The sequence below is a fragment of the Brevundimonas sp. 2YAF1 genome, assembly GCF_052114745.1.
GTDB lineage: Bacteria > Pseudomonadota > Alphaproteobacteria > Caulobacterales > Caulobacteraceae > Brevundimonas.
This window is the reverse complement of record NZ_JBFRFI010000009.1, coordinates 1-56,963: the sequence shown is the minus strand read 5'-3', so window position 1 is coordinate 56,963 and position 56,963 is coordinate 1. Positions and strand designations below refer to the sequence as shown.

Sequence of the window (56,963 nt, the reverse complement as noted above, 5' to 3'; positions counted from 1 at the left end):
CGCCCTGGCCGACATGGATCGCGCCATCGCCCTCGACTCTCAGAACGCCAGCGCCTTCGCCAACCGGGGCATCATTCGCTTCTGGCGCCAGGATGTTCCGAACGCCCGCGCCGACTTCGAAAAGGCCGCCGACCTCGACCCCGCCGACTGGGTGGCCATGAACGGCCAGGGCCTGATCGCCCTGTCCGAAGGCCGGGCCCAGGACGCGGTGATCGAGTTCTCCCGCTCCCTGCGCCAGCAGAAGAACAACACCTTCATCCTCACCATGCGCGGACGCGCCTATGCCGCGCTCGGCCAGATCGACAAGGCCGTGGCCGATCTGGACGCCGCCCTGGCGCTTTCGCCCGACGCGGGCGACCTGCGGCGCGCGAAATACGAGACCCTGGCCGGCGCCGGGCGCGACGAAGAGGCCCTGATCGAGATCGATCGCCTGATCGCCGATGCGCCGGAAGACGCGGACCTGCCGATCATGCGCGCCATGCTGAAGCGCCGGATCGACAACGTCGACGCCGCCGCGATCGTCGCCGTCGACGCGGCCCTGGCGCATGCGCCCAGCGGGCTGGGCCATATCGCGCGGGCGCAGTTGCGCGCCGAGGGCGATCTTGCGGGACGGCTGTCGGACTATAATCAGGCCCTGGCCCTGGACCCCGCCGATCTGACGGCCTGGCAACTGCGTATCGGGCTGGAGCGCGAACACCCCGAACTCGGCGACGCCGCCGCCACGGTCGAGGAGGCCCTCGCCAAGGTCGATGAGGACGATGCGGACGACCTGCGGCTGCGGCGCGCCGAACTCCGCTTCAAGGCCGGCGACGCCGCCGGCGGCCGCGCTGACCTGCAAAAGGCGCGCAGCCGCGCCGTCCGCGACGCCCAGCGCCTGAACAACCTCTGCTGGACCCAGGCGGTGGCCGGCGTCGACCTTCAACAGGCCCTGGCCGATTGCGACGCCGCCCTGACGCTCGCCCCCGGCACCGCCGCCTACCTCGACAGCCGAGGCCTGGTGCTGCTGCATCTGGATCGCCCCGCCGAGGCGCTGGGCGTCTACGAAGCCGCGCTGGGCAAGGCGCCGCGCCTAGCCGCCTCCCTCTACGGGCGCGGCATGGCCCGACTGGCCCTGGGCGATACGACGAAGGCCGCCGAGGACCTGTCCGCCGCCGAAGCCATCGCCCCCAAGGTCAAGGAGTCCTTCGCCGCCTATCGCCAGGCCCGCAACCTGCCCTGAGCCCCGGTTCAGGGGCCGAAGCCCCACACTGTGGTGTTCGGCTGCCCGTTGGCGCTTCCGCCGGCGAACCAGGCAGCGCCCCGAAAGACTGCGGAGGCGAGATTCAAGGTGTTGGGACCCCAGTTCGGTCCAAGACCCATCGTCCAGACGCCCGAGGGGCTGGCGATGTTGCTGTCGGTGAACGCCGTGCCTATCGCCCCCACGCCTCCGACGACAAAAAGGCTTTGTCCGATGGCGGCGACGCCGGGGTGCGACCGCGGCGGCCAGGGCACATTGCCCCCCCAACGGTCCCAGTTCAGACCGTCAACGCTGGTCCAGACGTCCGCGAATAGCCCCCCTGATCCCCTGCCTGCGACGACGCAAAGACGGCCAGCGAATACGGCCACACCGAAATCGGCGCGCGATCCCCAGGCGGCCGAGGCCGTGACCTGGGTCCAGATGAGCCCGTCGGGCGAACCCCAGACGTCATTGAGCAGGGCGCCGCCAGCGTCGCGTCCGCCCATCACCCACAGCTTGCCGTCGAAAGCCAGACACCCGTGGTTCGAGCGCGCGGACCAATGCTGCGCGGCGGAGGACTGCGTCCATGTCTCGCCGTCCGCGCTTGACCAGATTTCGTTCAGCGGACCCTTGTCCAGCGTCATGCCCCCTGTCAGCCAGAGTTTTCCTCCCAGCACGCATCCCGCCGAATTGACGCGGGGCGAGAATTCCGCGGCGTTGGTCGCGATCGACCAGGTGAAACCGTCAGGACTGCTGAAGACGATGCTGCGCAGATCGTCCGCCCCGCCAGCGAAGAACCAGATCCGGTCCAGAAAATCGCCCAGCAGGACCGGCGTTCCTCGGGTATCCCATAGGCCCGCCCCGGCCTGGCTTTTCCAACCGTTCGGTATGGGCACGACGTTGAGGACGCTGGTCACGGGGCCGTCCTGGCCGAACCCGGTCAGGGTGTAGCGGACTGCGCTGGTCGGATAGATCACCAGACCGGGCGACGTTGTCGGCAGCGACGCGCTTCCGTTGATCGGCGGATCGACGGTGCAGGATTCGGCTGACGAGAAGGCCCACGACAGGGCGACCTTGTCGCCATAATGATAGCCGGTAGGTGGGGTCGCGGTCAGGGGCTCGCTGACCGCGACTGGCATGACATCGACGGTCACGGGGGCGCTGGTTTTTGTCCCCAGCGGATCATTGTAGGCCGTAAGGGTGAAGGTCGTCGTGCGGGCGACCGTGACCGGAAAACCGCTCGTCTGAACCGGAGGCGGCGCCTCCCCCTTGATAGGACTTATAGTGGCGCGGTTGGCGTTGAATGTGGTCCAGACCAGTTGGACCGTGCTGCCGCTCGGCACATTGTTGGTCAACGACGTCAGTCCCTGGATCGCCAGCCTCGGAACCCGCTTGACCAGCGGGATCGTCGTGCAGCCGTCATCATAGCCGGGAACGCCGACCCACTGCAGGTAGAGGTTCGTGGATGACGGGGCGAAGTCAGTGACGATGTTGTTGATCCGGAACTCGGCGATAGCGGCTGCCCCCACGCCGAGAACTTCCTGACTCCTGGGGTAGATCGCCCAGTAGGGGGGATCATTGTCGCTATGATCCTGAATGTTCCAGTCCGTGCCGTAGTCGCCGTTCGTGCCGACGGTGATGTTCTTCAGCCGGTCGGGAGTGGTCAGGGCGCCGAACCCCGGCGCGGCCTTGGCGCTGACGAACGTCAGATAGAAGACGGGCGTGCCGGTCGGCGTGGCGGGGGGGACCAGGGGCCCCTGCGTCGTATTGTCGAACAGCAGGACAAGGGTGTTGGGCGGGATGGCGTGTTTGTTATCGACATCGACGTAGATGGCGTTGCCTCCCACCATGGAGGCGGACATCGAGTCCGCAAGCCGTTTGTGGAGGTTCGGCAGGTTCTGGAGCGAGAGCGGCAGTTGGGTTCCTGAATCCGCGATAGCCGGCAAGTTGTAGTAGGCGATGTTGAAAGACCCGGGACCTGGACTGTTGTCTGCCTTGATGCCGGCCAGTGAGAAGCTGATCGTTTCACCCGGTTGCAAGAGCCTGTCGGCAATCGGCGTCAACACCCAGGATCCGATCAGCCGCGCCTGCCAGCCGGGCGGCGGCGAGACCGTCATCGCGGCGAACTCTTCGGGCGTAAGGACGGTTGAGACGGTGAAATACAGGGACGTGGGGCCGGCTGGCGTGATGTCGGCCTCGGAGACCGGCGCGCCGCCCTTTACAGTGACTGCGGCTGCACCCGCGTAGGTCATCGAGAAGGTCAGCAGGTTCTGACTGGCGTCCTGCGTCACATAGATGACACTCTCGCCCTGTGCGTTCTGCACCTGGAATTGGACGGCGGGCGGAGCGGTCGTGTTCATGGCTAATCCTGGAGGCGGGTTTTGGGTTTTCCGGTGGGGCTCAGACTCAGCCATCCCTCGACGGCATGCCGTGGCCCGGTCGAGATCGCCCCGCTCGGCGACTGCACCGGCTCGATCGTCCACCCGGCGCCGTTCTGTGCGACCCAGTTCCAGACAAATCCGCCTTCCTCCGGCGTGGGGAGTTCGGGCGCGCCGCCGAAAATGAACGGCGTGGTGAGGAAGGTCACCGCCATATCGGCTAGGTCGTCGGCGATCATCGTCGGCGGAATAGTCAGTTCCTTCATCGGCAACAGGCCGGTCGTCGCGTGAACAGCGGCGTGGGGATCCACCAGCATCGTCAGGAACGCCGGCGCCGCCGCCGGGTCCGACGTTACGAAGACTTGCCCGAACCCCGGCTTTATCAAGCCGTGCTTGTCGCTGGCGGCCGCCGCCGGGGAGTAGAAGGCCCGGTAGGTGTCGTCGCCGTTCTCGATGAAATAGCCGACCAAGCCGTCGTCGACGTCGGAGAGATCGCCCAGGCGAACCGGAACGCGCAGTTGCAAAGTCCCGCCGTTGTCCCGCGCAAGAACATCGTCCCCGGCGATCGCGGCGGCGAAAGCTCGGGTGCTCTGATCTGCGGCGGGCAGACCCATCAGATCAAGTTTCAGCGAGGCCCTGACCAGGGCGAGAGGGCGTCCGATCAGGATCGCCAGTCCGCTGTCCTGCTTGTAGGTGCGGGGCGATATGAAGGTGACGGCCCTGTCGATGGCGGCCAGCATCTCCGTCAGATATCCCACCGGATCGGCGCTTCGGGCCAACCCCAGCGCGAAGGCGCGCAGGTGGGGATTGGCGGAGGCGAACGCATCCTCGACCGGCTTGCCGTAGTCGGCGACATTCCCCGGCGCGCCCTGCCAGAAGGGTCCACGCAGGTTGAACGACCCGATGGCCCTGCCCGCCGTGTCATAGACGGCCAGCGCATCGTCAAGGTGATTGTAGAGCACCCACCCGATGACCGGCGTGGTGACGGGATCACTGTTAGTCTCGAGTTGGTCGTCGTCAGCCGCCAGCCAGTTGAATTGCAGCCTGAGAGGCTGGGTGAACCGGATCGGCAGACTGATAAGATCCTGACCGTCGTCGGGCGCCTTCAGACTTTGCGCCCGGATCACCTGAGGCGCGGCCAGGTCGAGAATCTGGCCGAAGGCATCAATCACCCTTAACCGGTCGATCGACAGCGCGCCGTTGCGGATCGGACAGAAGGTGTTGTTGAACTTCGGTGAGTTGACGTTGAAGCCGGCCACCGCATCCTTCACGTCTTGGTTCGTGAATCTGGAGAAGAACAGGCCCTGCAGGATGGCGAGGGGGTCCGAAACCTCCATCTGCAAGACGTGATCCAGCATCAGGAAGGCCTGATTGAACCCGTTCAGTGCCTGGGCCTGGGCCGACAGGTCGAGCTCATCGAGGATGGTCTTCAGTTCCCCGTCCACATTGTCGTCCGGGAAGTTCGTCAGATACGTTCTGATCTGCTGAGCCAGGTCAATCTCGACGCCATGCGACAGCACGATCGTGCCCTGATAGGTCCGCACGGTCGTGGGATCGACCGGAATGCCCCCCTTGAACCGCAGATCGATATCGGACTCGTCGAGCTCATAGGCGTCGAGGATGAAGTCAGGGTCATAGACCGGCAGTTCGTTAGGATAGAAGCTGGTCTGCCATTGCAGGATTATGGGAATCCAGGGCGGGCTCCACGGTTTGGCCGACCCGGGCAGGATCGGGTCGCCTACGAAGGTAATCACCGGGACGTCCGGTCCGCTTTCGACGCGCTGTGCGGCTGCGATGGCGGCGATCAGGCCCGGATAATCGGCCTTGGCGGGGTTGCTGTCGCCGCCCAAGGCCGCGACAGCCGCCGCCAGCACCGGGGCTTGCCAAGGATCGGCGAAGAAGGCCTCGCCGACCAGAGCGGGCAGCACTTCAGCGAGCACGGTCGGTCCCGCAGCGGGCAAAATCGGCAGGTCGGCGGCATGGACCGCAAATGGGGCGTCGCCCGCGATCATCGCACTGACGATCCCCGCGTCCATCCTGCAGATCAGATTCCCGTCGGCGTCCCTCGCATCAGGCATCCGGCCGCGGTAGGATGGCCTGACGTCGGCGCCCGAAACGAGAACGACCGGATCGCTTGGCGCCCAGTAGCGCGAACCATCGGACGTATCGAGCGTATAGCCCTCTCCGAGTGATCGCCTGAGCGCCTCCGCCCTGGTCGACACTTCGGTCTGCATCGCGGCCGCCGACGCCAGCAGGGTCTTCAGTTCTGCGATTTCAGCCTCGATGAAGACGCGGGCATCGTTTGGAGAAATCAGGCCGGGCGGCGGCGGCGCGTACTCGATCGACATATAACGGCACCAGTCGGCGAAAATCCGCCCGCGCAGGCTGGCCGTTTCCTGTGTCATCCGATCAAGCGCGGACTGAGCCTTGTTGAGCGCATCCAGCGCAGCTCCTGTTCCAGCCGGCAGTTCCAGGGACTGGTTCCGGGCCGCCGACAGCATCTGCTCCGGCGGGATTTCGCCGCCGAGGCCGGCGCCTTTGGTCGCGTCCGAGGTGATCACCCAAGTCTGGTCCACATTGGAACTGGCGAAGCCCTTCTGATGCAGAACCTCGTCCATGTCCGCCAACCCTCCGGGCAGGCTCAGCCGGCTGAGAAGGCCGGCCTGCAAGGCATTCAGGACGATCTCGACATTGGGCAGAGATTCGAGGCCCGGCTGAGCCGCCAGCAGGGCGGACACCGCCTCGCAGCTGGTGTTGCCCACGGCGATCTCCAGATCCGCTGAAGGCGTCCTCGGATCGATGTAGTGATTGCCGGGATCCCACGGCACCTCAGTCAGCAGAGCGCTGTAAACGGTCCGGGTGGGAAACGGTGCATCGTCCGAGAACGGAAACACCCACTTCAGCTGCGCTTCGATCGCGGCGATCTGTTCCTGACGGTTTCCATCGGCAGGGTATTTCACCCGCGACAGCGGATCGTCGCCGATTTCCGCGTGCCAGCCGATCAGACGATAGGAAAGGCGCGTGGTCGCGGGCGGGAAACACCCGGCGTCGAGGTCCTCGAGCGTATCCCACAGACCGAACACGTTGGCGCAGTATTCATAGGTCGCCGCATACTGGACATCGCCGAAGCCCAGCGCGGTCAGCTGGGCCCGGTCCGCAGATGGATCCTCGGCCCAGCCGGCATAAGGAAAGACCTGTCCCAGCGTCCTGAACGACCTGTTGCTGGCGGCGGTCGGTATCGGCTTGATCGGAATGTCCAGGCTGGTCCGGTTCCGGTTGGGGAGCGGAACGGTCTGGCCCTCCCTGTCCCACAGCCTGTCGCTTTCGATGATCCAAGCGTTGATGTCGGTGACCGGCGCGACCGGGTCGGCAGTGTTCGACGCCACCCGCACGACCATCCAGCGATTGGGTGCGGGCGGAAATTCGACCTTGCCCGTCGCCGCCTGTGCGCCATGCGTAAGCGCCTCGGGCAGCGCCCAGTGAAGGTGAACGCCGACCCCCAGCGGCTGCGATGCGGGCTGGAACGCCGTGGCGAGGACCTGGGCGCTGGTGTAGGGGCCGGAATTACGGGCCACGCCTTTCTCGGCATATGGCAGCAATGAGAAATCCGGCGCCAGGCGGGCGAAATCCTTCGTGCCGTAAGGCTGGACAGAGGAGCCGTTGACGTCTGTTTCGCCGACGCAGAGCGCCGCCAGATCGACCGGGACCACTAGAGCGGAACGATGCGATGTCATGCCGTTTACTCTCCTGCCGCCGCACCGACGCGGAACGTCACGGCCTGCGTCCCCTCGATCATCTCGAGCGCGAACTCGGCCGAGGTGAAGGGCAAGGGTTTGCCGTCAGGACCCTCGTTCGCATCATTCTTGCTGAGGAGGTCCTGTATCCGCTCGGCCAGCGCCCCGAGCCGCAGAACCCTCTGTCCCCCGGGGCGGAATCCGACCGGCGCCGATACGCCCGCAATCTGATCACCCGGACTCGTGCCGGGCGGCGCCGCTTTGGGAACGGTCACATAGCGGAGCGGTTTGCCGCCATCGATATCGATGCCGGAGTGGAGCCCGATCGACGGCTCGCGGATGATCACATGATCGATCGTCCCCGCGACCATAAACAGAAGGATCGAGGGCGACAGTAGCTCCCTGCGAACCACGTCGACCAGTTCGACGCCCTTGTCGTCAAAGGGCAGTATCTCGAGCCTGGGCCATCCCGGCACGATCTGGGACCGCAACAGGAAACCCGTTACGGATCCGGGAGCCGCGCCCGCCGCCTCTATCTGGGCCGTATCGTGCAGCTTCCAACGGGTGATGGCGTGCTGCACCGCATCGGTCTGGCCCGCGTGCCCGATGCTGCAGGCGCCCTCAATCAGGGCATAGATCCAATTGAAGTCTAGCTGGAAGAAGCGGATCGACTCGTCGGGCAGGAACCGGTCGTTGGGAACCATGTAGCGATATGGAAGGCCGTGCAGCCGGCCGAGGCGCTTCAGCCAGTCGCTGAGTTGCACCGTGGGATCAATATCGGCCGTCGCGGCGGCGATGGCCTCGCGCCCGCCGAGCATCTGGGCGAGCCCTTGAAGATGCAGGGTTCGGTTGATCAGCCGCGCCATCACTTCACCCCCCGGGCGCGCGGGCCGCGCGCGGTATGGGGCTTCAGCCGGGTTCGGATGAACTCGGCCGCGCTATGGTGCATAAGCAGGGGCTCGGTGGCATGACGCACGGCCGTGAGGCCCAACGCCTCACCCAGCTCGCTTTCCAGCACCCGCCGTTCGAAGGCGGCGACCACGGCTTGAGTGTTGCCGCGCTTCCAGTTGTAAAGGGACTGAGAAAAGCCCTTGTCCTGAAGCGCCAGCAGGCGCCCGATCTCCCACGCGGCCGAATAGGAGATGTCCATCATTCCGGTCTCGGGATCGTAGCGCAGCGCTTCGTCCGAGGTAGCGATGGGAGCGGGCTGGCCGCTGTCGCCGGGCGCTGGAATGATGCTTTCGGGCGTCACGGCGAAGGGCGCGAACGGACCCCGATACCAGGACACCGTCTTACTGCCCTGCCGGGTTTGGTGGTCCAGGGGCGCGTATCCCATCTGCAATGCATTGGCGACATAGGCGGTGGCCGGTCCTGCGCCCGTGCTGGCGTTGGCGAGGGCGAACACGCGCAGTCCGTCCTCGGCGTCCAGCGCTTTGAGCAGGCCGGTGAAGGTCTGTTCCGGATCGACGGATTGGTAACTCCAGCTGGTCAGCGAGAGCAGACGGACAGCCGTGGCCGGCGCCCCGCTGGGAAGCGTGATTGCGGCCGACGTGTAGTCATCCCCGGTCGGAAGCCAGCACGCTGTCTGCTCCAGCGAGACCAGATGAACGGTGCAGCGCATATTGGGCCGGGGCAGCCTGTTGGCCATGATCACGGAGGTCTCGACCCCCTCGACCTCCGCCGCAAGCCCCATCCTCGCGGGATTGTCGGGCGTGACGACGCGCGCGTGGGAAAGCCACGGCATGTCGACCAGTCCCGGCACGACCTGGTTGAACAGAGTCACCGGAACGTCGATCACGGTGCAGGGCTGATAGGGAAACTCGCCATAGTCGAAGGCCAGCCCCGGATAGGAGACCGTGTCCGCCGGCAGCCGACTGGGCTGGTCGGCGCCCCCCTTCTCGCGCGGGAACGGAGCGGGCGTTAGGTCGCCAGCCATGACCGACAGGATTTCGGGAACGGAGTCGTCTTCGTCGAAGAGCAGCAAGGCCAGCCAAGAACCGTTCGCCGCATCCCCCACGCTGCGTTCCCAAGGCAGGGTCAGGCGATTGAACACCACCTGAGGCAGCACATTCGAGTATTCGCCCGTGCTCGCCGCCGGAGGAAAGATCCCGCTGATCTCGGCGCTGTCGATAGCGAAGCGCTCGCCGCGGACTTGGAATTTCCGCGTGTTGATCCAGGATTCGTCGAAGACGGCCTTAGGAGGGGCCTTCGGATCGGTATTTGCGACCGCCTGAACGACTGACAGGACATACTCGCCGTCCTCCAGTGCGGGACGATGGCTGGCAATGAAGGTGACCTTGCCCGCTTCTTCGTCTGCGAGTTTCACGCTCCCTCGCGAACGGGCGCCTCTCTGGCCATTAGGCGACACGTTCTTCTCCCAGGTATCTGAGCGTCGGGGGATCCAGCAGGGTTGCGGACGCCTCCTTGACCAGCAGGCTGACATCGACGTCGGCGTCGACCCCGAGATCCAGGCCCGGGGCGTTGATCGCCGCTATGATCGCCTCACGTGCGGCGGCAGCCGAAACGAGGGTGTCCGCGAAGGTCTTCATGGCCGCGGACTGGTCGAAAGGGTCCGTCGAGGCGACCGTAGGCGCCATCCAGTTGAAGGCGACCACGCCTTCCGACTCATGCTCGAGGATCGACATGACGATCGGCAGGGGCGTGTGATCCGGCTTCCTCGGCTTCATGCTGATCACGAAGCCGACCAGAACATCACTGATGTTGGCGGGGGTGTTATTGACCTGGCTGATGCTCGGATTGACCACCAGCGCTCCAGCCCAGGCGGCCGTCGGGACATTCGCCGTCACCGGCGTAATGATCGCGTGGACTGAGAAGTCGAATTTCGGATCAGGCGCCCCGTGGACCAGCTTCTGGACCGTGATGCCATGATCGGAGGTCAGATGGCCGATGCTCACGCCAACAGGACCGACCCCGAAGTCTGACTGTCCTACAGGCAGCGGCACCGTGACGCCGCCCGCCGTGGTCAGGCTGGCCGACTTTGCGGGGATAGCCGTAAAGGTGACGAGTTGCACGGTCTCGGGGTTGACCACCCAGTCCGGGTCCGTTGAGGTGGCCTTGGCTGCGGTCATGTCAGCGACCAGCCCGGCAGCGACGCTTGAGTGGCAATAACGGTCGGTCGGGGCGGACGCACCGGCCGTCGACGCCAGCAGGCCCGCCGTCTGCCCATTCGGCAGGAACGAGGTCTTGAACTCGTCCCACCCGATCGGCTGGGGCGCGGGCTTGTGAGTATTGCCGATCCCAACCGTGAACGAAATCACTGACAGATCGACGTAGATGGAGCCTCCGAACGCGGGCCCCCACAGTGAAAGATCGACCCCCAGGCTGACCGAGAGGGTCACACTGGTGAACCAGAGGTCCAGTTTGTACGACACTCCAATGCTGAGGCCGATGTCGATCTCGTAGTGGAATGGCTTCCAGCACAGAAGGAAGTCAGCGTGGGCGATGAACCACGCCCTCAGGTCGCCGCTCTCCCACACCGCCTCCAGCCGCCCCCCGGCCATCATGGTCGACGGCGTCAGCGCGAAATATATGCCGCCCTTGATGCTGGTGTTGCCATCGACCTGCCAGGTGAAGCCCAGCCGCGGCTCCACCGGGAAATAGGCGGGCCGAAGGAAGGCGGGATTGTAGCCGCCCAGGGTCACGACGAAGTCGCCCGCCCTATATGACGCGGCGTCCCCCCGGGGATTGTCCTTGAACCAGGTGTAGTAGGCGAATCCGCCCGTCAACCGGCAGTCGTCGTTCAGGATGTGAGACGCCGGCGTCAGCTTGGCCGCGACCTGGAGAATCCCGTTGTCCGGGGAGAAGACGGCTTCGACCGCCATTTCGACATAGCAGATAGGCGGCCGCCCGGAGTCCGTGCGGGGCGGAAGGCTGGCGGTCGTCAATCCGAGCAGGGCCACCTTGAAGTCGGTGCCGAACGACACCGTCACCAGGGCGAAGGAGTGCAGGATGCTGAACGAGGAGAATTTGACGCCCGCCGCGATCCAGTATTCCCCGACCCGGGGAGGTATATTGGATCCGAGAGAGGTGATGACCGTGTCGATCTGGCTCGCGACGTTTCCGGAGGGGTCGGCCGGGGGCGTATCCTTGCCCATGGCCCATCTGATCAGCGGAAAATCCGCCACGCCGTCGATATCGGGGATCAGAAGATCCCGGTTGAAGCCGAGGCCGCCCGCCAGGCCGTCGACATAGAAGAACGGATAACCGAACAGTGGCTTGTTCACGGCCGCGTAGAGAAAGAAGGACGGGTCCGGGCCGACCTGGGCGTATCCGCCCAGGGCGCCGATCGACAGCGAGGGCACGGTGACCGACAGGGCGCCGTAGAAGTTCAGGGGATCGATCGTGCCGAGCAGACCGCCGCGGACCTGAACGGGCCCGTTGTCGACCGTGATCGTCAGGCCCGACAAGGTCACCGCGGGCGCGAACCGGGTGATGTTCGACCCGATCCCCAGCCCGAGCAGGCCGATCGAGAGCAACTCCCCGGCCAGAGCGATGTCGCCGGTCACATACAGGACCTGTTTATCGTACGTCAGGCCCAGCTTCTGGATCGCGACCGGTCCGAATTGCTTCTGGACGTTGATCGACAGCGAAGCGGTCGGCGGGGCCGCCGCAACGGCAAGGCTGGTCGCCGCCTTGCCGGTTGGAATGGCCAGCGAGATCGGCTTGCTGTGGGTCCCGAGTTGCAGGACGCCGGCGATCAGCACGCCCTGATCGAGCCCCGCCTCCGGAATCTTGCTGACCCCCTTGGGCAGAAGGGCGTTGATCGAAGCCGCCTGTTCCTTCGACAGGGTCGAGGCGGAATAGCTGAACTGAAGCCGGTCGAATTTGACCGTCGCCTCCGCGGGCAGATTATCCCCGATCAGGGGAATGTCGGTCAGGCCGATCTCGGCGCCGAGTTCGACCCCGAACAGGAAATGATTGACCCCGGCAGTGTCTTTCAACCAGGCAAATTTGACGACGTTCAGCCCGATCGAAATGTCCTCGGGAATTACGCTGGCCAGATCGGTCGAAATCTCCGCCACCAGATCATGCAGCCGGACCTCATGGGCCGTTCCGGCGTCGACATAGTCGGCGATGAAAATCTTCTCGCCCGTATCCTTGGTATTGAACCGGATATCGAACTGCAGACCCGAGAAGGTCACCGTCCCGCCGAAGAGCGCGCTGTACCCCTTGGCGCCGGAAATCGCGTCCCCATGAACCGTGCGTCCGCCCGCAGCGTGCACGACGTCCACGGTGAAGGTGACCTCGACCGGCGTCGCGTAGACGGTGAAATCCCCCACGCATTTGAAATGCAGATCGCCCGTCGCGGTATTGTAGCTGATCGTCAGTGTCTTCAAGATCAAAGACCTGATGGGCTCGGGAATCCGATCGATGCCGAACTCGTCGGCCCAGTATTTGATCAGGGTCTTGATCGGTATGTTCTCGGCGTCGCCAATCAGCGTCAGTCCCGCGCCGCCCCCTTCGTATTTGGCTTCAAGGAAAACCGTCGCGTCGGCCGACAGGACAATGGTTCCGCAGAAATCGGCGGCGACTGTTGTCGCGGGCTGGGTCGCGACATGAACTCTGGCGGTCAGGTCGTTCAGCTTCAGCGACGCGCCGACGTCGATCTGCGCAACCAGTTCAAAGTCGTAGGTCGAGGCGCTGATATTCGCCAACAGCGACAGCCGGTCGATCTCAATTTCCGGGAAACGTGCCGGCAGGATGAGGTGAAAATGCTCGAACAGGGCGGTGATGCCGACCGTCCTGTTGTCCTGAAGACGGCCCCAGACGAAGAAGTCGTCCGGCGAGAAATGGGCCCCGATATCGATCGGGACGGTTGCGATCTCGAACTGCGCATCCAGTTCGACATAGCTCTGACGGGCGTCCTGGAAGTCCACCATGAACTTGAGGGAGACGCCGTTCGCGGGCACCTCGATGATGTCCAGAACCGACCAAGGGTCGGTGTAGGAGACCACGAACCAGGCGTATGACAGGCGAACTGCGCCGACGCTGAAGGCCGTCTGTACTTCGATGAGCCCGAACTTCGCGAGCTTGTCCAGCGGCGAAGGCAGATAGGCGGACAGCGACAGGTCGCCGGCGAGTGCGGCGAAGGCATCCGCTGTCAGCGGCTGCGGCGAGAAATCGCCGGTCACGAGCCAGTCCAGATCCGGATAGGCGGGAAGATCGACCCGGACCGGCAAGATCAGCGATCCGTTAGATCCCACGACCAGAGCGCAGCCCATGCTTGCGAGGTAGTTGTTGGCAACCGGATTGGGCGAGAAATCCAGGCTGACGTCGATGAGACCGAAGTCGCTGCCCAGATCCCACCTGGCGCCCGCGACGGGTCCGGCGGCGACCTCCATCAGAAAGGGACCGGTCAGCGCCCCTTCCGTCAACGGCGTGAACTTGAGCGTGGTCGTCAGGGCCGCCAAGCCGAACAGGGACGCCACTCCTTCCAGGGTGACCGACGCGGGCTGATCAACGATCACGGCGGTTCTGGCCAGGGTCAGGTCAAATACCAAGGCCATGTCCTGCAGCGCCGCGATCAGGGACGGCGATACGTCGTCAGGCCCGATCGTGAGGGTGTCGCCGACCTTCAGGCCGGAGGTCAGGGTGACGAGCGCGTCATAGGTGGAGATCCTGGGCATGTGCTTCCGGCTCTCAAACTCAGACCAGGATCTTGGGGAAGATGTGGAACGGGCAGTGGAGCACGCGGCATGGCGGCGGGATGGTGCTGTGGCACATCATGATGTTGCCGCGCCCCGGCACGTTGGTGTTTGGTCCCGTTTCGGCGGTGCTGGCCACCGCCCCCGCATGCCCCCAGCCGACCGCCAGATAATTCGCGATCGCCGCAGCGCGCGGGTGGCCGTAGCAATGGACGCCCCCCGGCGGACCTCCATTGATGCCGTAGGAATAGGCCAAACGGCCCTGGTTGGCGGCCTGTGGGGCGGGAATGTGCGCCTGGATCAAATCGACGTCCGACCCGTGGTGGGACGCGACCAACCATCTCATATTGGGGAACGCGCCCAGGCCCCGAATGGCCTGAAACGCCGCATCGCCGGGGAGCATGGCATGTTGCATCTGACCGTTGATCGTGACGACCACAGCCAGCCCGGAATTGTTGAGATTGCCGCCCGCCATGTAGGCACGGGGACGGCACTGGATAATCGCGACGTTGCCGCCGATGACGCCGGGCAAGGCTGCGGGGAAGACATGGACGTTCCCATTCCTCGCCGCGCCTACAGCGTTCAGAATATTATTCGCCGCCACGCCTCGGACCTGGTTCGGCACCACCCAGTCCCGGTCGATCAGCGCGCCCCGGTTCGCCGACATCATCGGCATCGAATAGTGGTCCCAATGGAAGTGGGTCAGGATCACCGGGGGACTATGCGCCAGGCAGGGGCCAGGATTGATGACCTCCACGTTCCCCAATCCGTTGGGGGGCGGCAGGCTGCCCAAGTTTCGATGCATCGGAAGGCCGACGTCCACGTAGGCCTGCGGAACGCCGTTGGCGTCGTAGATGAGGTTGCATGAGGCTTGGCCAACATCCATCACGCCGATCTCGCGGACCGCCATGGCGGCCAGCATCGCTTGGATCTTGGCGTAGGAGAATTTTCCGACCGGTCTAAACCGGCGGGAGAGCCGGAGCGCATCGCGTCGCTTGGCCCGGAGGCCGCGGGCGCTGAGTTTTTGGACCTTCGGCGCCCAGGTCGGCGGCGCCCGGCTTGCCCCGACCCCGCCCTTGCCGAGCGTGATGATGTACCAGCCCCCCGGGACGACCTCGGGGACCGGGGTCGATAGCGCATCAGCGATGTGGTCCGGCCTGGCGTCGTCGAAGATCAGCAGGGTGACAGGCCCATCCGGCGGCGGCGTCCGGGACTTATCGCTTTGGGCGAGGACGGCGGATTCCATCCATTCTAGAGGAACCAGGTCGAACTGCACCGACCACAGTGTCTCCCCGCTCCTGGCGGACACGACATCCTCAATGTCGGCGAGGAAGCCGTAATATGTGTCCGTTGGAGAATCGGGCGTGTCGAAGACCTTTCCACGGTTGGCAATGACGCCGAACGTGTGGGTCAGCCCTGACGGGATGGCGGCCATTGGCAGTCCCCCACATCATTTCACGGGATGGAACCGAGGACCGCCGCCTCAAGCGGCCCCCGGCGACCGAGCCGCGGCTGCGCACCGGAGCACGCAGCCGCCATGTCAGGATTCTGCGATCTTGGTCATGTCGCTGCCCACCGGCACCAGCATGCTCACCGGCATGTCCATCAGCTCAAAGGTGGTCGGATGCAGCGCGTGGTGGTTGGGAAACACCTCGGCGGCCGGTCGGGCGAAGGCCGAGAAGGCGTGTCCGCCCGGTCTGGTTTCCTTGATGGAAGCGCTCATCGACACGCTGAAGTTCTTGCCAGGGGGCAGTCCGTTGTCGGTGTAGGAATACGAGATCGGAGAGGTCCAGCCCGCCGGAACCACGTACTCCAGAACCACGCCGAACTGGTCCGACTTGGTCACCGTCGTCGGCGGCAGGTGGATGTAGGTGCCGTCCGGCAGGGGCGTGCCGCAGGAAAACGACACTTGTGAACCGATCGGGCAGTCGATGCAGGTGACTGCGAATATGATCTTCGCAGGCGTCGCGGAGGCCGGATAGGTCGTGTATTTCGTGAAGGTCGGCTGACCGACGCTCGTAAACTGCACATTGTGCCAGCCCGTACCGCCGGTAGCGCCGACCCAGGCCGCCAGATCGTCCAGAGAGGTGATCGCGGCCGGTTTCTGACTCTCGAACGGATAGGCGGCGGTCGAGATAAAGCCGATGAGGCAGAAGTGTTCGCTGGTGAAGTCCGGCTTCCAGATAAGGGGGTCGGTGGTCACCGCGATCCCGCCCGGCGGGATGGCTTCGATCTTGCTCACTGTCTCGCCCCGCGCCGTCTGCATAGCGTTGTCCAACCACTGTTGGGGGTAGAGGAACAGGGACGACGGAGCGTAAAAGATGCGCGCCTCGGCCGAAACGGCTGTCGCGCCCAAGTTCTGGCCACGCAGGTAGAAGTAATTCGTCGCCTTGAAGACGGCCGGCTTGGTTGGATCCGTGGCGTAGCTGGCCGGGGACGTGAATACAGCCGTGGGATTCTGGACCGGCGCGGCTCCGGCCGAGATCAGGTCGGGGCTCGCGGTCCACCCGCCCGTTCGGGGCAACAACCCCTGATCCTGTAAGTTTTGACGCAATAGCACGCCATTATACTGTGCCATGTTTCGCTCCTCCAAGCGTTAACTCACAGACGTTAGGGCACAGACCGTCATTCTCCCGCAATATACAGGAAATTACTGCCGACCTTTTTGCCCGCAACAAGACGCGCTCGCGCCATAAATCGCGCGATTTGTGATTGGTTCATGTGCCGGTTACCTGTTCGCCCTTCAAAAATGCGAACTCTCTGAACCCGACATCTTATCGTTATCCGAATTTTCCGGGGACGCAATACACCTTAAGGATAATTTTTTCCTTTAATCAACCTGGGGTAATGTTGACGTGCGAGATTCAGGTCCCAGACACCGAGCAGCGGACCTCATCCGCCGAGGCCGGCAAGACGGACACCTCAATCATCAATCGCTGAATGTCGCCGCCCATGACGTCGGCGATCTTCTTCGACCCGAGCAGCGGCTTGATGTGCCGCGCAACCCGGATCCGGGCCGCTCGGAGCGTCATCTCCGTCTTCGTGGCCACACCTTGCGCGAGATAGAGATCGCCAAGCCCGTCTCGCCCTTCTGGCGATTTGGTCAACGGTCACCAAACGGGAGCAAATCGGAGGATAAGCGGCAACTACCTGCATCCCCTTTCCCACAAAATACCTAACAATCAGGCGCTTGGGTAACGAAAGGCAACACCGGTAAACCCTAGGGTTCGAGCTCGATGTCCCAGTAGAGGTAGTCGAGCCAGCTCTGGTGCAGGAAGTGGGGCGGGAAGCGGCGGCCGGCTTCCTGCAGTTCCCAGGCGTTGGGCTGGTGAGCGGCGCGGCGCAGCAGGGGCATTCCCGCCTGCTGCGGCGTGCGGCCGCCCTTTCGCAGATTGCAGGGGCCGCAGGCGGCGACGATGTTCTGCCAGGTGGTGCGGCCGCCGCGCGAGCGGGGGATGACGTGGTCGAAGGTCAGTTCCTGGGCTAGGCCGGTCTCGCCGCAATACTGGCAGGCGAAGCCGTCGCGCAGGAAGACGTTGAAGCGGGTGAAGGCGGGCTTGCGGTCCTGATCGACGTAGGATTTCAGCGAGATGACGCTGGGCAGTTGCATCTCCATCGACGGGCTGCGCACCACCTTGTCATAGGTGGCGACCACGTCGACGCGTTCCTGCCAGACGGCCTTGACCACTTCTTCCCAGGGCCAGATCGACAGCGGGTAATAGGACAAAGGGCGAAAATCGGCGTTCAGCACCAGGGCGGGCCAGCCGGACGGTGGGCGGGAAAGGACCTGCATCAGGCCCTCCCGCGCATACAGGGGGATATCAAAGCGACAGGAGTGAGGACACGTCTCCTTCCCTAGTCTTACCCAAAGAAGACTACGCCCGATTCCCGCTCATCGCCATGACCGGTATGCAGCGTTTTCGTGACGCGGCCTCAGCCTCGCGCCGGCGCGCTGGGGAAGGCCGGCAGGCTCCATCCCCTCAAGAGGGCGCCGGCCCGCAGGGCGAAGCCGACGAGCACCGCCACGCCGACCGCCGGCCAGGTCGGAACCATCACGGCCTTCAGCACCACGAACAGGCTCGCCGACAAGAGGGCGGCGGTGATGTTCAGTTCGCGCCGCAGCAGGATCGACGGCTGGCCGGCCAGCACGTCGCGCACGACCCCGCCGAAACAGGCCGTCAGCACGCCCATGACGATGCAGATCAGCGGCGCCACGCCATAGGAGCCCGCCTTGGCCGCCCCCATGACCCCGTAGGCCGCCAGCCCGACCGCGTCCAGCCACAGCAGGGCCCGGAAACGCCACGTCCGCGCCCCCAGCACCCAGAAGGCCGCCGCCGCCAGCAGGCAGACGGCGATATAGCGCCAGTCCTGCACCCAGAAGACCGGCGCTCCGATCAGCAGATCGCGCAGCGTCCCGCCGCCGACCCCGGTGATGGCGCCGAAGAAGGCGAAGGTCACCAGATCGTGCTTCTCGCGCGCGGCGGCCAGTGCCCCGGTAGCGGCGAAGACAGCCACCCCCGCAAAGTCCAGCAGCGGCAGGACGGTCTCGGGCCGGGTCAGGTCGGCGTTCGTCAGCGGATTCAAATCGACAGGTCCTCCAGCGCGATATCGCCACGCTTCACCGCCCCATACCATCCCCAGAGCAGATGCGCCGCCACCCCGCGATGCGGTCGCCAGATTTCCGCCCGGGCATAGGCCTGTTTCTCGTTCGGCCGGGCCTCGACCGCATCGGCCCAGCGCATCGCCTCCTGCAGGGCCACGTCGCCGCCGGGAAAGACGTCGAGGCGCCCCTCGCAGAACATCAGGAAGGTCTCGGCCGTCCACTTGCCGACCCCCTTGATGGCGACCAGGGCGGCGACGGCCTCGGCGTCGTCCAGCCGCTCCAGATGATCAAAGTCGATGCGGCCCTCGGCATGGGCCAGGGCGATCTCGTGGCCGTACTTGGCCTTCTGCCCCGACAGGCCGAAGGTGCGCAGCGTCTCCACATCCAGCGCCAGCACGGCGTCCGGCGTCACCGTCCCGCCCAGCCCCTCGACCGTCCGTTTCCAGATCGAGGCGGCGGCGGCGACCGAGACCTGCTGCTCGACGATCATGCGGAACAGCCCCTCGTATCCGCCGGGCCGCAGCCGCCACTCGAATACCGGCGTCTGGACGTGCGCCCGCGCCAGGGCCGGATCGGCGGCGGCCAGGGCCTCGCGGGCGGCGGCGATGGACGGAGCGGACGGGGCTATGGCCATGCCTCATGCTAGGCCGAGGCGAGGCCCTCGGGAAAGAGGCGGCTCGACCCCCATTCTGACCACCGCCGGAAACCGCTAGGTTGTCGCCATGTTCGCCACCCGCTTCGCCCCCTCGCCCACCGGCCGCCTGCACCGGGGCCACGCCTTTTCAGCCCTGACCGCCTGGAGCGCGGCGCGCGAGGCGGGCGGGCGGTTCCTGCTGCGGATCGAGGACATCGACCCGACCCGCTGCAAGCCCGAGTTCGAAGCCGCCATCTATGAAGACCTCGCCTGGCTCGGCCTCGACTGGGAAACGCCCGTGCGGCGCCAGTCCGATCACCTGGCCGACTACGCCGCCGTCATCGACGTCTTGGGCGCGCGCGGCCTGCTGTACCGCTGCTTCCGCACCCGCAAGGACATCCTCGACGCCATCGGCGACGCCCCGCACGGCCCCGCCGAAGCCGTCCGACCTGGCCCGCACGCACCCGACGAAGAAGCCCGCCTGCTGACCGAGGGGCGTCCCTACGCCTGGCGGCTGTCGCTGGACCGGGCGCGTGAAGCCTTGGGCGAGACCGCCTGGAACGCCCTGTCCTTCGTCGAGGAAGGCTGCGGCCCCGATGGCGAGACCGGCCTGATCCGCGCCCGACCCCAGACGGCGGGCGACGTGGTGCTGGCCCGCAAGGACGCCGGGACCGCCTATCACTTGGCGGTCGCCCACGACGACGCCCTGCAAGGCGTCACCCACGTCATCCGCGGCCTGGACCTGTTCGAGGCGACCCATATCCAGCGGCTGATCCAGGCCCTGATGGGCTGGCCCGCCCCCGTCTATCGCCACCACCGTCTGCTGCTCGGCCCCGACGGCCGCCGCTACGCCAAGCGCGACCGGTCGGTGACCCTGGCCGAGCTTCGCGCCGCCGGCCTGTCAGCAGAGGCGCTTCGGGCCGAGCTGGGGTTCCGAACGGAGGCGACGCCGCCTCGTCGCACTCAAATAGGGCGACCGCCCGATAGCGCCCTTCTCTTCCCAGAATAAAGAAAGGCGCGGAACCGGCAGGTTCCGCGCCTTTCGATCGTCTGAACCCGAAGCGGGTTCGTCGGCCTTAGAGAACCTTGAGTTCCACTGCCGAGGTCTTGCCGCGCTGGTTTTCCAGCTCGTATTCGACCTTGGAGTTTTCATCGAGGCCTTGCAGGCCAGCTTTTTGAACAGCGGTGACGTGGACGAAAACGTCCGAGCCGCCGTCGTCGGGCTGAATGAAGCCATAGCCCTTGGTGGGGTTGAACCACTTGACCGTGCCGGTCGCCATCTTAGCGTCTCCGTAAACGCGCTTTGCCAGGCGGATTTCCATGCAGGAGAATCCGTCAGCCCATCTGGACAAGCTCGTTCAGGCGAAGGAGCGAGACGCGGGTTTGGACCCCGCGCAAAATCCGGACTGCGCCACTTTGTCACCCGACTATCCACAGCGCGTCAACTGGAAAGCGAAACGCCCGACGCCGCCGGTTGGTTAAAGTCGAACGCGGGTCGAAAAGCCACGGTCCGCGAAGCGACGCGCGAACCGTGGGGCGTCGTGGGCTGGCGCGCGCGTTAAAATAGCCGCAAGCTCTTCCCGTTACGACGGCAAAGGACGACCCCGATGGCCAAGGACAACTACGCCGACACGCTGGAAGCCTTGCAGATTCAGTTGGTCGAGACCCAGGCCTGGGCCATCGATCAGGGCCTGAAGATCGTGATCGTGTTCGAGGGTCGCGACGCCGCCGGCAAGGACGGCGCGATCAAGCGGATGACGGAATACATGGCCCCGCGCCAGACGCGCGTCGTCGCCCTGCCCAAGCCCAGCGACCGCGAACTGACCCAGTGGTATTTCCAGCGCTACGCCGCCCACCTGCCCGCGGCGGGCGAGACGGTCTTCTTCAACCGCTCCTGGTACAATCGCGCCGGAGTCGAGCCGGTGATGGGCTTCTGCACCCCCGCGCAGCACGAACGCTTCCTGCACGACGCGCCGCATTTCGAGCGGATGCTGACCCAGTCCGGCACGACCCTGATCAAGCTGTGGCTGGACATTTCGCGCGATGAGCAATCTCGCCGACTGGAGGAACGCACCACCCATCCGCTGAAGCGTTTCAAGGTCTCGCCGCTGGACGCCGAGGCCCAGAAGCACTGGAGCGACTATTCCGCCGCACGCGACCAGATGCTGGAACGCACCCATTTCGACTATGCGCCCTGGACGGTGGTCGCCACCGACGACAAGAAGAAGGCTCGGCTGAACATCATCCGCCACGTCCTGCACCAGTTGAACTGTCCGGGGCTGGAAGCCAAGAAGGCCGATTCCGACATCGTCTTCAGCGCCGACAAGGCCAAGGGCCGGCTGGCGAAATAGGCCCGCCGAACAGACGGCGGCCCTCGGCCTTGCCGCGGCCCCTGCCCTCAGGGCTCCGAACCGCCCAGGGCTTCAGAGGCCTCAAGGCCCGGTGTCGAGGGTCGGCGGACCGCCTTCGCCGTCGCGGGCCGCACCCCCAGCAGCAGGCCCAGCCAGCCCAGACGGCGCGCGATCTCATAGGTCGCGAAACAGCCCAGGAAGGTTCCCGCGATCAGCAGCCCCGCCTCCAGCGGTTGCGGCAGGCCGAACGGGGCCAGGTGGTGGGCGGCGACGACGATGATCGTCTGGTGCACGATGTAGAAGGGGAAGACCCCGACCGTCAGGTAGCGCAACAGTGGCCCGCCCCGGTTCAGATAGCGCGCGCCATAGCCCAGGATGGCGACGATGAAGGCCCATTGGTCGGCGGCGTAAACCAGACGCATGGCGGTCTTCAGGGCCTCGGGCGGCACGGCGTCGTCGGCGCGGAACGTCCAGGCGTAGAACGCCCACCCCGCCCAGGCGACGACCGCCAGGATCAGGGCCGGTCGGCGCAGCCGCTCATAGCCCGCCTTCAGGACGTCCGACCGGGCGCTGAGAAAACCGAACAGGAAGGCGCTGAACGACAGGGCGTGGTTGTACCAGTCGTCGACCAGGGCGTGGGTGACGGGGAAGGCCGGCGCCAACGCCCAGCGGATCAGGGCCAGCCAGACGATGGGCCAGATCAGCAGCCCCCAGCCCTTGAGCACGCGCTCCAGGCCCGACTGCAGGGCGGGCAGCAGACGCTGACCCAGCATCAGCAGGCTCGCCAGCGCCAGGCTATAGATCAGCAGATAGGCGACGAACCACATGTGGTTCCACGTCGGCGTGATCAGACAGCCGTCGGCGTCGCACCAGCCGCCCGAGGCGGTGGCGTATTTCAGCCAGAAGCCGGCCAGCCACGGCGAATGCGCCGGATCGGCGACGCCCAGCCCCCGCGCGGCCTCGACCACTTCGTAATAGCTCTGGGGCGGCACGATCACGAACATGGCGAAGACCAGCGGCGGCAGCAGCCGCAACGTCCGCGACCCGGCGAAGCGACGGGCGCTTCCCTCCCCCTGCCGCGCGAAGCCGTCGAACAGGAAGCGCGTCGCCGCCCCGGACACCACGAACAGCAGGGTCAGCCGCCAGGGGTTGGTCAGTTGCATCAGAGGCTCCAGCGCCTCGACCGGATGGGGGCTGTTCACATGCCAGTCCCATGGCACGTAGAACATGCCGACATGGTAGAGGATCAGCAGCATGAAGGCGCCGACGCGGATCCAATCCAGATCATGGCGGCGCGGCGGCGGTGGGGACGGGAGAGCGGGCATGGGGAAGACCTCTGATGAATGAAAATGCGGGGTCAGGGCTCTCATTTCGGCCCGCAGAGCCGCAACCGGCGCGGGCCGGACGGAGGCCTCGCGGGGCCGGGCGAACGGGGCCTGGGACGAACGGCGACGCCTCGGGGGCGAATGGCGCGCGCGTCCATCTGACGAGCGCTGACCGGCACGACCTGATCGTCGGCTGGACGATCATTCTCGGCATCACGGCCGCCTTCATGGTGGTCAACGCCATGACGGTGCTGACCGATTCCCCGTCTCTGCGGCTCTGGGCGCCCTGGGTGTGGGAGGGCACCAGCGCAGCGGCGCTGGCCCTGCTGATCTGGCTGCCCTGGCTGGCCGCCGCCTTCGCTCCGCCGTCCATGCTGGACGACGGCTGGCGCGGACGCGGCCGGTTCACCGCCGTCCACCTGGGCGTCGCCGCCCTCTACAGCCTGCTGCACGTCGGCCTGATGGTGGCCATGCGCCACGGCGTCTATGCGGCCCTGGGCGAGACCTACGACTATGGCCCGCCGGTCGAGCGGTTCATCTATGAGCTCCGCAAGGACCTGCTCAGCTACGCCCTGTTCGTCGGCGTCTTCTGGGCCGTACGCAGCCTGCGCGAGGCGCGCGAGACCCCGGTGCGGCCCGTCAGCTTTGACATCCGCGACGGCGCCCGTCTGATCCGCGCGCCGCTGGACGACATCCTGGCCGCCACCTCGGCCGGCAACTACGTCGAGTTCATCCTGGCCGACGGCCGCCGCCCGCTGATGCGCGCCACCCTGGCCGCCGTCGAGGTGGAACTGGAGCGCTGCGGCTTCGTGCGCACGCACCGCTCCTGGTTGATCAACGCCGCGCGGATGAGCGGCCTGCGCCCCGAAGGCTCCGGCGACTGGACCGTCGAACTGGGATCGCTGGAGGCGCCGCTGTCGCGCCGCTATACGCCAGCGCTGGACCGGCTGAGAGCCGAGGGTCTAAGACCCCAGGCATGAACATCACCGCCCCGCTTCCCGACGCCGCCCGCCAGAACTGGGTGGACCGCTACGCCCCCGAAGCGCTGAAGCCGTGGCTGAAGCTGGGCCGGTTCGACCGCCCCATCGGCATCTGGCTGCTGCTGCTGCCCGGCTGGCAGGGGATCATGCTGGCCCTGAACCAGTACGACCGGCCCTTCGGCGGCTATGAGCTGTGGCTGGTGGCGGGCTTCGCCATAGGCGCTGCGCTGATGCGCGGCGCGGGCTGCGCGGTGAACGACATCGCCGACCGCGACTTCGACGCCCAGGTGGCCCGCACCGCCCTGCGCCCCATTCCTGCGGGCCAGATCAGCGTCAAGCAGGCCTGGGCCTTCGTGGCGGGTCTGTGCCTGATCAGCCTGTGCATCCTGCTGACCATGAACCTCATGTCCGTCCTGCTCGGCGCCCTGTCGCTGGGTCTGGTCGCGGCCTATCCCTTCATGAAGCGCATCACCTGGTGGCCCCAGGCCTGGCTGGGCCTCACCTTCAACTGGGGCGCCCTGCTGGGCTTCGCGGCGGCGACCGGGGGTCTGTTCGCCCTGGGCTGGCTCTATGTGCTGGACGTCCGCGCCAGCGGCGACGCCTACTGGATGGCCGAGGGCCTGAACCGCATGGGGCACCTCGCCCTGTCGGCGGGGCTTCTCTATGCGGGCGGCGTCTTCTGGACCCTCGGCTACGACACCATCTACGCGCTGCAGGACATCGAGGACGACGTCATGGCCGGGGTCAAATCCTCGGCCCGGCGTCTGGGGTCGCAGGTCAAGCCGGGCGTGGCCGTCTTCTACGTCCTGGCTGTGCTTCTGGCCGGCGCGGCCGGTTTCGCCGCCGGTCTCGGCCCGATCTTCTACGCGGGTCTGGTCCTCTACGCCCTGCATCTGGCCTGGCAGGTGAAGGCCCTGAAACCCGAGGACGGCGTCCTGTGCCTGCGCCTGTTCAAATCAAATCGTGAAGCTGGATTGATCCTTCTGGCCGCGATTGCGTTCAACGGCCTAGCTTTCTGATCGCACCCTCCCCCAAGGAACCTCGAATGACCTCGTACCGCCTCCGCGTTCTCCTCCTGACCGCCGCCGTCGCAGCGACCCTGAGCGCCTGCCAGCGCGCCGAGAAGACCGCGCCCGAGGCCCCGAAGGCCGCCGCGGAGGCCACCGCCGCCGCCCCGCTGAAATACGAAAGCGCCACCCCCTACGCCAAGGTCAGCCTGACCCTGCCGGAAGCGATCAAGGCCCAGCCCGACCTCTACGCCGGCCTATATCGTCAGGAGGTCGCCGACCTCGGCAAGTACGCCGAGGGCGCCCAGGCCGACCGCACCGAGGCCGGCGGCGACAGCGCCATGGGCCCCTATGAGAAGACCATCATCTACGCCGATCCCGTCCAGACTGACCGTCTGTTCAGCGCCATGCGCACCGACTTCGACTATTCGGGCGGCGCCCACCCCAACACGGTGGCCACGGCCCTGTTGTGGGACAAGACCGAGAAGCGCCGCATCACCCCCGCCGACCTGTTCGCCAAGGGCGCCGACCTGACCGCGCTGGAGCGGACCCTGTGCGCCGCCGTCAACACCGCCAAGAAGGCCCGCCCCGGCGCCCAACCGGTCAAGGTCGGCGGCGATACCTGGAGCTGCCCCAAGCTGAAGGACGTGGCCGTGGTCCTCGCCCCCGGCACGACGGCCGGTAAAGCAGGCGGCCTGACCTTCCTGCTCGACGCCTATGCGGTCGGCCCCTACGTCGAGGGGGCCTACTACCTCACCCTGCCCGCCTCGGCCTTCCAGACCTTGCTCGCCCCGGCCTACGCCGCCGAGTTCGCCGGCCAGCCGCTCAAGACGGGCGACGTGACCAACGACCTGCGCCCGAAGTAAGCCAACAGCACGTCCCTGATCCTCCCCCGTTCACGGGGGAGGGGGACCATGCGCAGCATGGTGGAGGGGGCGGAAACAGGCTGGCGCTCGACAGCATGAGGGCGGCGCGTGCCTCTCGCCCCCTCCACCCCGCCAGCTGCGCCGTCGCGGTCCCCCTCCCCCGCTGCGCGTGGGAGGATCGCTCTACTTTCCGTCCGCCAGGAACTCATCGACCAGCGCCTCCAGCCGCGCCGGCTGGTCGGTCATGATGAAGTGCCGGGTATCGTCCACCCGCATCAGCTTCACCCCCGGCAGGCCCGCATATTCGCGGCTCCACAGGGCGTCGGCCCCGGCGGCGGGCGCCCCGCCGTTCGCGTCCGAGGCATAGACGGCCCAGACTGGCGTGGTCATGGCGGCCAGACCGGGCCGCACGTCGGTGGTCATCACCTCGCGGATGGCCGAGGCCATGGCGTGGCGGTCCGACGCCATCGACCACTCGACCATGGCCGGACGCGCCGCCTCGGTCTTCATCATGCCGACCGCCGTCTGTTCCTGCTGCTGGCGGAAGGCGGCCTCGTCCGCGCCGAGAATTCCCGCCGCCGCCTGATCGGCGAAGGGCCGGGCGTTCTCCGCGTTCACCTGCGGCCCGAACATGGCGCTGAAGAAGGGCAGGCTGTCGACGCTCATCACCCGCCCGACCGCCTCGGGATGTTGCTGCGCCAGCATCAGGGCGCTGAAGCCCCCCATGGAATGGCCGATGATCGCGGGCCGGTTCAGCGTCGCCGCATAGCGGGCCAGTTCATCGACCGCCGGCTGGACGAAGGCCTCGTCGCCATGCCTCCACGGCTCCCCGGCGAAGCCCGCCAGTTGCACCAGATGCACCCGGTGCGTCGCCGCCAGCCGCTGCGCCAGCGGTCGCCACGCCTCCCGCGAGGAAGCGAAACCCGGGATCAGGATGACGTCGGGGCCTTGCCCGATCACCTCGACCGACAACCGGTCGGAGGTAAAGGCGGGGGCTTCGATCCGCGCCGGTTCAGCATGGGCGGCCGAGAAGACGTTGCCGGCGGCCAGGGTGACACCCGAGGCCAGCAGGAGGGCGCGCAGGGTCCTGGACGAAGAAGCAGAATTGAACATGACGTTTCCTTTCAGGTCTTCAGAAAAGCCCCTCTCTCCACCGTCATCCTCGGGCTTGACCCGAGGATCGGGTTGTCCGTCTGCACGACCTCAGCAATGCAGAGCGCGCGGCCAGGCTCGATCCTCGGGTCAAGCCCGAGGGTGACGGCGGAAAGCAAAGGCGGAAATGTAAGGTAAAGCTGACAGACTCGTCAGCCGTGCGGGTTCTCGAAAACCTCTTCCACCGGCCGCGCGAACAGGGCGGCGATGCGGTAGGCGAGGTCCAACGAGGGGTCGTGCTTCTCGGTCTCCAGGGCGTTGACGGCCTGACGCGAGACCCCCAGCGCCTGCCCCAGCTGTTCCTGGGTCCAGTTGCGCTCGACGCGCAGCAGTTTCAGCTTGTTCTTCATCAGTTCGACGATCGGATGAAGACTGCGACCGCTCCAAAAGCGCCCCAGAACAGCGGCACGATCAGCCAGCCCTCGGCGTGGGGCGCTCCGGCGAAGTTCTCGGCGAAGCCCCAGAAGGTGAACAGCGCCATGGCGATGCCGGAGGCGACGATGAACTGCTTGGCGGTGACGGCGCGGACGAACTCGTCACTGTCGCGCATGAAGCTGAGCACCGCCCAGATCTGACCGGCGATCGGCGCGGCGACCGCCAGGGCCAGAAGCCAGGCCGCCGGACGGCCTATGACGCCATCAAAGACGTCGGTCGTCATCATCGCCACGCAGATCGCCACATAGGGAACCATGAAGGCGAGGGTCCGCAGTCGGTAACGCCGGGCGGCGGAGGTTTGGACATTTGGCGGGCAGTTCGTCATGACAGGCGCTCCTGACTGAATGTAAGGCTTACCTTACATGGTCAATATGTCATGTCAACCTGACTTTTCGTCAGGCCAGCCTGATGCAGCGGCCTCGCCGTCATCCACGCCCGCCGACCTGATCTGCGCCGGCGACGTCTTCTATGAAAAGCCCATGGCCGAGGCGGTCCTGGCCTGGCTGCAACAGGCCGTCGCCAACGGAACCCGCGTCATCGTCGGCGATCCGAGCCGCACCTACTTCCCCCGATCGGGTCTGACCCTGCTGGCGGAATACACGGTGCCGACGACGCGCGAACTGAAGGACCAGGAGGACAAGCGCTCGCGCGGCTGGTCGCTGGACCCGGGGGCCTGAACCGACCGAGCGGGCCGAGCGAAATGACGACCGTCAAGTCGTCCCTCGGACGCACGCGCTAGGCTGCGCGCCGAGAGGAGGCGAATGCCGATGACGCCCACGCCCGACCACGCGAATGCCTTTGATCAGGTCCGCGCCGCCCATCACCAGATCGGCAACAGCCTGCAGTCCGTGGCCTCCCTGCTGATGCTCCAGGCGCGCTCGGCCGACACGCCGGTCGCCGCCGCCCTCAATGAGGCGACCCGCCGCGTGCGGGTCATCATCCGCCTGCACCAACGCCTGCAAACGCATGAACAGGGGGTCGAGGTCCATCTGGATGAATTCCTCGCCGACATCTGCCGCGACGTCGCCGAGATCGACGGCCGCGAGGGGGCGAATCTGGTGCTGGACATGCGGCCTCTGACGGCGTCCGCCGGCCTGGCCTCCGCCCTCGGCCTGATCACCGCCGAACTGGTCGGCAACGCTTTCGAACACGGCCTGGCGGGGCGCAGCGGGACGGTCGACGTCCGGCTGGAGCCGACGCCCGAAGGGTGCCGTCTGGCCGTCAGCGACGACGGCGTGGGCTTTCCCGATGCGGCTCATCCCGAGGCCAACGCCGGTTTCGGCCTGTCGCTGATCGCCCGCATGGTGCGTGAGACCGGCGGCGCCCTGGCCGTCAAGGCGCGGGATCCCGGCGTACAGTTCGAGGTGCGCATGCCCGGCGCCCACCCGGCAATTGACGCCCTCGCCACCCGAACGGATTAGGCGCCTTCCCATAAGCACGCGCCCGGAATTTCGAGAGACCGGCGATCCATCCCATAGGACAGGGGTCGGGGGACAGGGATCGGGAATGCGAGGTCTTTCTATGATGGTTCACGCCCTGCCTTTCGCGGTCGCGCCGCGCCCTGCCTTGCGCCCCTATGGCGACATCGACGTCAGGCTGACCTACGGCGCGGACGAGCCGATCTATGTCGAGGGCGACGAGGCGACGTTCGTCTATGTCCTGCTCAGCGGCGCGGTGCGCACCATCCGCCATTCCTTGGAAGGCCGACGCCAGATCGGCGGCTTCTACTATCCCGGCGACCTGTTCGGGCTGGAGCCCGGCGCTCATCACCGGTTTTCCGCAGAGGCGCTGGGCCCGAGCGAGGCAGTCGCCTTCGGGCGCGGCGCCCAGTGGTCGGCCCTTCACCAGCATACCCTGACCCAGGCCGCCCTTCTGGAACTGGCCCGCACCCAGGATCACCTGGCCATGCTGGGCCGCCGCACCGCCCGCGAGAAGATCGCCAGCTTCCTGCTGGACGTCGCCGCCCGCAGCGCGACTGAGAACACGGCCCTGCTGATGAGTCGTCAGGACATCGCCGACTATCTGGGCCTGGCCATCGAGACAGTGTCGCGCGCCCTCGGCCAGTTTCAGAACGACGGCTGGGTGGCCTTTTCCTCCTGCCGCGAGTTCCACATCCTGAAGCGGTCGTCGCTGGAGCGGCTGGCCTCGCGCTGATCCCGTCTTGACCATCGTCAAACCGACCGGAGAACCGGAATCGATGCGGGCCGTTGTGTTCCCTGTCCCGATTGCGGAACCGCCATGCTTCGACCTGTCGTTCACATCGTCGATGACGATCCAGCCACGCGGTTGCTGCTGTGGGCGACGCTCGACGCGCGCGGACTGGACGCGCGACCCTATGGCTCGGCCGAGGCCTTTCTGGCGACGGAGGGCCGCATGACCAACGCCTGCCTCCTGACCGACATGCGGCTGCCGGGGCTGGACGGGCTGGCGTTGATCCATCATCTGACGGCGCGCGACGAGGCGCCGCTGCCCATCCTCGTCATCACCGCCTACGCCGACGTGCCCCTGGCGGTGGAGGCCGTGCGCGCGGGCGCCCTCGATGTCCTCGAAAAGCCCGTGACGCCCGAGCGCCTGATCGCCGCCGTCACGGGGGCGCTGGACAGCCGACGCGCGACGCCGCCTCCCCCGCCCGTGGCCCGGCTGGAGCGGCTTTCCGGGCGCGAACGCGAGGTCCTGCGCGGCGTGGCGGCGGGTCGCGGCAACAAGGTCATCGCCCAGGACCTGGGCATCAGCCCCCGCACCGTCGAAGTCTATCGCGCCCACCTGATGACCAAGACCGGAACCCACACGGTCGCCGACCTGCTGCGCCTCGCCCTGGCGGCCGGCTACTAGTCCGCTTCGCCCCAGCTGACGCGCTTCAGCGCCGCCAAGGCCCGTTCGCGCGCCGCGGCGTGATCGACGATCGGCCTGGGGTAGTCGACGCCCAGCCGCACCCCCGCCTCGGCCAGCACCGCCGACGGCGCGGTCCACGGCGCCTGCAGCCAGCGATCCGGCAGGCGCGCGATCTCGGGCGCCCAGCGGCGAACATAGCGACCCTCGGGATCGAATTTCTCGCCCTGCGCCACCGGATTGAAGATGCGGAAATAGGGGGCGGCGTCGGCCCCGGACCCGGCGACCCACTGCCAGTTCTGCACATTGCTGGCCAGGTCGGCGTCGGTCAGCGTGTCCCAGAACCAGGCCTCGCCTGCGCGCCAGTCGATCAGCAGATGCTTGATCAGGAAGGAGGCGACCACCATCCGCACCCGGTTGTGCATCGTCCCCGTCGCCCACAGCTGGCGCATCCCGGCGTCGACCAGGGGATAGCCGGTTCGCCCCGCCTTCCACGCCGCCAGAGCCTCGGGATCGTCGCGCCAGGCCATGGCGTCGTATTCCGGTCGGAAGGCGCGCTCTGGCAGATAGGGAAAGTGGTGCAGCAGGTGGGCCGAGAATTCCCGCCAGCCGATCTCGGCGACGAACTTCTCCGCCTCGGCAGAAGCGACGCGACCGGCGGCGGCGGCCCGCCGCACCGCCGTCACCGCCCGCCAAGGACCGATCTCGCCCCAGTGCAGATGGGCCGCCAGACCGCTGGTCCCCGCCCCGTCGGGCCGGTCGCGGTCGACGACGTAGCTCGTCAGCCCGCCCGCGACGAAGGCGTCCAGCGCCGCCCGCGCCCCCGCCTCGCCGGGCGTCCCGACAAAGCCGGTCGACCAGTCGGGTCGCGTCGGATGCAGGCCCCAGTCCTCGCCCGCCTCGCCGGCCACGCCGTCCGGAACCGTGACGGTCTCGGGCGCATTGAGCGCCGCCGGCGCCTCGGCCGTCGCCAGCAGGGCCTTCAGAAAGGGCGTGAACACCTTGTAGGGCTGGCCCGATCCGTTCAGCACCGCTCCCGGTCGGCACAGCAGCGTCGCGTTGAAGCCCCGGCATTCGATCCCGTCGGCCTTCAGGCCGTGGGCGATGTCGGCGTCGCGGGCGAAGGCCTCGGGCTCGAACAGGCGGTTCATGAAGACCTGCGCGGCGCCCGTCTCGGCGATCAGCCGACGCAGTTCGGCCTCGGCGTCGCCGCGCCGCAGGATCAACCGCCCCCCGCGCGTCCTCAGGTCGGCGTCCAGCGCCCGCAGCGACCGGTCCAGCCACCAGCGCGAGGCCCCGCCGATGGGCCGTCCCTCCAGCCGCTCGTCCAGCACATAGACCGGCAGCACCGGGCGCCCTGTCGCCAGGGCGTGGTGCAGCGCCGGATTGTCGGTCAGCCGCAGGTCGCGACGGAACCACAGGATGACGGGCGGAGAGGCGGGCAAGGGCGGTCCTGACGCTGGGCGACCGGAATACGGTGCCGCCTCCCTGCTGGATCAGGCGTCGCGCGGCAAGACCGTCAGCACCCGGGCGATGAACTGGTGGAAGGATTCCATATAGTCGCGCAGGAACTTCTCCGTCTCGGGCACGGTGATGTTTCCGGCGTCGTCGACCAGGCCCGGCGTGAACTGGATATAGGCCTCTGGCGCGTTCATCTGCGGGGCCTGCAGGAAGCCCATGACGCTCCGCAGGCTCTGCTGGGCGACGGCCGTGCCGATGGCGCCCGGCGAGCTTCCGATCACCGCCGTCGGCTTGTTGGCGAAACTGTTGGTTCCATAGGGGCGGCTGGCCCAATCGATGGCGTTTTTCAGCCCGCCGGGGATGGAGCGGTTGTATTCCGGCGTCACGAACAGGATGGCGTCCGAGCCCTTGATCGCCGCCTTGAAGTCATTCGCCACGGCCGGATAGTCGGCGTCGTAATCGTAGGAATAGAGCGGCAGGTCCTTAAACGAGATCTCGTGGAATTTCAGCTTCTCGGGCGCGACCTTGATCAGGGCCTGGGCCAGCTTGCGGTTGATCGAGCCCTTGGCCAGGCTGCCGATGATGTAGCCGACGTTGTAGGTGGTCATGACGCGCATCCTGCTGGGAGAGACGACGCCGACCGCCGCCTCCGAAGAAATGCTTCGTCAGGCGCGCGGGTTCCGCCTCAGACCGTGACCGCGCGCGCCGTCCGCCCCGCCTCGCCGAAGACCCGCAGATAGCGCTCGATCTCGGCCCGGTCGCCGGTGGCCTTCTCGACGTTGTCCGACAGCTTGACCGCCGAACGCCCCGCCGCGCGCGTCACCTTGCAGACCAGGGAGATGGGCGTCAGCTCGGGCATGGGCGCGGGGGCGCAGTCGCGGAAGTCGTTGGTCAGATTGGTGCCCCAGCCGAAGCTGGTCCGCACCCGCCCCTTGAAGTGGGCGTGAGCCGCCTCGATCCCGTCCACATCCAGCCCGTCGGCCAGCACCAGCAGCCGCTCGCGCGGGTCGCGCCCCTGGGACGCCCACCAGTTCAGGATCTCCTCTCCGCCCTCGATCGGCGGCGCGGAGTCAGGACGAAAGCCCTTCCAGTCGGCCAGCCAGTTGGGCGCGTCGGCCAGGAAGGCTCTTGTCCCGAACGCGTCGGGCAGGGCCACCAGCAGATTGCCGTCATAGGCCCCCCGCCATTCCTCCAGCACCTGATAGGGCGCACGGCGCAGGGCCGCGTCGTCGTCCCCCGCCAGGGCCGCCAGCACCATGGGCAGTTCATGGCCGTTGGTGCCAATGGCCTCCAGGTCGTTGTTCATGGCCAGCAGGACGTTGGACGTGCCGATGAAGGCCGAGCCCAGCCCCTCCTTCAGCGCCTCGACGCACCAGCCCTGCCACAGGAAGCCGTGCCGCCGCCGCGTGCCGAAGTCCGACAGGGACAGGCCGTCCAGCGTCCTCAGACGCTCGACCTTGCCCCAAAGTTTCGTCTTGGCGCGGGCATAGAGAACGTCCAGCTCGAACCGACCCAGGCGGCGCAGCGCCCGACGGCTGCGCAACTCGTTGAGAATCGCCAGCGCCGGGATCTCCCACAGCGTGACCTCGGCCCAGGTCCCTGCGAACTCCAGCCGGAACTGGCCGTCCGCGCCGCGCGCCAAGTCGTATTCCGGCAGGCGGTAATCGGCCAGCCAGGCCAGGAAGTCGGGGCTGAAGATCGACTTCTTGCCGTAAAAGGTGTTGCCGCCCAGCCAGATCAGCTCGCGGTTCGAGAACCGCAGCGTCCGCGCATGATCCAGCTGCGCCCGCAGTTCGCCCTCGTCCACCTCCTCGGCCAGCCGCACGCCGGTCGTGCGGTTGATGACCGAGAAGGTCACCGGCACGTCGCGATGCCGCCGCCAGATCAGCTGCAGCATCAGCAGCTTGTAGAAGTCGGTGTCCAGCAGGCTGCGGACGATGGGGTCCAGCCGCCAGCCGTGATCATAGGCCCGCTTGGCCAGGTCGACGTTCGCCATGTCTCAGTCCGTCGTTTCCGCTTGGGGCGCGGGCGGGCCGGCCTCGTTCTCGTTCAGGATCCGCCCGACCCGTCGCGGCTTGATATAGGGCTCCGGCTGGGGCGTCGGCATGTTTCCGCGCATCAGCGACCGCCCGGCCGCCATGCCGCCCGTGACCTGCAGGTCCAGCCGCGCGGCGTCGCGGCGGCGCACGTCGGCGATGGTCTCGGCCGCCTCGTCCTCAGACACGCCCAGATCGACCAGCACCGCCTCGCCGAACTTCAGCGCGGACTCGAAGGTCTCGCGGATATTGTATTCGACGCCCGCCGCGATCAGGCGCAGCGAGTGGCCCCGGTCGAAAGCGCGCACGAACAGCTTGACCCCCGGAAACTCGGACTTGACCAGTTGCACGATGCGGTCGGCGGCCTCCGGCTTGTCGACGCAGACCAGCACCGCCTCGGCCTTGCCCGCGCCCGAGGCCCGCAGCGTGTCCAGACGGGTGCCGTCGCCGTAATAGACCTTGAAGCCGAAGTCGCCCGCCGCCTGGATCATCTCCACGTCGTTCTCGATGATCGACACGTCCACGTCGCGGACCAGCAAGGGTTGCGACACCACCTGGGCGAAGCGGCCGAAGCCGATGATCAGCACCTGCCCGCGCAGGCCCTCGGCCGAATCCACGCCCTCGGCCTCCTCGGGCGACAGTCCCGCCTCCTCGGGCAGCCAGCGCTTCAGCGCCAGGGTCGTCAGCGGCGTCAGGGCCATGGACAGGATGACGATGGCCGTCAGCGCCGCGCTGGCCTGGCCGTCGATGACCCCGCCGGCCGCTGCCGCGCCATAGAGGACAAAGGCGAACTCGCCGCCCTGCGCAAACAGGGCCCCGCGCTCCACCGCTTCGTGATGGCGAGCCTTGAACAGCCGCGCCACAACATAGATGACCGCCGCCTTGACGACCATGAAGGCCAGCAGGCCGGCGACCACGATGCGCCAGTCGGAAATCACCACGCCGATGTCCAGCGCCATGCCCACCGACAGGAAGAACAGGCCCAGAAGGATGGCGCGGAACGGCTCCACGTCCGCCTCCAGCTGATGCCGGAAGGTCGAATCGGACAGCAGCACCCCGGCCAGGAAAGCCCCCATGGCCATCGACAGGCCGACCTCGTTCATGATCCAGGCCGTGCCCGCCACCACCAGCAGGGCGGCGGCCGTCATCACCTCGCGCCCGCCGTTCTGCGCCAGGAAGCGGAAGACCGGATTGATGGCGTAGCGGCCGATGACCAGCACCCCCGCGACCGCCGCGACCGCCAGGCCGATGGTCTGCCACAGCGGCGCAGCGCTCTCGTGCGCGGAGCCTACGGAGACGGCCAGCACCGCAACGATGGCCAGCAGCGGCACGATGGCCAGGTCCTCGAACAGCAGGATGGACACCGCCCTCTGCCCCTGCGGCGTCGGCAGGTCGCCCCGCTCCTCCAGCATCTGCACGATCACGGCGGTCGAGGACATGACGAAGCCCATGGCCCCGACGAAGGCCACCGGCGCCGATACGCCCGCCGCCATGGCGACCAGCGTCAGCGCCAAACCCGCCAGCCCGACCTGGGTCGCCCCCAGGCCGAAGATCTCCTTGCGCATCCCCCACAAGCGTTTCGGCCGCATCTCCAGTCCGATGATGAACAGGAAGATGACCACGCCGAACTCGGCGACGTGCAGGATGACTTCCGGCTCGCGGAACAGGGCCAGTCCGAACGGGCCGATGGCCGCGCCCGCCGCCAGATAGCCCAGCACCGAGCCCAGCCCGATCTTGCGGAAGACAGGCACCGCCACGACCCCGGCCGCCAGCAGCGCGGCCACATGGCCCAGATCCAGTCCCGTCGACGCCTCGGCCATCGCTCACCCTTTAGTCTGAGCCTCCATTGTGGGGACGAAGCGTCGCGATGGCGAGGGCGATCAGCCGAAGACGGCGCCGATCCGCGACAGGCCGTCGCCGGCGGGCCGCATCACCGACCAGTCGGCGGCCAATCCGTCGGCCAGGGTCTTCAACCGGTCCAGCACCGCCAGCATCGGATAGGGGCCGACGCTGACGCGACAGGCGCCGGCTTCGAACAGGGTCTTGGCCGGCGGCGTCTCGGGGCCCGCCATCAGGCTGATCGGTCCGCCGATCCCGTCGGCCAGCCGCCGCACCAACGTCGGGTCGGTCACGCCGGGCAGGAAGACCACGTCGGCCCCCGCCGCCAGCCACGCCCGCCCCCGCTCCACCGCCATCTCGACCCGCTCATCATCGCTGTCGCCCAGCTTCATCAGAAAGACGTCGGTGCGCGCGTTGATCACCAGTTCGGGGGCCGCCGCGCGCAGGGCGGCCAGCCGTGCCGCCTGCGCCTCGACCGGCGTCAGAGCGCCCGGCGTCGCATAGTCCGCGTCCTCGAAATTGACCCCGACCGCGCCCGCCGCCCAGGCCGCCCTGCCCGTCTCGGCCGCGTCCTTGGCCGCAGGGCCGTAGCCGGCCTCGACGTCGGCGGTCACGGGAACGCCGACCGCGCGCACCATGGCGGCGACCTCCCGCATCATCGCTTCCCGGTCCAGACCCTCGCCGTCGCGCGCGCCGCGCGCCCAGGCCACGCCTGCGCTGGTGGTGCCGACTGCGGCGAACCCGGCGGTTTCGAACACCCGCGCACTGGCCGCGTCCCAGGCGTTGGGCAAAATCAGCCCGCCGCGGCGATGCATGTCCCGGAAGGCGGCGGCGTGTGTGGTCTGATCGGTCATGGCAGGTTCCTCTTGTCGGTTCCGCGTCATCCCATGACGCCGCTCTCGCGTCCGGCGGTTTTCGGACATAGATGGCGGGCGCGCGTTATTTCTGACGGGGGCTCTCCAGCCCCGTGTCGGTCGGGTCCAGCCGCCCTTCGCGCCGGGCCTTGATGGCCCGCGCCAACTCCTCGGCGGCGATCCGCACCTCGGCCTGGATGGCGATGTCCTTGTCGAGCGCGTCGTGACTGGTGGCGTAGGGCTCCCAGTAGCCGATGTAGCGGTCCAACACGGCGTCCGGGCCCGCCGGCGTCAGCTTCATCGAGGTCAGCCAGTCGGCCACAAAGCGCCTGACGTTCTCGGCGCCCTCCACGTCGCCGTGCACTACGACCGAGAAGATTCGCCCCTCCAGATGGCGCGGATAGGCCCAGCCCGCCAGTTCGACCGCCTTGGCCTTCCTGGCGTCCTTGCCGTGCGTCAGGGTCGGATCGGGATTGCCGCCGTCGGCGCAGACCAGCCGGTCCATCATCAGCTTCATCGGGCTGGAGACCTGATACCAGTTGACCGGGGTGACGACGAAGACGCCGTGCGCCTCGACCCACATCGGATAGATGTCGTTCATCCAGTCGTGGACCTGGCCCAGCGAATAGTTGGGATAACAGCTGCACGGCCAGTGACAGAGCGCCGCCGCCGTCGAGAAGCAGGCCTTGCAGGGGTGGATGTCGCGCCCGAACTCCGAGGCCAGCCGTGACAGGTCCAGCACCGTCGTCTCCGTCCCCGCCGCCTTCAGTGCCTGCTCGGCGATCATGGTCAGCCGCCAGCTCTTGGACATTTCGCCAGGGCAGGTGTGCTCGGATCGCGACGAGCCGTTGATCAGCAGGACGCGCAGCGGGCCGTTCGGGTCGCCGTGGCGGACCTGGGCCGCCTCGATCGCGGCGTGGGCGTTGATCCAGTCGACGGACAGGTCGTAGTCGGGGTCGGCGTAGCCGGGGCCGGCCTTGCGCGTCACCGGACTCTTGCGGCCCTCGATATAGCCGTCCCAGGCGACGGCGGCGATCTTGTCCAGCGCCTCTCGAACCGTGTCGAACGCCGGGTCCCGATAGCGGCTCAAAAATCGGCCGGTGAATTCCTCGCGGCTCAGTTCAGGCGACGGCATGCCCTGGCGCGGTTCGGGCGTGTTCACAGCGTCGGTCATCCTGTCCTCCGTCGGGGCGGCGCTCAGCTAACGGCCCCGCCTCGCCCCCCGTTCCGCCGGAACCGGGTTCGTAGGCGCGGGTTCTTACCGCCAAGCCGAACAGCTGTCTGACCAAGGAGAGACCCGTGAAAATCCGCGACGTGATGAGCCGGGACGTGCAGGTCGCCCGTCCCCACGACACCCTTCAGGAGGTCGCCGCGCGCATGGCGTCCGGCGATTTCGGCTTTATTCCGGTGGCCGACGGCGACAGGCTGGTCGGGGCGATCACCGACCGCGACATCGCCGTGCGCGCCGTCGCGGCGGGCGCCGCGCCCACCGCCCGCGTAGTCGAGTTCCTCAGCCGCGACCCCCTCGTGGTCCGAGCCGACGACGACCTCGCGGTCGCGCTGGACCTGATGAGTTCGCGTCAGGTGCGGCGCCTGCCCGTCGTGGACAAGGACGGCCGCCTGGTCGGCGTGGTGTCGCTGGGCGACCTGTCGACTCGGGTCAAGGAGCGCTATGCGGGCGAGGCGCTGGAAGAGATCTCGCGCCCGAACTGAAGGTTCACCATCCGCTAACCACGTCGCGGAACCGGACGATAACGGCTGTTGTCCATGCTGGCCTCTTCGCAGGGGAGAGACCGCATGGCGCGCGCGCAGTTTCAAAAGGGCCAGAAGGTCTGGGTCGAGAGCGTCGGCGTCTGGGCCCAGATCGAGCAGGTCCAGCCCGTCTGGGCCAAGGGCTTCGACGAGCCCGTGCGCATCACCTACGATGTCGGCCTCGGCCGTGAGTTCATGGCCGGCGAGCTTCAACTCCCAGCCGAGGACGCCGCCGCCGTCGCCGTCCTCGGCGACTGGCGCATCCTGCGCGCTCGCAACAAGTGGCAGGAGCCGGCGGACTGCGCCCACCATCCCTTCCCGGGCAGCTATCCCGTCGTGGTCACCGACAAGGCCGACTGGGGCGGCTGGCGCGTGCCCGGCGCCGAATACGACCGCGACCCCGAACGCATCGAGTTCCAGTCGCGCCTGATCGCCGCCTCGCCCGACCTGCTGGACCTGGCCCGCGAGCTCGTCGAGACCGTCTCGGAATCCCCCGAAGACGCGCCGCCGGAAAGCGTGCGCCTAGCCCGCCGCGCCCGCGAAATTCTGGTGCAGATCACCGAAGTCCTCGCGCCGCCGCCCGAGCCCGTCCGCGCCTCGGCCCCGGATGCGACCCAGGCCGCTTGATCCGCCGCAAGGGCGTTCGCCCGACATGCGAAAAGCCTGGCCGTCAGGCCTCGACAGGAATCCGCGACGCAGCCTAGATTCTCCCCATCTTGAGATGGAGGGCGCCTTGCGGGGCACCGAGCGTCGCAGCTACGGGCCGGGCCGACGCGCCACGGACCAGGCCACCCGGGCCAGCACGCCCTGGGTGCGCGTCCTGCTGCTCGCCGCCGCCCTGACCATCGTCGCCTACGCCCTGCTGGTGATCCGCAGCGACGCCCGCCCGCAGCGCGAGATCCAGGCCGGTCGGATCGAGAGGTTGGCGCTGGAGGCCCAGTTGGCGGCGGCCCGGATCGAAGGCCAGACCGCCCTGGTCGCGGGCGCCCTGACGCTCGCCGCGCGCGACCTGGCCGCCCGGCCCGATCAGGCGGTCGAAGCCCTGGACCGCGCCCGCGCCCTGGCCCCCGACACCGCCTTCGCCGTAGTGGACCGCGACGGCGAGGCCGTGGCCGCCGTCGGCGGGCGCCTGTCGGCCCGGGCCGCGCCGAAGACCCCGGCGGCCTCGAGCGTCGCCGAGCGTTTCACGCTTCAGGACAACGCCCTCCTGATCCACCGACCGGTAGGCGACGGCCTGTCGATCGTCGCCCGCACGCCCCTGCCCCCGGCGCCCGCCGCGCTGGACGGCGCGACCCTGACCATCGTCCCCGCCGGACAGGCCCCGGCCGCAAGCGCCAGGGCCGTGAAGGGGCCGGACGGCCGCGCGCGACTGACCGCCTCGGCCCCGATCGGCGCCACTGACCTGGCGACAGTGGCGACCGTACAGGTTCCGGGCGGACCTTCGGCCTGGCTGGACGACGTCTGGCTGCTGGCCGGACCGCTGCTGTTGATGGTGCTGTTCCTGGTGATCGTCGCCTTGCAGAACTGGCGCCAGGCCCGCACCGGTCGCCGCTGGGCCGACACCGAGCGCCGGTTCCGGGTCGCGGTCGAGGCCGCGCGTTGCGGCGTCTGGGAATGGGATCTGGCGGGCGGCGAGGTCGTCCTGTCCGACTATATGGCCGCCCTGCTCGAGGTGGAGGCCGGTACGGTTTTGACAACCCAGGCCCTGATCGAACGGGTCCATCCGCGCTATCGCGAGACCCTGGTTCACGCTCTCGACAGGGCGGCGGCGCACGGCGCGTTCGACGTGACCTTCCCCGTGCCGCTCAAGGCCGGGGGCGTGCGCTGGATCGACGCGCGCGGCCAGTCGCGCCAGCCGCGCCGCGACGGCGGCTATGTCAGCCTGATGGGCGTGGCGCTGGACATCACCGAAGCCCGCCGCGCCAAGGCCCAGGCCCAGGCCGCCGAGAACCGGCTGCGCGACGGCATCGAAAGCGTCTCCGACGCCTTCGTCCTGTTCGACCGCCGGGGCCGTCTGATCCTGTGGAACCAGGCCTTCCAGGACGCCTTCGCCTTCCCGGCGGGCGTGGTCCGCCGCGGCGCCCAGAAGGACGCCCTGAACCTGATCGCCGCCAAGGCCATCAAGGCCGAACACCCCTCGGCCAGCGGCCGCGCCGGGGTGCGCGAGGTCGAGCTGAAGGACGGCCGCTGGCTGCAGATGGCCGAGCGCTTCACTGGCGACGGCGGCACCGTGGTCATCGCCGCCGACATCACCGTCATCCGTCGTCAGGAGGCCGAGCGCCGCCGCGCCGCCGACGAACTGCGCGGCATGGTCGCAGCGCTGGAAGACCGCGAGGCCAAACTGTCCCTACTGGCCCGAAAGTACGAGGTCGCCATGACCCGGGCCGAGGCCGCCAACCAGGCCAAGTCCGAATTTCTGGCCAATATGAGCCACGAACTGCGCACCCCGCTGAACGCCATCAACGGCTTCTCCGAGATCATGGCCGGCGAGATGTTCGGGCCGATGGGCGACCGTCGCTACAAGGGCTACGCCGCCGACATCCACACCTCGGGCCAGCACCTGCTCAGCCTGATCAACGACATCCTCGACATGGCCAAGATCGAGGCCGGCAAGCTGACCCTGCACTACGAGGCCCTGTCGCTGAACGGCCTGTGCAACGACGCCATCCGTCTGATGCGCGGCAAGGCGATGGAGGCGGGCCTGACCCTGGCCCTGGTCGCCCCCGACGCCGTTCAGATCGAGGCCGATCATCGCGGGTTGAAGCAGGTGCTGCTGAACCTGATCTCCAATGCGGTGAAGTTCACGCCCGAGGGCGGGGCCGTCACCGTGAGCGTCGCGCTTCAAGACCCCGATCACGTCCGGGTCTCGGTGACCGACACCGGCATCGGCATCGCCGCCATGGACCTCGAGCGGCTGGCCCAGCCCTTCGAACAGGTCGAGGGTCAGCACTCCAAGACCACGCAAGGCACCGGCCTGGGCCTGGCCCTGACCAAGTCCCTGATCGAACTGCACCGCGCCCATATGATCATCGAGAGCGAGCCGGGCCGCGGCACCACCGTCTGGTTCGACCTGCCGATCCGCGCGCCCGAGGGCGCGATGGCCCCGGCCGGGTCGACCCCGCAGCGGGTTCAGTCGCGCGCGGCCTGAGCCCGGAGAATTGGTGCTGGCGTCAGCGGATGCGGGACAGGACCAGGGTCCAGATGGACCCGGCGACTTCGTCGGCCTCGGCAAGAACGTCGGCGGCGGGGTAGCGGAGTATCTCGACTCCTTGTGAGCGTAGCCAGGCGTCGCGGCGGGTGTCGTGGGCAGGCGCATTTCCCATGCCGTGGATCAGGCCGTCGATCTCGACCGCCAAACCCAGGCGGGCACAATAGAAGTCGAGGATATAGGGACCAAAAGGGTGCTGGCGGCGAAACGCAGGCAGACCCGATCGTCGTGCGCGCAAGCGAACTCAGAGCGCCGCCTCGGGCGGGGTCAGGGCGCGGCGCAGGCGGCGAGCGCGCTTTTCGGTGAGGACCGTGGCTCTCATGATGTTGAGGCTCTCACAGCTTGGCCATTATTGCGATCCTCCTCTGCAAAGCGGGGGAGGGGGACCATCCGAAGGATGGCGGAGGGGGCGAGGTCCGGCGGCACGGTTTGGGGTCGGACGCTGATCGGCGCGGCGTTTTCAAAGGGGGCGGATGTGTCCGCCCCCTCCACCGCCTGCGGCGGTCCCCCTCCCCCGTAAGCGGGGGAGGATTTCAGGATTGAGCGCCGCTCATCTGAACCGGCGCCTCAGCCGGCGTCGGCGCCACGGGTGCCGCCGGCTTCTCAGGCTTGCGCGCCCTGTGCCGCGACAGGATCGGCGCCAAGGCCTTGCGATCCGCCGGGCTCAACCGGCCCAGAATCTCCACCGCCCCCGCCTCCAGCCGCGAGCGGCCGCGCATCTCGGACGCCCGCGACCGCTCCAGCAGGGCGGCGACCGCCACAGGATCAAAGGTCTCGGCCCCGGTCAGGGCGATGGCCTCGCGCCGCGCCTCCCGCGCCTCCTCGAAATCAGGCCGCGCCAGCATGGCGTTGGCCCGCAGATCGCGTTTGACCTGATCCCGCACCGCGGGGGCCAGCCGCTCGACCACGTCCCACACCGGCTCTCCCCGCGGCGAACGGTTGGCGTCGGCCATCCAGGCCCCGACCTTCTCGCGCATCACCCAGACGGCCCCGCCCGTGGCCACGCCGAAGACGTTGAGGGCGACCGACACGGCCAGAGCGATCTTCAAACTCCGCGACGTCATCCGCCCAGAACCTCCGTGTCGTCGGCGCCGGCCAGACTGGCCTGATAGAGGACCGCGTCCGCCCGCACATTGGCGGTCATATGGCTGGTCAGGGCGACGCCGAACACCACCCCCGCGCAGGCCGCCGCCGCCCATCCGGCGCCCGCCGACAGCCAGGCCAGGGTCCCCACGCCCCCTCGGCGTCGCGTCCTCAGGCCCGCGCCCGCCGCGCTGGCGATCACCTGTTCGCGCAGGACGTGCGACGCGACCGGACGCGGCGCGGCGCCCAGCAGGGCGTCCAGCCGGTCGGCCTGCGCCAACAGCGCCGCCGCGCGTGCGTCGACGGCTGTCAGAGCGCGCGCCGCCTCGCGCTCGGCCTCGGGCCAGCGCCGCAGGTCGCCGCCATAGGCGTCGGCCAGATATTCAAAACGCTCGTACGTCATCGTCATGGTTCCAGCCCCCGCCTTACCCATTCGTCGCTGTCGCTGCATCGGCCGCGTTCGGCGCCCCAAGAGGCGCAATGTCCGCCAGCGTCCGCCGCAGCGCCCGCCGTCCGCGCGACAGCAGGCTTTCCAGGGCCTCGACGCTGACGTTCATCAGCCCCGCCGCCTCGATATTTCCCAGTTCCTGATAGTGACACAGGACGATGGCCTCGCGCTGCCGCTCGGGCAGTTTCGCCATCGCCGCCTCGACCCGTACGCCGGTCTCCATCGCCAGCAGCCCCCGGTCCGGCGCCGGGCCGTCGTCGGGCCGGTCCGGCGGCGCCTCCGTCGCGATCTCGCGCCGTCGCCGCAGCCGGTCGTAGCAAAGGTTCAGCCCCACCCGGTGCAGCCAGGTGTCGAACTTGGCCTGACCGGGCGTCCAGCGCGGCGCCTGTCGCCAGGCTCTCAGCATCGCCTCCTGCGCCACGTCCTCAGCCTCCGTCGCGTCGCCCAGCATCCGCTGCGCCAGCGTCAGCATGCGCGGCAGCTTGCGAGCGACCATGGCCTGAATCGCCGCGGGGTCGCCCTGACCCACGCGCCGCACCAGTTCCTCGTCGGGGTCGGCGGTCTTCGCCAATCCAGCCTCTTTCGCCGTTCACGAAACGGGCCGACGGACGGACCGCCTTCCCCGACATCTTCCTTACTCCGAAGCGGGCGTCGAAGGCGACGCCGCCGCAGCGGGACGGGCGGCCCGTCGCGCCGCGCGACGCTCGCTGTCAGCCCGACGTTCCGCTCTGGTCAGCAAGCCGTCGTGATCCGCGTCCATACGCGCGAAGGACTGGCGGGCCTTCTGCTCGGCCTCGGCGATCACGACGGCGCGGTCAGGGCCGCTGTCGCGCGCCTCACGCGCGGCGCGCGCCTCCTCGACGGTGACCGTGCCGTCATGGTTGGCGTCGGCGGCGCGCAGCGGTTCGATCCGGCGCTGGACATAGGCGGCCTGAGTGACCGGTTTGTCCACGGCGGGGGCGGCCGCGCGCGGCGCTGCGGCCTGGGCGAAGGCCCCGCCGCCGACGGCGGCGGCGATTACGAAGACGGCGACGCCGCCAAGGGTCTTCTTCATCTCGATGGTCTCCAAGGGTTCGGGGCCCAAAAGCGTCCCACTCGAGAGAATGAACGTAGCGCTTCGTGGTTTCCGTCGCCGACGATCAGCTTTCCCGCGGCAGGGCCGCTTCGAACGCCCGCCGCGCCCGTAAGCGAAGGTCGATCAGTTGCGCCTTCAGCCCCTCGAAGTCCGCCGCGCCCACGCTTTCGGCCAGTTGCCGCTGGAAGCCCGAGGGCTCCGTCTCCGGGTCGCCGCCCCCCTCGAAGGCGCAGGCCATCAGCTGGCCCAGTTGCTGATGCGTGCGCCAGCTCTCGGCCAGGACGGGATCGGCCTTCAGCGCCTCCAGCGTCGACACCGTCAGCGGCGCGCCCGCCGCCGCCGCGCACAATTGGCGATACTGGGCCACGAACTCCGCATCGACCTGTCCCCCCGCCGACAGCTTCAGGTCCCAGAAGCCCTTGGGCCGCCGCTCGCGGTCCATCAGGTCGCGCATGGCTCGCACGTCGCGCGCCACGTCGACGCCGGGACGCGGCCGCCGCAGCGCCGCCTCCAGCGTCGCCTCGACCCGCGCGCCGAAGTCCGCGTCGCTGGCCCAGACCAGCCGCCCGCGGGTCAGGGCCATGAACTCCCAGGTCTCGGCCTCCTCGGCGTAATAGGCCTCCAGCGCCTCCAGCCGCACCGACACCGGCCCCTTTGACCCCGTCGGCCGCAGCCGCATGTCCACCTCATACAGCCCGCCCTCGGCCGTGTGCGCCGACAGGGCGGCGATAAAGCGTTGCGTGAAACGACCGTAGAAATGGTCCGCGCTCCAGCCCTTGTCGGCCGAGGTCGCCTCGGGCGGCGCGGCATAGACCGTCATCAGGTCCAGGTCCGACCCCGCCGTCATCTCGCGCGAGCCAGCCTTGCCCAGGGCCACCACGGCGACCGCGCCGGGGAAGGCCCCGCCCATCCGCTCGGCCTCGGCCAGGGCCACGGGGGCCAGACCCCGCATGCAGGCGTCGGCCAGCGAAGTGTTGGACCACCCGGCCTGCTCGGCCGTGGTCCGGCCGGTGATGGTGTGCATGCCGATGCGAAACACCTGTTCACGGTGCAGGCGACGCACGGCGTTCATGGCCCCTTCGAAGTCGCCAGCCTCATGCGCCTCGCGCACCACCTGGTCGGCCAGACCTGTGTCCGTGCCGAGGGCCGTCAGGAAGCGCGCGTCCAGCACCCCGTCCAGCGCCTGCGGCTGCCGCCCCAGCGCCCGCGCCAGTCTCGGCGCAAAGGCCATGACCCCGACCACCAGATCGAACAGCTTGGGCTGATTCAGGAACAGCGCCTGCACCTGCACGCCGGCGCTCAGGCCGGAGAAGAAGACCGCAAACCGCCGAAACGCCGCATCCGGCGCTCCGGTCTTCGCCACCGCCGCCAGCAGTTGCGGGGCCAGCCTCGTGAACAGCTCGCGCCCCCGCGCCGTCCGCGTCGCCGGGATGCGCCCGTGGTGCCAGCTGCGGATGGTGTCGGACACGGTCGCGGGCTCCGAGAAGCCCATGCGGCTCAGGGTCTCCAGCGTGCCCGGATCGTTCTCGACCCCGGTGAAGACCAGACTGCCGTAAGGCGACGACAGCTCCTCGCCGCCCTCGAACAGCTCGCCATAGCGCTGATTGACCCCCATCAGCAGGCTCTCGACCCCGGCGTCGAACAGGCCGAGATCGCCCTCGCCCGCCAGCGCCGCCACATCGGCCCGGCGTTCGGGATCGACCGGCAAAACGTGGCTCTGCTCGTCGGCCAGCATCTGCACCCGGTGCTCTAGACCCCGCAAGGTCACATAGGCGGCGGCCAGTTCGTCGCGCGCCTCGACGGCGACATGGCCCCGCTGGGTCAGGGCGTCCAGCGCCTCCAGCGTGCGCGACGAACGCAGCCCCTTGTCGCGCCCGCCCAGGATCAGCTGCTGGGTCTGGACGTAGAACTCGATCTCCCGAATGCCGCCCCGGCCCAGCTTCAGATTGGCGCCCGCCGCCTCCAGCCCCTCGCCGGTCTTGTGAACGTGGATCTGTTTCTTGATCGACTGGATGTCCAGCACGGCCTGATAGTCCAGGCTGCGGCGCCAGACGAAGGGTGTCAGCGCCTTCAGGAAATCCGCCCCCTCGGTCCTGTCCCCGGCGCAGACCCGCGCCTTGATGAAGGCCGCCCGCTCCCAATTCTGGCCGACGGATTCGTAATAGGCCAGGGCCATAGGCGCGGCGACCACCGGCGGGGTCGAGGACGGATCGGGCCGCAGTCGCAGGTCCACGCGGAAGACGTAGCCGTCCGCCGTCCGCTCGGTCAGCAGACTGGTCAGCCCCTGGGCCAGCCGGTTCACAAAGCTCTGCGCCTCCACGCCCTCGCCCAGCGCGCTCTCCAGCGCCTCCGGCTCGAAGAAGAGCGACAGGTCGATGTCCGAGGAATAGTTCAGCTCGAACGCCCCACCCTTGCCCATGGCCAGGACGAATAGGCCCGGCACGGGACCGCGCGGATCGTCGGCCGCCGAGATCAGCTTGCCGCGTCGGCGTTGGTCATGGGCCAGACAACGCAGCGCCGCCTGGGCCGTGGCGTCGGCAAAGCGCGACAACGCGCCCGTCACCGCATCCAGATCCCAGACCCCGCCCAGATCGGCCAGCGCCGTCAGCAGATGCAGTTCGGCCTTCAACCAGCGCAGCGGCGCCTTGGCCTCATCCGCCGGGCCGTCGATGGCGTCGGTCGCCGCCAGAATTTCGGCCAGCCGCGTCCCGGGCGCCGTCTCCAGAATCTGACGCAGCCGCTCGGGCCAGCGCCGGACCAGTCCGGCCAGATAGGGCGAGGCCGCAAACACCGGCTCCAGCGCACCCCAGGCCGCGTCCAGCGTCGCGCGCCAGCCGCCCGCGGCGGCCGCCTCGACCAGCCGCTCATGGATGCGTTCCGCCGCCATCGCGTCGCGCACCGGCCCGCACGGCGTCAGCCTCGGCCCCAGAGCGCCACTCATCAGGTCCCCGTCCCGCTCGCCGCCGGCAGCACCAGAGCCACGCGCAGGCCCGGCCCCTGCCCGCCATAGGCGCCCGGTCCCTCGTCCAACTGCACCCGCCCGCCGTGGGCCTCGGCCACCGCCGTCACCAGCGACAGACCCAAACCGGAGCCCGCCTCGGTGCGGCTGTTGTCCAGCCGGACGAAGCGTTGCAGCACGCGCTCGCGGTCCTCGTCCGGCACGCCCGGCCCGGTGTCGGTGACCGAAAATTCGATCTCGCCCGACGACCGCCGCCGCGCGCGGAACTTCACCGCCCCGCCCGACGGCGTGTACTTGATGGCGTTATCGATGATGTTGGCAAGCGCTTGCGCCAGGAAGGGCTGGTTGCCCTCGACCATCAGCCCCTTCTCGATCTCAGACGAGAACTCCAGCCCCTTGTCCTCGCCCGACGGCTCGTAGAGCTCGGCCATGTCCGTGGCCAGTTCGGCGGCGTCGAACACCTTGGGATCAGGCGCCCCGCCCGCCTGCAACCGGGCAATGGCCAGGACGGTGTTGAATGTCTTCAGCAGGATGTCCGCCTCGTCCAGCGCAATGCCCAGGGCGTCGACGCCCGACACCTTGCCCGCGTCAGCGTCGATCAGCGCCACCTCCAGCTTGGCCCGCATCCGCGTCAGCGGCGAACGCAGATCGTGGGCGATGGCGTCTCCGGCGTGGCGGATCGAGGCCATGGAGGCCTCCAGCCGGTCCAGCATGGTGTTCAGCCCCTGGCCCAGTTCGTCCAGTTCGTCGCCCGAGTTCTTGACCGGGGCCCGGACCTTGAGGTCGCCGTCCTGCACCGCCGCCACCACCCGGTTGAGCCCGCTCATCGACTTTTCGACCCGGCGGCTGATCACCAGGCCGCCGCCGACCCCGAGCACCAGAACCATGACCATGGCCCCCCACAGGGCCTGCGTCAGCCGCGCCAGATAGGCCTCGATGTCGCCGATGTCCTCGCCGACGAACAGCTGTTCGCCGCCCGCCAGCGGCATTTCCACGCCGATCGCCTGACGCTTGCGGACCCGCCCCTCGTCGTCGGTGTCGGTCAGGCGGAAATTGTCCCAACGCCCGCTCGCCACTGCCTCGCCCGGCTCCAGCGGCGAGGTCGAGATGTTGCCGGTGATCGTCTTCCGATCCTTGTCCATCAGCAGATAGAGGTAAGAGCCGCCCCGCAGCGTCCGGTCGACCAGCGCCTTGTTGAGGGCGTCGACGCCGCGCGTGCGGTACACCGCCGTCAGCGCCTCGACCTCGGCCCGCACTCCCGCCTCGGCCTTGGCCCGCGCCTCCGACGCCGAGGCGACATAGACATAGGCCAGCACCGCGCTGGCCGTGGTCACGAACAGCGCCAGAAACAGCAGCGTCAGCCGAAACGGCGTCCGCCGGAAAAGGGAGGGCAGTTTCACGTCAGGCGGGCGGCAGGAGGCTTACGCCTCCAGCCGGTACCCCGCGCCGCGCACGGTCTGCAGCATGGCCTTGTCGAAGCCCTTGTCGATCTTGGAGCGCAGGCGGCTGATGTGGACGTCGATGACGTTGGTCTGGGGGTCGAAATGGTATTCCCAGACCTTCTCCAGCAGCATGGTGCGCGTCACCGACTGGCCCGCGTGGCGCATCAGGAATTCCAGCAGCTGGAACTCGCGCGGCTGCAGGTCGATCTCGGCCGCGCCGCGATGCACGGTGCGGGCGATCAGGTTCATCTCCAGGTCGCCGACCTTGAGCACGGTCTGCACCCCGCCCGTCTCGCGACGGCGCGCCAGGGCCTCGACCCGGGCGATCAGTTCGGCGAAGGCGTAGGGCTTCACAAGGTAATCATCGGCCCCGGCCTTCAGACCCGTGACCCGGTCCTCGACCTCGCCCAGGGCCGACAGGAACAGGACCGGCGTCTGATCGCCGCCCTTGCGCACCGTCTCGACCATGCCGACGCCGTCCAGACGCGGCATCATGCGATCCACGACATAGACGTCGTAGCCGCCCTTCTGCGATTCCAGCAGACCGAAGGCGCCGTCCACGGCGTGCGTGACCTCGTGCCCGGCCTCGCTCAGACCCCGCACCATCGCAGCCGCCGCCTCAGCGTCGTCCTCGACCACCAGAATACGCATAGGCCCCTCCGAAAAAAGATTCGGCGGCGATGTTAGCGCATCGCCGCCGATCCTGTGAGTTACGCCTTATTCAGACTTGGCGAAGGGCAGAACGATGGGCGCATTGCCGTTCGGCGTGCGCACCAGCAGCAGGACCCCGGGACGCCCCGAAGACTTCACCCGCTCGACGGCGTCCTGCAGGTCCTTGACCGAACTGACGCGGCGGCCGTCAGCCTGCACGATGACCATGCCCGGTTGGAAGCCTAACCGCCCGGCGCGCGATTGCGGGCTGACGGCGGTGACGACCAGACCCTGCACCTCGGCCGACAGGTCGTAGCGGCTGCGCAAGGCCGCGCTGATCGGCGCCACCGTCAGCCCCTCGACCGCCTCGCCCACCGCCGCCGGCGCATTGGGCGTCTCCGCCTCCGGGTCCTTGCCGGCGTCAGGCGCGCCGAGATTGGCCGGACGCGTGCCCGCCCGGACGTTCACGGTCTGGCGGCGGCCTTCGCGCAACAACTCCAGCCTCAGCGTCTCGCCGGGCTGCACCGCACCCACCGTGCGCGTCAGTTCATTGCTGCCCCGGATGCTGCGGCCGTTGATGGAGACGACGATGTCGCCCGGCAGAAGCCCCGCGCTCGCGCCCGGCGATCCCTTGGTGACGTCGGTGATAAAGGCGCCCTTGGTCGCGTCGGGCAAGCCCAGGCTCTCGCGGTAGTCGCTGGTCAGATCGCCGATGGTGACGCCCAGATAGCCGCGCTCGATCGTCTCACCGCGCATCAGACGGTCCGTCGTGGCCTTGGCGATGCCCGCCGGAATGGCGAAGCCGATGCCCACCGAGCCGCCCGTCGGCGAATAGATGGCCGAGTTGACGCCGATCACGCGGCCATAGATGTCGAAGGTCGGCCCGCCCGAGTTGCCCCGGTTGATGGCGGCGTCGATCTGGAGGAAGTCGGTATAGGGGTTCTCGTTGCCGCCGATGTCGCGGGCCTTGGCCGAAACGATGCCGGCCGTGGCCGTGCCGCCCAGGCCGAAGGGGTTGCCCACGGCGATGACCCAGTCGCCGACGCGCGGCTCGGCCTTGTCCTCGAACGAGACGAAGGGGAAGTTTCCGCCTTCAACCTTGATGACGGCCAGGTCGGTCAGCGGGTCGCGGCCGATCAGGCGCGCGGTCAGCTCGCGCTCGTCGCTCAGCTTGACCTTGATCTCCTCGGCGTTCTCGACGACGTGGTTGTTGGTGACGATGTAGCCGTCAGCCGAGATGAAGAAGCCCGACCCGGCGCCCAGGGCCGTGGTCGAGTTGTCCTCGCTGTCTTCGCCCGAGCCGCCGCGCGGCGCGCCCGGAATCGGCACGGCGCCGAAGCCCGGAATCTGGATCGTCTGGCCGCTGGGCTTGGGCACCCGCGTCTTGACGTCGATCTGCACCACGGCGGGCGCGACCTGCTGGAAGATGTCGGCGAAGCTGAGCGGCGCGCCCTGCGGCGGCGCGAAGGCGGCGCCCGCGGCGCCGGCCGAGGGGGCCAGCCGCCCGCTGACCGCCGCCGGGGCCGCATGGGCGCCCGGCCAGCTGATGACCCCGCCCGCCGTCGCCACCGCGGCGAAGGACAGGCCGACGGCCGCCCCCAGAATGAACTCCTTGCGCTTCAGCATCGTCGTCCTTGCAGTCCTGAAAGCCGGAGCTCCGAAAGCTCCGTTCGCCCATGGATATAGGGCGTTTCGGCCTAAGCCAATGCGCCCTCGCAATGGTTGTTCCCGATCGACGTTCCCCGTGTGGCGCAGGTGCGTCAGGATCGCGGCGAAGCCTGACGATTTATATAGGCAGCCCCAAAACCGCTCATCCCGGCGGACGCCGGGATCCAGTATGAACCGCACGTGCTGCGTGTGGCTGGACAGCCCAGATTTCCGAGGGGGCGCTCATAGCTAAAGCTCTGGATCGCGGCGTCCGCCGGGATGAGCGGGAGATAGGGCAGAGGCTGACGTCAGCGTCCGGCTTCGTCAGACTCGGCCGTCAGTTCCGCCAGCGCCTGCTCTTCCTCCGCCGTCAGCGGCGCGACCTCGGCGCGGCGACGACGCGCCCGCCAGACGAACAGCCCCCCCGCGCCCAGCACCAGGGCGAACGGCCCGAACCACAGCAGCCAGGTCCCCGCCCGCACCGGCGGCTGGAACAGGATGTAGTCGCCATAGCGCCGCACCAGGTCCTGACGCACGGCCAGATCGCTCTTGCCCGACGCGATCTCCTCGCGCACCAGACGGCGCATGTCGGCGGCGATGCCCGCCGGGCTGTCGGCGATGGATTCGTGCTGGCAGACGACGCAGCGGATGTCGCCGAACAGGGCCCGCGCCCGCGCCTCCTGCGCCGCGTCGGGCAGAGGCCGGTCTGGCGCCGGCGGCGGTTCAGCCAGCGCGGCGCCCGCCATCAGAGTCAGCGCGCCGGTCAGGGACGCCAGGCGCCTCACGCCTTGGCCTCCCCGTTCTTCCGACGCGATCCCGCCCCGACCCGCAGCCGCCGGTCCAGCAGGGACAGCACCCCGCCCAGCGCCATGATGGCCGGGCCCAGGAAGATCAGCCGCGCCCAAGGATTGTAATAGACCCGCACCGTCCAGGCCTGCTCGTTCTTGTCGGTCGCCGCGCGTTCGCCCATGACCACATAGACGTCGTCCAGCCCGCGGAAGTCGAGACCCACCTCGGTCGTCGTCTGCCCGCCCGCCGGGAAGAAACGGCGCTCGGCGGTGATCTCGCGCTCGACCGCGTCGCCAGCCAGCGGGGCGACGGTAAGCCGCCCCTGCTCGGCCAGATAATTCGGCCCCTCGATCACCTGCACCGCGTCTAGCGTCACCTTCCACGGTCCCGCCGACACCTCGCCGCCCAGGGGGATGGCCGCTGCCGCCTCAGCCTTGAAGCTGGTCTCGACCACGGCCCCCAGGATGAAGACGCCCAGACCCGCATGGGCCAGGGTCATTCCCCAGGCGCCCAGCGGCAGACCCTTGGCGCGGCGCAGGGTCTCAGCCACCGGCGCGCGGAACGCCTTGATGCGCGTCGCCAGTTCAGCCAGCGCGCCCAGGATCAGCCAGGCCCCCACGCCCAGTCCCGCCGCCGCCAGCGCCTTCTTCGGCTCGAACAGCATGAAGGCCGCGAACGCCGCCACAACCGCCAGACCCGCCGCCAGCCACAGCCGCTGCACGGCCCCCTTCAGGTCGCCGCGCTTCCACGCCAGCAGCGGCCCGGCGGGCAGGATCAGACAGGCCACCACCATCAGCGGCACGAAGGTCGCGGCGAAATAGGGCGGCCCCACCGAAATGGTCGCGCCCGAAATCCCCTCGAGGATCAGCGGATAAAGCGTCCCCAGCAGCACCGTCGCCGCCGCCGCCGTCAGGAACAGGTTGTTCAGCACCAGCGCGCCTTCGCGGCTGACCGGCGCAAAGGCCGCGCCCGACCGGATCGCCGGCGCCCGCAGCGCGAACAGGATGAAGGCCGCGCCCGCCGCTGCGCCCAGGATGACCAGCAGCATCATCCCTCGCTCGGGATCGACGGCGAAGGCGTGGACGCTGGTCAGCACGCCCGAGCGCACCAGAAATGCCCCCAGCATGGAGAAGGTGAAGGCCAGGATGGCCAGAAACACCGTCCACCCCGCCAGCGCCCCGCGCCGCTCCGTCACCACCGCCGAATGCAGCAGGGCCGCGCCCGCCAGCCACGGCATGAAGGACGCGTTCTCGACCGGGTCCCAGAACCACCAGCCGCCCCAGCCCAGTTCGTAATAGGCCCAGAACGACCCCAGGGTGATGCCGACCGTCAGCAAGGCCCAGGACGCCAGCGCCCACGGCCGCACCCAGCGGCCCCAGGCCGGATCGACCCGCTTCTCGATCAGGGCGGCGACCGCCAGCGAGAAACAGACCGAAAACCCGACATAGCCCGCGTAGAGCAGCGGCGGATGGAAGGCGAGCGCCGGGTCCTGCAACAGGGGGTTCAGCGACGCGCCCTGCACCGGGGCCGGGTCCAGACGCGTAAAGGGGTTGGAGGTGAAGACGGCGAAGGCCAGGAACAGCATCGACAGCGCGCCCTGCACCGCCACCGCCGAGGTCTTCAGCCCGAACGGCAGGCCGCGCGCCAGCGCCAGCGCCGCGCCAAAGCCGGTCATCACCAGGCACCACAGCACCAGCGAACCTTCATGGCTGCCCCAGGCGGCGGCGACCTTGTAGAGCATCGGCTTGTCGGTGTGGCTGTTCATCGCCACGTTCGACACCGAGAAGTCCGACACGGCGAAGGCGTAGATCAGCACCGCGAAGGCCAGCAATGTCGCCAGCGCCGAGGCGATCAGCGCCCCGCCGCCCGCGCCCGCCAGCACCGGACTGAGACGCAGTCGACCGACCGTGGCCAGCAATGTGGTCAGGGTCGCCAGCGCCAGCGCCAGGATCAGCGCATAGGCCCCCAGTTCGACGATCACAGGCTGCGGCTCGCGGCTGCAGGCGCTTCGCCCGTTTCGGGCCGCCATTCGCCCTTGGCCTTCAGCCGGTCGGCGACTTCGCGCGGCATATAGGTCTCATCGTGCTTGGCCAGCACCTGGCTGGCCTTGAAGGTGCGGTCGGGCTGGAAGGCGCCTTGCGCCACGATCCCCTGCCCCTCGCGGAACAGGTCGGGCAGGTCGCCGTGATAGAGGACCTGGGTGGTCCCCACATTGTCGGTGACGACGAAGACCACGGTCCCGTCCGCGCCCTTGACCACGCTGCCGGCCTCGACCAGTCCGCCCAGGCGGATCACCCGCCCCGCCGGGGCCTTGTCCGCCGTCGCCTCGGACGGCGAGAAGAAATAGGTGACGTTGTCCTTCATGGCCCACAGCGACAGGCCGACCGCCAGCGCCAGCACGGGCGCCGCGACGATCACGACCCACAGGCGGCGACGCGCCTTCGGCGATTTGGGAAGCCAGCTCATGTCAGGACATCACAGATAGGTTGCAGCAAGGCCGTCATCCGGCCCCGCCCAGTCTTTTTTGCAGGTCCGCCCGACGCGGATCGTTCGGCTCCAGCGCCGCGATCAGCGGCCCCCAGGCCGCCGCCGCTGCGGCCTTGTCGCCGCGCTTCAGCGCCGCTTCGCCGAGGAAATAACGCGCCCCCAACTGATCCGGGTCGTGCTTCAGCGCCTCGCGGAAGGCCGCCTCGGCGTCGCCGCCGACCGCGCCCTCGTTGGCTCGCACCAGGCTTTCGCCCAGCCGCGCCCAGCTCTGGGCGTCGTCCGGCTGGAGCGCCAGGGCCCGACGGAAGGCCGAGGCCGCGCCGATGGGGTCGCCCGCCTCGAATCGCGCGGCGCCCAGCATGGTCAGGGCGCGATGGTCGTCGGGGCGATCCTTGACGACGCGGCCGATCACGGCGGCGACCTGGGCCGGCTCCAGCGTCTCGGGCGACTGCGCCCATTGGCGCACGCGGGTCTCGTAGGCCTGATCCGGCATCCCCGGCGCGCCGGTCCCCACATAGAGGCCCAGCGCCGCGACCGCCGTCAGGCCGATCCCGCCCAGAACCCACAGACGGTCCTTCGACCCCACCGTCGGCGCGCGCGCGTCGCGACGCGCCGCCAGCAGCCGTCGTCCGGCCTCGGCCCGCGCGGCGGTCCAGCCCGCCTCGTCCAGCAGGCCGCGCGTCTTCAGCCGGTCCAGCTCGGCCAGTTCGCGCCCCGCGGCGTCGCGGTCGACCGCGCCTTCCGCGTCCGCGCCGCGCCGCGCGCCAGCCAGCACCACCAGCCCGGCTAGGGCCGTGGCCAATCCCGTCATGATCCAGAAGATCGTCATGCCCGCCGCTCTAGCGGATCAGGCGACCTGACGCGAGGCTCGCGGAGTCGCACCATCGGTCAAAACGCTCGGCGCCGCGCCGGCCACCGTCAGGCGTCGCCGCACGGTCCGGCCCGCCTCCTTGGCCCCGATCAGCCCCAGCAGCTCGACGGTCAGGGCGATGCGTTTGCGCGCGATCGCCTGGTTTGGGACCACGCCGTCGTTGAACCGCTCGATCGCTTCGTCGGCCCAGGTGGCCAGCTTTCCGGTCAGCCCCTCGGCGGTCTGACGCCGCTCGGCCTCGCAGCCGAACACCGTCGCCGGGCCGCGCACCAGGCCGATCACCGCCGCCAGAGCCTTCGCCCTGGCCGCCGCCTCGGCGTCGACCGCCTCATCCAGTCGCGGCGTCGGCCGCGTCATCCGTCCCGCCATCGCTGTGCGCTCGACCGGCAGCACCGCCTCCGCCGCCCGCTCGGCGGCGCTGAACAACTCGGACAGGCGCGCGACGATCTTCAACCGCGCCTGCCGCACCGCCTTGCCCCAGGCGCTGTCAGGACGCAGCGGCAGGGTGACGTCGATCTCGGCCAAGGTCTCGGCGCACCAGTCCAGGTCGGCCTTCAGCAAGGCCGCGTCGGCGCCCGGCGCGGTCGGATCAAAGGCCGCCGCCTCGGCCGCGCGGTGGGCTAACGCCGTCACCACCCGGTCGACGAAGACGGCCAGTTCGCTCTCGCCCACCACGGTCTCGCGCCCGGCGGCGGGCGTGGCCTGAGCCACCAGCCGCAGCATCGTCCGCGCGTCCGACAACTGGGCGAAAAAGATCTCCATCAGCCGCGACGCCCCGTCCGGGGCGATCGCCGCCGCCTGACGCAGGGCCAGCTTCAGCTCCGCCGTCGCCTCCGGCCCCGGTCGACCCAGCCAGGTCTCCAGATGGGTCAGGCTGCGTCGCGCCAGCCCCGCCAGATCGAAACAGGCGGCCAGTTCCTCGACCTCGCTCGCCGTCCCCCCCGGCCACACGACCTCGGCCTGGTCGCGCACCGCCGAGGCGGCGCTCAGGCACAGGCGGTCGGCGACCATGCGCGACAGCTCGTCCTCACGGTCCAGCTGCGGCAACAGTTCAGGTTCGTTGCGAACCGCCAGCCGCCACAGCCGCGCGGGAACCGCCGCCGGAAAACTCAAGCCCGCCAGTCCGTCGGCGCGCGGCTGGAACAAGAGCGCCAGAGGCCCAAAGGCCGCGTCGCGCCGACGCCGGTCCAGCACCTCGGCCTCGACCATGTCGCGCAGCGCCCACGCCCGGTCGCCCGTCATCGTCGCCGCCAGCGCGTCGAGCGGCGGCAACATCGCGTCCGGGCATCGGGCGATCAGCTGGGCCAGGGCGGCCCTCTGTGCGGCCGACAGGTCCGCCATGAATGCTCCTTCGGCCGAAACGATTCCCGACCATGGGGCCGAGGGTGCGCCGTTCGGGTTAACAGGGCCTTTGGATCCGGGCGGGACGGGGTCGGCGCGCCTCGCGCGGCAGCGACCCGCGTTACGGAAGTCCGTTTACGACCCTTAGGCCTATTGCGGCTTTCGACCCATTGCGGACATCCGTCGGGTGGCTGTGTAGCCAAGGGGCAGCATTTGAAACGTAGGTGGTCCTCGGACCTATTTCGTCGTTTCTCGACCCTTAAAGGATAGGCCGGGAGGTGGGGGCGCTCCGTATGGGTTCGACACTTTTTCTCCGGGAAGGCTGCCTAAAGCGATGGTGACAGCAACCACGATCACGCCCTCCACTATGGCCAAGATGGGGAAGTGGTCCGGTTGAATGGTGAATCCAGCGATCACTCCGGCCGCGATCTGGATGAAGTAGTACAGCAACACCCATTTTCCACTCCAGCCGAGGTCGTGCACGCGAAAGACGTAGAGAAGCGCCAAGACAAAGCCCATCCCCCCTACATTCACGCCCGAAAGCTCTAGCGAAGTTGCGATAGCGGCCAGGATCGCCAAACAGAGCCAATAGGTCGCGCGATTGAAGCGATGTTCGAGAAATTCCATTTAAGTGCCCCCTCAGACTAGGTGGTGCCTATAGGCGATAGGATTTCCCGACCGCAATGTCCGCTAACCACGGTGGGCTCAACCGGTGAACGCAACACGCTAACTTTTCTTCGGAGATGGAGCGTGGGCGATGAAGCAGCGGCGGCGGATCTATTACTCGGCGGCCCAGCGGGCTGAAATCTGGGATCGCTGGAAGGCGGGCGAGTCGATGAGTTCTA

50 protein-coding genes (1 of these 50 running past the window's edge) are annotated in these 56,963 nt (G+C 68.2%); 13 read left to right on the top strand and 37 right to left on the bottom strand.

All coding sequences use genetic code 11. The annotated features are described in order from the left end of the window. Nucleotides 1-1,219: the 3' end of a DUF3857 domain-containing protein gene (locus AB4Y68_RS12675; protein WP_441456115.1), read on the top strand. The gene continues 2,048 nt to the left of window position 1, outside the view; only the last 1,219 of its 3,267 coding nucleotides appear in the window; the start codon falls outside the window, past its left edge; the stop codon is at nt 1,217-1,219. Nucleotides 1,220-1,227: 8 nt separating this feature from the next. Here AB4Y68_RS12675 and AB4Y68_RS12670 read toward each other — a convergent pair whose 3' ends face one another. The 11 genes from AB4Y68_RS12670 to AB4Y68_RS12620 all read right to left on the bottom strand — a co-directional run bounded on the left by AB4Y68_RS12670 (nt 1,228) and on the right by AB4Y68_RS12620 (nt 19,230). Then, entirely contained in the window at nt 1,228-2,355 is a 1,128-nt protein-coding gene (locus tag AB4Y68_RS12670) for a Kelch repeat-containing protein (protein ID WP_441456169.1), read from the bottom strand. Between the two features lie 1,223 nt (nt 2,356-3,578). Next, a complete protein-coding gene (locus AB4Y68_RS12665) occupies nt 3,579-7,328 on the bottom strand; it encodes a hypothetical protein (RefSeq protein WP_441456114.1) in 3,750 nt (1,249 codons plus the stop codon). Nucleotides 7,329-7,333: 5 nt separating this feature from the next. Continuing rightward, nucleotides 7,334-8,194, bottom strand: a complete 861-nt coding sequence (locus AB4Y68_RS12660) for a hypothetical protein (RefSeq protein ID WP_441456113.1) — start codon at nt 8,192-8,194, stop codon at nt 7,334-7,336. Then, nucleotides 8,194-9,654: a hypothetical protein gene (locus AB4Y68_RS12655; RefSeq protein ID WP_441456112.1), complete on the bottom strand. Its 1,461-nt coding sequence runs from the start codon at nt 9,652-9,654 to the stop codon at nt 8,194-8,196. The genes AB4Y68_RS12660 and AB4Y68_RS12655 overlap by 1 nt, the downstream gene beginning before the upstream one ends. A 31-nt stretch (nt 9,655-9,685) precedes the next feature. Beyond that, nucleotides 9,686-13,975: a DUF6603 domain-containing protein gene (locus tag AB4Y68_RS12650; RefSeq protein WP_441456111.1), complete on the bottom strand. Its 4,290-nt coding sequence runs from the start codon at nt 13,973-13,975 to the stop codon at nt 9,686-9,688. Between the two features lie 19 nt (nt 13,976-13,994). Then, nucleotides 13,995-15,428: a hypothetical protein gene (locus tag AB4Y68_RS12645; protein ID WP_441456110.1), complete on the bottom strand. Its 1,434-nt coding sequence runs from the start codon at nt 15,426-15,428 to the stop codon at nt 13,995-13,997. 105 nt (nt 15,429-15,533) lie between these two features. Then, nucleotides 15,534-16,571, bottom strand: coding sequence for a hypothetical protein (locus AB4Y68_RS12640; protein WP_441456109.1), 1,038 nt, complete (start codon nt 16,569-16,571; stop codon nt 15,534-15,536). Nucleotides 16,572-16,857: 286 nt separating this feature from the next. After that, entirely contained in the window at nt 16,858-17,100 is a 243-nt protein-coding gene (locus tag AB4Y68_RS12635; RefSeq protein WP_441456108.1) for a hypothetical protein, read from the bottom strand. A gap of 113 nt (nt 17,101-17,213) precedes the next feature. Continuing rightward, nucleotides 17,214-17,786 (bottom strand): HNH endonuclease, encoded by a 573-nt coding sequence (locus AB4Y68_RS12630; protein ID WP_441456107.1) that lies wholly within the window; start codon nt 17,784-17,786, stop codon nt 17,214-17,216. Between the two features lie 140 nt (nt 17,787-17,926). Beyond that, the gene (locus tag AB4Y68_RS12625; RefSeq protein ID WP_441456106.1) at nt 17,927-18,577 is read right to left on the bottom strand and encodes a trimeric intracellular cation channel family protein; all 651 of its coding nucleotides are present in this window, start codon (nt 18,575-18,577) and stop codon (nt 17,927-17,929) included. Beyond that, a complete protein-coding gene (locus AB4Y68_RS12620) occupies nt 18,574-19,230 on the bottom strand; it encodes a DNA-3-methyladenine glycosylase family protein (protein ID WP_441456105.1) in 657 nt (218 codons plus the stop codon). Before AB4Y68_RS12620 ends, AB4Y68_RS12625 begins: the two co-directional genes overlap by 4 nt. 88 nt (nt 19,231-19,318) lie before the next feature. Here AB4Y68_RS12620 and gluQRS point away from each other — a divergent pair, with 88 nt between their 5' ends. Then, complete coding sequence (gene gluQRS, locus AB4Y68_RS12615) at nt 19,319-20,239, top strand: tRNA glutamyl-Q(34) synthetase GluQRS (protein WP_441456104.1); 921 nt, start codon at nt 19,319-19,321, stop codon at nt 20,237-20,239. Between the two features lie 67 nt (nt 20,240-20,306). Here gluQRS and AB4Y68_RS12610 read toward each other — a convergent pair whose 3' ends face one another. Next, on the bottom strand, nt 20,307-20,510 hold the full coding sequence (locus AB4Y68_RS12610) for a cold-shock protein (RefSeq protein WP_441456168.1): 204 nt from the start codon (nt 20,508-20,510) through the stop codon (nt 20,307-20,309). A gap of 327 nt (nt 20,511-20,837) precedes the next feature. Between AB4Y68_RS12610 and ppk2 the strand changes: the two genes are divergently transcribed. Beyond that, a complete protein-coding gene (gene ppk2 / locus AB4Y68_RS12605; protein ID WP_441456103.1) occupies nt 20,838-21,581 on the top strand; it encodes a polyphosphate kinase 2 in 744 nt (247 codons plus the stop codon). Nucleotides 21,582-21,628: 47 nt separating this feature from the next. Here ppk2 and AB4Y68_RS12600 read toward each other — a convergent pair whose 3' ends face one another. Next, the gene (locus AB4Y68_RS12600; protein WP_441456102.1) at nt 21,629-22,906 is read right to left on the bottom strand and encodes an acyltransferase family protein; all 1,278 of its coding nucleotides are present in this window, start codon (nt 22,904-22,906) and stop codon (nt 21,629-21,631) included. A 227-nt stretch (nt 22,907-23,133) separates the two neighbouring features. On the opposite strand from AB4Y68_RS12600, the gene AB4Y68_RS12595 reads away from it, so the two are divergent. From AB4Y68_RS12595 to AB4Y68_RS12585, 3 genes are read left to right on the top strand one after another with little or no spacing between them, the layout of a single operon-like run. Further along, nucleotides 23,134-23,886: a LytTR family DNA-binding domain-containing protein gene (locus AB4Y68_RS12595; RefSeq protein WP_441456101.1), complete on the top strand. Its 753-nt coding sequence runs from the start codon at nt 23,134-23,136 to the stop codon at nt 23,884-23,886. Then, entirely contained in the window at nt 23,883-24,905 is a 1,023-nt protein-coding gene (locus tag AB4Y68_RS12590) for a UbiA family prenyltransferase (protein WP_441456100.1), read from the top strand. Before AB4Y68_RS12595 ends, AB4Y68_RS12590 begins: the two co-directional genes overlap by 4 nt. Nucleotides 24,906-24,931: 26 nt before the next feature. Next, nucleotides 24,932-25,759: a DUF3298 and DUF4163 domain-containing protein gene (locus tag AB4Y68_RS12585; RefSeq protein ID WP_441456099.1), complete on the top strand. Its 828-nt coding sequence runs from the start codon at nt 24,932-24,934 to the stop codon at nt 25,757-25,759. 183 nt (nt 25,760-25,942) lie between these two features. Here AB4Y68_RS12585 and AB4Y68_RS12580 read toward each other — a convergent pair whose 3' ends face one another. The 3 genes from AB4Y68_RS12580 to AB4Y68_RS12570 form a co-directional block, all read right to left on the bottom strand. After that, nucleotides 25,943-26,872, bottom strand: coding sequence for an alpha/beta fold hydrolase (locus tag AB4Y68_RS12580; RefSeq protein ID WP_441456098.1), 930 nt, complete (start codon nt 26,870-26,872; stop codon nt 25,943-25,945). Nucleotides 26,873-27,063: 191 nt separating this feature from the next. Beyond that, nucleotides 27,064-27,261 carry a helix-turn-helix transcriptional regulator gene (locus AB4Y68_RS12575; protein ID WP_114817898.1) on the bottom strand — a complete coding sequence of 66 codons (198 nt, stop codon included), beginning with the start codon at nt 27,259-27,261 and terminating at the stop codon, nt 27,064-27,066. Continuing rightward, nucleotides 27,261-27,671, bottom strand: coding sequence for a hypothetical protein (locus AB4Y68_RS12570; protein WP_441456097.1), 411 nt, complete (start codon nt 27,669-27,671; stop codon nt 27,261-27,263). Before AB4Y68_RS12570 ends, AB4Y68_RS12575 begins: the two co-directional genes overlap by 1 nt. A gap of 46 nt (nt 27,672-27,717) precedes the next feature. On the opposite strand from AB4Y68_RS12570, the gene AB4Y68_RS12565 reads away from it, so the two are divergent. From AB4Y68_RS12565 to AB4Y68_RS12550, 4 genes are all read left to right on the top strand, one after another. Further along, entirely contained in the window at nt 27,718-28,023 is a 306-nt protein-coding gene (locus tag AB4Y68_RS12565; RefSeq protein ID WP_441456096.1) for a class I SAM-dependent methyltransferase, read from the top strand. 84 nt (nt 28,024-28,107) lie between these two features. Then, nucleotides 28,108-28,767, top strand: coding sequence for a sensor histidine kinase (locus AB4Y68_RS12560; protein ID WP_441456095.1), 660 nt, complete (start codon nt 28,108-28,110; stop codon nt 28,765-28,767). An 85-nt stretch (nt 28,768-28,852) separates the two neighbouring features. Further along, nucleotides 28,853-29,500, top strand: a complete 648-nt coding sequence (locus AB4Y68_RS12555; RefSeq protein ID WP_441456094.1) for a helix-turn-helix domain-containing protein — start codon at nt 28,853-28,855, stop codon at nt 29,498-29,500. An 84-nt stretch (nt 29,501-29,584) separates the two neighbouring features. Continuing rightward, nucleotides 29,585-30,178: a response regulator transcription factor gene (locus AB4Y68_RS12550; RefSeq protein ID WP_441456093.1), complete on the top strand. Its 594-nt coding sequence runs from the start codon at nt 29,585-29,587 to the stop codon at nt 30,176-30,178. Here the strand turns inward: AB4Y68_RS12550 and AB4Y68_RS12545 are convergent. The 6 genes from AB4Y68_RS12545 to AB4Y68_RS12520 all read right to left on the bottom strand — a co-directional run bounded on the left by AB4Y68_RS12545 (nt 30,175) and on the right by AB4Y68_RS12520 (nt 37,539). Then, entirely contained in the window at nt 30,175-31,620 is a 1,446-nt protein-coding gene (locus AB4Y68_RS12545) for a cryptochrome/photolyase family protein (RefSeq protein ID WP_441456092.1), read from the bottom strand. The two genes, AB4Y68_RS12550 and AB4Y68_RS12545, sit on opposite strands and share 4 nt — an antisense overlap. A gap of 51 nt (nt 31,621-31,671) precedes the next feature. After that, on the bottom strand, nt 31,672-32,244 hold the full coding sequence (locus AB4Y68_RS12540) for an NADPH-dependent FMN reductase (RefSeq protein ID WP_441456091.1): 573 nt from the start codon (nt 32,242-32,244) through the stop codon (nt 31,672-31,674). A gap of 77 nt (nt 32,245-32,321) precedes the next feature. Beyond that, nucleotides 32,322-33,632 (bottom strand): nicotinate phosphoribosyltransferase, encoded by a 1,311-nt coding sequence (locus AB4Y68_RS12535; protein ID WP_441456090.1) that lies wholly within the window; start codon nt 33,630-33,632, stop codon nt 32,322-32,324. A 3-nt stretch (nt 33,633-33,635) separates the two neighbouring features. Then, on the bottom strand, nt 33,636-35,492 hold the full coding sequence (locus tag AB4Y68_RS12530) for a monovalent cation:proton antiporter-2 (CPA2) family protein (RefSeq protein WP_441456089.1): 1,857 nt from the start codon (nt 35,490-35,492) through the stop codon (nt 33,636-33,638). Between the two features lie 60 nt (nt 35,493-35,552). Further along, a complete protein-coding gene (locus tag AB4Y68_RS12525) occupies nt 35,553-36,365 on the bottom strand; it encodes an isocitrate lyase/PEP mutase family protein (protein ID WP_441456088.1) in 813 nt (270 codons plus the stop codon). Nucleotides 36,366-36,450: 85 nt separating this feature from the next. Next, nucleotides 36,451-37,539, bottom strand: coding sequence for a flavodoxin family protein (locus tag AB4Y68_RS12520; RefSeq protein WP_441456087.1), 1,089 nt, complete (start codon nt 37,537-37,539; stop codon nt 36,451-36,453). 125 nt (nt 37,540-37,664) lie between these two features. Between AB4Y68_RS12520 and AB4Y68_RS12515 the strand changes: the two genes are divergently transcribed. The 3 genes from AB4Y68_RS12515 (at nt 37,665) to AB4Y68_RS12505 (ending at nt 41,265) form a co-directional block, all read left to right on the top strand. Then, nucleotides 37,665-38,078 (top strand): CBS domain-containing protein, encoded by a 414-nt coding sequence (locus tag AB4Y68_RS12515; protein WP_441456086.1) that lies wholly within the window; start codon nt 37,665-37,667, stop codon nt 38,076-38,078. 84 nt (nt 38,079-38,162) lie between these two features. Then, complete coding sequence (locus tag AB4Y68_RS12510) at nt 38,163-38,744, top strand: hypothetical protein (RefSeq protein ID WP_441456085.1); 582 nt, start codon at nt 38,163-38,165, stop codon at nt 38,742-38,744. 106 nt (nt 38,745-38,850) lie between these two features. Continuing rightward, entirely contained in the window at nt 38,851-41,265 is a 2,415-nt protein-coding gene (locus AB4Y68_RS12505; RefSeq protein WP_441456084.1) for an ATP-binding protein, read from the top strand. Nucleotides 41,266-41,287: 22 nt separating this feature from the next. Here AB4Y68_RS12505 and AB4Y68_RS12500 read toward each other — a convergent pair whose 3' ends face one another. The 15 genes from AB4Y68_RS12500 to AB4Y68_RS12430 form a co-directional block, all read right to left on the bottom strand. Next, nucleotides 41,288-41,563 (bottom strand): endonuclease domain-containing protein, encoded by a 276-nt coding sequence (locus AB4Y68_RS12500; RefSeq protein ID WP_441456083.1) that lies wholly within the window; start codon nt 41,561-41,563, stop codon nt 41,288-41,290. 295 nt (nt 41,564-41,858) lie between these two features. Further along, a complete protein-coding gene (locus AB4Y68_RS12495; protein ID WP_441456082.1) occupies nt 41,859-42,374 on the bottom strand; it encodes a periplasmic heavy metal sensor in 516 nt (171 codons plus the stop codon). An 11-nt stretch (nt 42,375-42,385) separates the two neighbouring features. After that, entirely contained in the window at nt 42,386-42,817 is a 432-nt protein-coding gene (locus tag AB4Y68_RS12490; RefSeq protein ID WP_441456081.1) for a hypothetical protein, read from the bottom strand. 16 nt (nt 42,818-42,833) lie between these two features. Continuing rightward, complete coding sequence (locus tag AB4Y68_RS12485; RefSeq protein WP_441456080.1) at nt 42,834-43,427, bottom strand: RNA polymerase sigma factor; 594 nt, start codon at nt 43,425-43,427, stop codon at nt 42,834-42,836. A gap of 63 nt (nt 43,428-43,490) precedes the next feature. Next, nucleotides 43,491-43,910, bottom strand: coding sequence for a hypothetical protein (locus AB4Y68_RS12480; protein ID WP_441456079.1), 420 nt, complete (start codon nt 43,908-43,910; stop codon nt 43,491-43,493). Nucleotides 43,911-43,995: 85 nt separating this feature from the next. Next, nucleotides 43,996-46,872: a bifunctional [glutamine synthetase] adenylyltransferase/[glutamine synthetase]-adenylyl-L-tyrosine phosphorylase gene (locus AB4Y68_RS12475; protein WP_441456078.1), complete on the bottom strand. Its 2,877-nt coding sequence runs from the start codon at nt 46,870-46,872 to the stop codon at nt 43,996-43,998. Beyond that, nucleotides 46,872-48,290 (bottom strand): ATP-binding protein, encoded by a 1,419-nt coding sequence (locus AB4Y68_RS12470; RefSeq protein WP_441456077.1) that lies wholly within the window; start codon nt 48,288-48,290, stop codon nt 46,872-46,874. The genes AB4Y68_RS12475 and AB4Y68_RS12470 overlap by 1 nt, the downstream gene beginning before the upstream one ends. A 21-nt stretch (nt 48,291-48,311) precedes the next feature. Next, nucleotides 48,312-48,983 carry a response regulator transcription factor gene (locus AB4Y68_RS12465; protein ID WP_441456076.1) on the bottom strand — a complete coding sequence of 224 codons (672 nt, stop codon included), beginning with the start codon at nt 48,981-48,983 and terminating at the stop codon, nt 48,312-48,314. Nucleotides 48,984-49,049: 66 nt separating this feature from the next. Further along, the gene (locus AB4Y68_RS12460; protein WP_441456075.1) at nt 49,050-50,609 is read right to left on the bottom strand and encodes a Do family serine endopeptidase; all 1,560 of its coding nucleotides are present in this window, start codon (nt 50,607-50,609) and stop codon (nt 49,050-49,052) included. Nucleotides 50,610-50,938: 329 nt separating this feature from the next. After that, on the bottom strand, nt 50,939-51,415 hold the full coding sequence (locus tag AB4Y68_RS12455) for a cytochrome c-type biogenesis protein (RefSeq protein ID WP_441456074.1): 477 nt from the start codon (nt 51,413-51,415) through the stop codon (nt 50,939-50,941). Beyond that, complete coding sequence (locus AB4Y68_RS12450; RefSeq protein WP_441456073.1) at nt 51,412-53,400, bottom strand: heme lyase CcmF/NrfE family subunit; 1,989 nt, start codon at nt 53,398-53,400, stop codon at nt 51,412-51,414. Before AB4Y68_RS12450 ends, AB4Y68_RS12455 begins: the two co-directional genes overlap by 4 nt. Next, nucleotides 53,397-53,885, bottom strand: coding sequence for a cytochrome c maturation protein CcmE (ccmE, locus tag AB4Y68_RS12445; protein WP_441456072.1), 489 nt, complete (start codon nt 53,883-53,885; stop codon nt 53,397-53,399). The genes AB4Y68_RS12450 and ccmE overlap by 4 nt, the downstream gene beginning before the upstream one ends. A 34-nt stretch (nt 53,886-53,919) precedes the next feature. Next, nucleotides 53,920-54,735 carry a c-type cytochrome biogenesis protein CcmI gene (ccmI, locus tag AB4Y68_RS12440; RefSeq protein ID WP_441456071.1) on the bottom strand — a complete coding sequence of 272 codons (816 nt, stop codon included), beginning with the start codon at nt 54,733-54,735 and terminating at the stop codon, nt 53,920-53,922. Nucleotides 54,736-54,753: 18 nt separating this feature from the next. Further along, complete coding sequence (locus tag AB4Y68_RS12435; protein ID WP_441456070.1) at nt 54,754-56,118, bottom strand: hypothetical protein; 1,365 nt, start codon at nt 56,116-56,118, stop codon at nt 54,754-54,756. A 237-nt stretch (nt 56,119-56,355) separates the two neighbouring features. Then, on the bottom strand, nt 56,356-56,745 hold the full coding sequence (locus AB4Y68_RS12430; RefSeq protein ID WP_441456069.1) for a hypothetical protein: 390 nt from the start codon (nt 56,743-56,745) through the stop codon (nt 56,356-56,358). Nucleotides 56,746-56,963 lie beyond the last annotated feature (218 nt).

Excerpts from the sequence above, each read along its gene's own strand:
- ccmE (WP_441456072.1), bottom strand. The coding sequence starts at position 53,885 with ATGAGCTGGCTTCCCAAATCGCCGAAGGCGCGTCGCCGCCTGTGGGTC.
- AB4Y68_RS12510 (WP_441456085.1), top strand. The coding sequence starts at position 38,163 with ATGGCGCGCGCGCAGTTTCAAAAGGGCCAGAAGGTCTGGGTCGAGAGC.
- AB4Y68_RS12640 (WP_441456109.1), bottom strand. The coding sequence starts at position 16,571 with ATGGCACAGTATAATGGCGTGCTATTGCGTCAAAACTTACAGGATCAG.
- AB4Y68_RS12570 (WP_441456097.1), bottom strand. The coding sequence starts at position 27,671 with ATGACGAACTGCCCGCCAAATGTCCAAACCTCCGCCGCCCGGCGTTAC.
- AB4Y68_RS12490 (WP_441456081.1), bottom strand. The coding sequence starts at position 42,817 with ATGACGATGACGTACGAGCGTTTTGAATATCTGGCCGACGCCTATGGC.
- AB4Y68_RS12480 (WP_441456079.1), bottom strand. The coding sequence starts at position 43,910 with ATGAAGAAGACCCTTGGCGGCGTCGCCGTCTTCGTAATCGCCGCCGCC.
- AB4Y68_RS12665 (WP_441456114.1), bottom strand. The coding sequence starts at position 7,328 with ATGACATCGCATCGTTCCGCTCTAGTGGTCCCGGTCGATCTGGCGGCG.
- AB4Y68_RS12585 (WP_441456099.1), top strand. The coding sequence starts at position 24,932 with ATGACCTCGTACCGCCTCCGCGTTCTCCTCCTGACCGCCGCCGTCGCA.
- AB4Y68_RS12460 (WP_441456075.1), bottom strand. The coding sequence starts at position 50,609 with ATGCTGAAGCGCAAGGAGTTCATTCTGGGGGCGGCCGTCGGCCTGTCC.
- AB4Y68_RS12435 (WP_441456070.1), bottom strand. The coding sequence starts at position 56,118 with ATGGCGGACCTGTCGGCCGCACAGAGGGCCGCCCTGGCCCAGCTGATC.
- AB4Y68_RS12560 (WP_441456095.1), top strand. The coding sequence starts at position 28,108 with ATGCCGATGACGCCCACGCCCGACCACGCGAATGCCTTTGATCAGGTC.
- AB4Y68_RS12670 (WP_441456169.1), bottom strand. The coding sequence starts at position 2,355 with ATGCCAGTCGCGGTCAGCGAGCCCCTGACCGCGACCCCACCTACCGGC.
- AB4Y68_RS12475 (WP_441456078.1), bottom strand. The coding sequence starts at position 46,872 with ATGAGTGGCGCTCTGGGGCCGAGGCTGACGCCGTGCGGGCCGGTGCGC.
- AB4Y68_RS12535 (WP_441456090.1), bottom strand. The coding sequence starts at position 33,632 with ATGGCGAACGTCGACCTGGCCAAGCGGGCCTATGATCACGGCTGGCGG.
- AB4Y68_RS12650 (WP_441456111.1), bottom strand. The coding sequence starts at position 13,975 with ATGCCCAGGATCTCCACCTATGACGCGCTCGTCACCCTGACCTCCGGC.
- AB4Y68_RS12520 (WP_441456087.1), bottom strand. The coding sequence starts at position 37,539 with ATGACCGACGCTGTGAACACGCCCGAACCGCGCCAGGGCATGCCGTCG.
- gluQRS (WP_441456104.1), top strand. The coding sequence starts at position 19,319 with ATGTTCGCCACCCGCTTCGCCCCCTCGCCCACCGGCCGCCTGCACCGG.
- AB4Y68_RS12590 (WP_441456100.1), top strand. The coding sequence starts at position 23,883 with ATGAACATCACCGCCCCGCTTCCCGACGCCGCCCGCCAGAACTGGGTG.
- AB4Y68_RS12530 (WP_441456089.1), bottom strand. The coding sequence starts at position 35,492 with ATGGCCGAGGCGTCGACGGGACTGGATCTGGGCCATGTGGCCGCGCTG.
- ccmI (WP_441456071.1), bottom strand. The coding sequence starts at position 54,735 with ATGACGATCTTCTGGATCATGACGGGATTGGCCACGGCCCTAGCCGGG.
- AB4Y68_RS12600 (WP_441456102.1), bottom strand. The coding sequence starts at position 22,906 with ATGCCCGCTCTCCCGTCCCCACCGCCGCCGCGCCGCCATGATCTGGAT.
- AB4Y68_RS12595 (WP_441456101.1), top strand. The coding sequence starts at position 23,134 with ATGGTGGTCAACGCCATGACGGTGCTGACCGATTCCCCGTCTCTGCGG.
- ppk2 (WP_441456103.1), top strand. The coding sequence starts at position 20,838 with ATGGCCAAGGACAACTACGCCGACACGCTGGAAGCCTTGCAGATTCAG.
- AB4Y68_RS12660 (WP_441456113.1), bottom strand. The coding sequence starts at position 8,194 with ATGGCGCGGCTGATCAACCGAACCCTGCATCTTCAAGGGCTCGCCCAG.
- AB4Y68_RS12525 (WP_441456088.1), bottom strand. The coding sequence starts at position 36,365 with ATGACCGATCAGACCACACACGCCGCCGCCTTCCGGGACATGCATCGC.
- AB4Y68_RS12465 (WP_441456076.1), bottom strand. The coding sequence starts at position 48,983 with ATGCGTATTCTGGTGGTCGAGGACGACGCTGAGGCGGCGGCTGCGATG.
- AB4Y68_RS12550 (WP_441456093.1), top strand. The coding sequence starts at position 29,585 with ATGCTTCGACCTGTCGTTCACATCGTCGATGACGATCCAGCCACGCGG.
- AB4Y68_RS12555 (WP_441456094.1), top strand. The coding sequence starts at position 28,853 with ATGCGAGGTCTTTCTATGATGGTTCACGCCCTGCCTTTCGCGGTCGCG.
- AB4Y68_RS12540 (WP_441456091.1), bottom strand. The coding sequence starts at position 32,244 with ATGACCACCTACAACGTCGGCTACATCATCGGCAGCCTGGCCAAGGGC.
- AB4Y68_RS12565 (WP_441456096.1), top strand. The coding sequence starts at position 27,718 with ATGTCATGTCAACCTGACTTTTCGTCAGGCCAGCCTGATGCAGCGGCC.
- AB4Y68_RS12580 (WP_441456098.1), bottom strand. The coding sequence starts at position 26,872 with ATGTTCAATTCTGCTTCTTCGTCCAGGACCCTGCGCGCCCTCCTGCTG.
- AB4Y68_RS12610 (WP_441456168.1), bottom strand. The coding sequence starts at position 20,510 with ATGGCGACCGGCACGGTCAAGTGGTTCAACCCCACCAAGGGCTATGGC.
- AB4Y68_RS12620 (WP_441456105.1), bottom strand. The coding sequence starts at position 19,230 with ATGGCCATAGCCCCGTCCGCTCCGTCCATCGCCGCCGCCCGCGAGGCC.
- AB4Y68_RS12430 (WP_441456069.1), bottom strand. The coding sequence starts at position 56,745 with ATGGAATTTCTCGAACATCGCTTCAATCGCGCGACCTATTGGCTCTGT.
- AB4Y68_RS12630 (WP_441456107.1), bottom strand. The coding sequence starts at position 17,786 with ATGCAGGTCCTTTCCCGCCCACCGTCCGGCTGGCCCGCCCTGGTGCTG.
- AB4Y68_RS12645 (WP_441456110.1), bottom strand. The coding sequence starts at position 15,428 with ATGGCCGCCATCCCGTCAGGGCTGACCCACACGTTCGGCGTCATTGCC.
- AB4Y68_RS12575 (WP_114817898.1), bottom strand. The coding sequence starts at position 27,261 with ATGAAGAACAAGCTGAAACTGCTGCGCGTCGAGCGCAACTGGACCCAG.